Origin of the sequence: Stenotrophomonas sp. CASM106 (assembly GCF_049384825.1) — a bacterium.
In the GTDB taxonomy this organism is placed as follows: domain Bacteria; phylum Pseudomonadota; class Gammaproteobacteria; order Xanthomonadales; family Xanthomonadaceae; genus Stenotrophomonas; species Stenotrophomonas muris.
In genome coordinates this window covers 1-57,671 of record NZ_JBMRFS010000003.1, presented here as the reverse complement: position 1 = coordinate 57,671, position 57,671 = coordinate 1, and the positions used below count along the sequence as shown (strand labels likewise).

General features: G+C 66.4%; 50 protein-coding genes and 1 pseudogene (1 of these 51 running past the window's edge). 36 read left to right on the top strand and 15 right to left on the bottom strand.

The window, feature by feature from the left end:
* Both VG556_RS07605 and VG556_RS07600 read right to left on the bottom strand, forming a co-directional pair.
* Positions 1–730, bottom strand: the 5' portion of a protein-coding gene (locus VG556_RS07605; RefSeq protein ID WP_014646125.1) for a sensor histidine kinase. It extends 158 nt beyond the left edge of the window; only the first 730 of its 888 coding nucleotides appear in the window; its start codon is at positions 728–730; the stop codon falls past the left edge of the window.
* Positions 727–1,416 (bottom strand): response regulator transcription factor, encoded by a 690-nt coding sequence (locus VG556_RS07600; RefSeq protein ID WP_014646126.1) that lies wholly within the window; start codon positions 1,414–1,416, stop codon positions 727–729. Before VG556_RS07600 ends, VG556_RS07605 begins: the two co-directional genes overlap by 4 nt.
* Positions 1,417–1,548: 132 nt before the next feature.
* Here VG556_RS07600 and VG556_RS07595 point away from each other — a divergent pair, with 132 nt between their 5' ends.
* From VG556_RS07595 to VG556_RS07580, 4 genes are all read left to right on the top strand, one after another.
* Positions 1,549–2,121, top strand: a complete 573-nt coding sequence (locus VG556_RS07595) for a PE-PGRS family protein (protein WP_014646127.1) — start codon at positions 1,549–1,551, stop codon at positions 2,119–2,121.
* A 178-nt stretch (positions 2,122–2,299) separates the two neighbouring features.
* On the top strand, positions 2,300–2,695 hold the full coding sequence (locus VG556_RS07590) for a hypothetical protein (RefSeq protein ID WP_258014872.1): 396 nt from the start codon (positions 2,300–2,302) through the stop codon (positions 2,693–2,695).
* A 76-nt stretch (positions 2,696–2,771) separates the two neighbouring features.
* Positions 2,772–4,160: a DUF1800 domain-containing protein gene (locus VG556_RS07585; RefSeq protein ID WP_014646129.1), complete on the top strand. Its 1,389-nt coding sequence runs from the start codon at positions 2,772–2,774 to the stop codon at positions 4,158–4,160.
* Between the two features lie 2 nt (positions 4,161–4,162).
* Positions 4,163–5,299, top strand: a complete 1,137-nt coding sequence (locus VG556_RS07580; protein ID WP_014646130.1) for a DUF1501 domain-containing protein — start codon at positions 4,163–4,165, stop codon at positions 5,297–5,299.
* A gap of 75 nt (positions 5,300–5,374) precedes the next feature.
* Here the strand turns inward: VG556_RS07580 and VG556_RS07575 are convergent, their stop codons facing one another.
* Genes VG556_RS07575 through VG556_RS07560 form a run of 4 tightly spaced genes read right to left on the bottom strand, consistent with a single transcriptional unit; the run spans position 5,375 to position 13,929 of the window.
* Entirely contained in the window at positions 5,375–6,799 is a 1,425-nt protein-coding gene (locus VG556_RS07575) for an efflux transporter outer membrane subunit (protein WP_034010241.1), read from the bottom strand.
* A complete protein-coding gene (locus VG556_RS07570) occupies positions 6,796–9,864 on the bottom strand; it encodes an efflux RND transporter permease subunit (protein WP_019184021.1) in 3,069 nt (1,022 codons plus the stop codon). Before VG556_RS07570 ends, VG556_RS07575 begins: the two co-directional genes overlap by 4 nt.
* Before the next feature lie 3 nt (positions 9,865–9,867).
* On the bottom strand, positions 9,868–12,909 hold the full coding sequence (locus VG556_RS07565; protein ID WP_014646133.1) for an efflux RND transporter permease subunit: 3,042 nt from the start codon (positions 12,907–12,909) through the stop codon (positions 9,868–9,870).
* A 9-nt stretch (positions 12,910–12,918) separates the two neighbouring features.
* Complete coding sequence (locus tag VG556_RS07560) at positions 12,919–13,929, bottom strand: efflux RND transporter periplasmic adaptor subunit (protein ID WP_014646134.1); 1,011 nt, start codon at positions 13,927–13,929, stop codon at positions 12,919–12,921.
* 437 nt (positions 13,930–14,366) lie between these two features.
* On the opposite strand from VG556_RS07560, the gene VG556_RS07555 reads away from it, so the two are divergent.
* The 28 genes from VG556_RS07555 to VG556_RS07420 all read left to right on the top strand — a co-directional run bounded on the left by VG556_RS07555 (position 14,367) and on the right by VG556_RS07420 (position 46,070).
* Positions 14,367–15,086: a response regulator gene (locus tag VG556_RS07555; protein ID WP_014646135.1), complete on the top strand. Its 720-nt coding sequence runs from the start codon at positions 14,367–14,369 to the stop codon at positions 15,084–15,086.
* Positions 15,083–16,390 carry an ATP-binding protein gene (locus VG556_RS07550; protein WP_019184023.1) on the top strand — a complete coding sequence of 436 codons (1,308 nt, stop codon included), beginning with the start codon at positions 15,083–15,085 and terminating at the stop codon, positions 16,388–16,390. Before VG556_RS07555 ends, VG556_RS07550 begins: the two co-directional genes overlap by 4 nt.
* A gap of 149 nt (positions 16,391–16,539) precedes the next feature.
* Positions 16,540–16,827: an EF-hand domain-containing protein gene (locus VG556_RS07545; RefSeq protein ID WP_034010244.1), complete on the top strand. Its 288-nt coding sequence runs from the start codon at positions 16,540–16,542 to the stop codon at positions 16,825–16,827.
* Positions 16,828–16,928: 101 nt separating this feature from the next.
* Complete coding sequence (locus VG556_RS07540) at positions 16,929–17,735, top strand: MipA/OmpV family protein (protein ID WP_019184024.1); 807 nt, start codon at positions 16,929–16,931, stop codon at positions 17,733–17,735.
* A gap of 180 nt (positions 17,736–17,915) precedes the next feature.
* On the top strand, positions 17,916–18,611 hold the full coding sequence (locus VG556_RS07535) for a hypothetical protein (RefSeq protein ID WP_099589019.1): 696 nt from the start codon (positions 17,916–17,918) through the stop codon (positions 18,609–18,611).
* A gap of 165 nt (positions 18,612–18,776) precedes the next feature.
* Entirely contained in the window at positions 18,777–19,280 is a 504-nt protein-coding gene (locus VG556_RS07530; RefSeq protein WP_019184026.1) for a Slp family lipoprotein, read from the top strand.
* Positions 19,281–19,347: 67 nt separating this feature from the next.
* A complete protein-coding gene (locus VG556_RS07525; RefSeq protein ID WP_034010246.1) occupies positions 19,348–19,683 on the top strand; it encodes a putative quinol monooxygenase in 336 nt (111 codons plus the stop codon).
* Positions 19,684–19,692: 9 nt separating this feature from the next.
* Positions 19,693–20,637: a LysR family transcriptional regulator gene (locus VG556_RS07520; RefSeq protein WP_014646139.1), complete on the top strand. Its 945-nt coding sequence runs from the start codon at positions 19,693–19,695 to the stop codon at positions 20,635–20,637.
* Positions 20,634–20,900: an EexN family lipoprotein gene (locus VG556_RS07515; protein ID WP_014646140.1), complete on the top strand. Its 267-nt coding sequence runs from the start codon at positions 20,634–20,636 to the stop codon at positions 20,898–20,900. The genes VG556_RS07520 and VG556_RS07515 overlap by 4 nt, the downstream gene beginning before the upstream one ends.
* A gap of 235 nt (positions 20,901–21,135) precedes the next feature.
* Positions 21,136–23,136, top strand: a complete 2,001-nt coding sequence (locus VG556_RS07510; RefSeq protein ID WP_019184027.1) for a conjugal transfer protein TraG — start codon at positions 21,136–21,138, stop codon at positions 23,134–23,136.
* Positions 23,133–23,597: a ribbon-helix-helix protein, CopG family gene (locus VG556_RS07505; RefSeq protein WP_014646142.1), complete on the top strand. Its 465-nt coding sequence runs from the start codon at positions 23,133–23,135 to the stop codon at positions 23,595–23,597. The genes VG556_RS07510 and VG556_RS07505 overlap by 4 nt, the downstream gene beginning before the upstream one ends.
* A complete protein-coding gene (gene trbB / locus VG556_RS07500) occupies positions 23,594–24,646 on the top strand; it encodes a P-type conjugative transfer ATPase TrbB (protein WP_014646143.1) in 1,053 nt (350 codons plus the stop codon). The genes VG556_RS07505 and trbB overlap by 4 nt, the downstream gene beginning before the upstream one ends.
* Positions 24,643–25,026, top strand: coding sequence for a TrbC/VirB2 family protein (locus tag VG556_RS07495; protein ID WP_014646144.1), 384 nt, complete (start codon positions 24,643–24,645; stop codon positions 25,024–25,026). The genes trbB and VG556_RS07495 overlap by 4 nt, the downstream gene beginning before the upstream one ends.
* Positions 25,023–25,307, top strand: coding sequence for a VirB3 family type IV secretion system protein (locus VG556_RS07490; protein ID WP_014646145.1), 285 nt, complete (start codon positions 25,023–25,025; stop codon positions 25,305–25,307). Before VG556_RS07495 ends, VG556_RS07490 begins: the two co-directional genes overlap by 4 nt.
* 12 nt (positions 25,308–25,319) lie before the next feature.
* Positions 25,320–27,782 carry a conjugal transfer protein TrbE gene (gene trbE, locus VG556_RS07485; protein ID WP_014646146.1) on the top strand — a complete coding sequence of 821 codons (2,463 nt, stop codon included), beginning with the start codon at positions 25,320–25,322 and terminating at the stop codon, positions 27,780–27,782.
* Positions 27,779–28,507 carry a P-type conjugative transfer protein TrbJ gene (trbJ, locus tag VG556_RS07480; protein WP_014646147.1) on the top strand — a complete coding sequence of 243 codons (729 nt, stop codon included), beginning with the start codon at positions 27,779–27,781 and terminating at the stop codon, positions 28,505–28,507. The genes trbE and trbJ overlap by 4 nt, the downstream gene beginning before the upstream one ends.
* A 12-nt stretch (positions 28,508–28,519) precedes the next feature.
* Positions 28,520–28,810: a hypothetical protein gene (locus VG556_RS07475; RefSeq protein WP_014646148.1), complete on the top strand. Its 291-nt coding sequence runs from the start codon at positions 28,520–28,522 to the stop codon at positions 28,808–28,810.
* Positions 28,807–30,180, top strand: coding sequence for a P-type conjugative transfer protein TrbL (gene trbL, locus VG556_RS07470; RefSeq protein ID WP_014646149.1), 1,374 nt, complete (start codon positions 28,807–28,809; stop codon positions 30,178–30,180). The genes VG556_RS07475 and trbL overlap by 4 nt, the downstream gene beginning before the upstream one ends.
* 18 nt (positions 30,181–30,198) lie before the next feature.
* On the top strand, positions 30,199–30,900 hold the full coding sequence (trbF, locus tag VG556_RS07465) for a conjugal transfer protein TrbF (RefSeq protein WP_014646150.1): 702 nt from the start codon (positions 30,199–30,201) through the stop codon (positions 30,898–30,900).
* 176 nt (positions 30,901–31,076) lie between these two features.
* Positions 31,077–32,039: a P-type conjugative transfer protein TrbG gene (trbG, locus tag VG556_RS07460; RefSeq protein ID WP_019184028.1), complete on the top strand. Its 963-nt coding sequence runs from the start codon at positions 31,077–31,079 to the stop codon at positions 32,037–32,039.
* Between the two features lie 2 nt (positions 32,040–32,041).
* A complete protein-coding gene (locus tag VG556_RS07455; protein ID WP_026069910.1) occupies positions 32,042–33,331 on the top strand; it encodes a TrbI/VirB10 family protein in 1,290 nt (429 codons plus the stop codon).
* Positions 33,328–33,573 (top strand): DUF2274 domain-containing protein, encoded by a 246-nt coding sequence (locus VG556_RS07450; RefSeq protein ID WP_026069911.1) that lies wholly within the window; start codon positions 33,328–33,330, stop codon positions 33,571–33,573. The genes VG556_RS07455 and VG556_RS07450 overlap by 4 nt, the downstream gene beginning before the upstream one ends.
* 621 nt (positions 33,574–34,194) lie before the next feature.
* Positions 34,195–37,173: a TonB-dependent receptor plug domain-containing protein gene (locus VG556_RS07445; RefSeq protein ID WP_032957471.1), complete on the top strand. Its 2,979-nt coding sequence runs from the start codon at positions 34,195–34,197 to the stop codon at positions 37,171–37,173.
* A 94-nt stretch (positions 37,174–37,267) separates the two neighbouring features.
* Positions 37,268–39,295 (top strand): alpha/beta hydrolase family protein, encoded by a 2,028-nt coding sequence (locus tag VG556_RS07440; protein WP_014647914.1) that lies wholly within the window; start codon positions 37,268–37,270, stop codon positions 39,293–39,295.
* A gap of 172 nt (positions 39,296–39,467) precedes the next feature.
* Positions 39,468–41,570, top strand: a complete 2,103-nt coding sequence (locus VG556_RS07435; RefSeq protein ID WP_100450417.1) for a M13 family metallopeptidase — start codon at positions 39,468–39,470, stop codon at positions 41,568–41,570.
* Positions 41,571–41,785: 215 nt separating this feature from the next.
* Entirely contained in the window at positions 41,786–43,792 is a 2,007-nt protein-coding gene (locus VG556_RS07430; RefSeq protein WP_032957468.1) for a M13 family metallopeptidase, read from the top strand.
* Positions 43,793–43,915: 123 nt separating this feature from the next.
* Entirely contained in the window at positions 43,916–44,410 is a 495-nt protein-coding gene (locus VG556_RS07425; protein WP_100450418.1) for a VOC family protein, read from the top strand.
* A gap of 76 nt (positions 44,411–44,486) precedes the next feature.
* Positions 44,487–46,070 (top strand): phytoene desaturase family protein, encoded by a 1,584-nt coding sequence (locus VG556_RS07420; protein WP_100450419.1) that lies wholly within the window; start codon positions 44,487–44,489, stop codon positions 46,068–46,070.
* A 140-nt stretch (positions 46,071–46,210) separates the two neighbouring features.
* Here the strand turns inward: VG556_RS07420 and VG556_RS07415 are convergent, their stop codons facing one another.
* From VG556_RS07415 to VG556_RS07385, 7 genes and pseudogenes are all read right to left on the bottom strand, one after another.
* Positions 46,211–46,882 (bottom strand): rhomboid family intramembrane serine protease, encoded by a 672-nt coding sequence (locus VG556_RS07415; RefSeq protein WP_014647919.1) that lies wholly within the window; start codon positions 46,880–46,882, stop codon positions 46,211–46,213.
* A 93-nt stretch (positions 46,883–46,975) separates the two neighbouring features.
* Complete coding sequence (locus VG556_RS07410) at positions 46,976–47,404, bottom strand: MGMT family protein (protein ID WP_401730001.1); 429 nt, start codon at positions 47,402–47,404, stop codon at positions 46,976–46,978.
* Entirely contained in the window at positions 47,311–48,231 is a 921-nt protein-coding gene (locus VG556_RS07405; RefSeq protein WP_014647921.1) for a DMT family transporter, read from the bottom strand. The genes VG556_RS07410 and VG556_RS07405 overlap by 94 nt, the downstream gene beginning before the upstream one ends.
* A gap of 160 nt (positions 48,232–48,391) precedes the next feature.
* On the bottom strand, positions 48,392–49,750 hold the full coding sequence (gene gorA, locus VG556_RS07400; protein WP_100450420.1) for a glutathione-disulfide reductase: 1,359 nt from the start codon (positions 49,748–49,750) through the stop codon (positions 48,392–48,394).
* Positions 49,747–49,899 (bottom strand): annotated as a pseudogene (locus VG556_RS07395) (amino acid dehydrogenase); the annotation flags it as partial. The gene gorA and the pseudogene VG556_RS07395, both read right to left, overlap by 4 nt.
* A 35-nt stretch (positions 49,900–49,934) precedes the next feature.
* Entirely contained in the window at positions 49,935–51,179 is a 1,245-nt protein-coding gene (locus VG556_RS07390) for a DUF418 domain-containing protein (protein ID WP_041863671.1), read from the bottom strand.
* 99 nt (positions 51,180–51,278) lie between these two features.
* Positions 51,279–51,761, bottom strand: a complete 483-nt coding sequence (locus VG556_RS07385) for an FKBP-type peptidyl-prolyl cis-trans isomerase (protein WP_014647924.1) — start codon at positions 51,759–51,761, stop codon at positions 51,279–51,281.
* A gap of 111 nt (positions 51,762–51,872) precedes the next feature.
* Between VG556_RS07385 and VG556_RS07380 the strand changes: the two genes are divergently transcribed.
* Positions 51,873–52,412 carry a C40 family peptidase gene (locus VG556_RS07380; protein WP_026347086.1) on the top strand — a complete coding sequence of 180 codons (540 nt, stop codon included), beginning with the start codon at positions 51,873–51,875 and terminating at the stop codon, positions 52,410–52,412.
* A gap of 131 nt (positions 52,413–52,543) precedes the next feature.
* Positions 52,544–53,317 carry a C40 family peptidase gene (locus tag VG556_RS07375; RefSeq protein ID WP_100450421.1) on the top strand — a complete coding sequence of 258 codons (774 nt, stop codon included), beginning with the start codon at positions 52,544–52,546 and terminating at the stop codon, positions 53,315–53,317.
* Positions 53,318–53,327: 10 nt separating this feature from the next.
* Here the strand turns inward: VG556_RS07375 and VG556_RS07370 are convergent, their stop codons facing one another.
* Positions 53,328–53,480, bottom strand: coding sequence for a hypothetical protein (locus VG556_RS07370; RefSeq protein ID WP_157806063.1), 153 nt, complete (start codon positions 53,478–53,480; stop codon positions 53,328–53,330).
* Positions 53,481–53,533: 53 nt separating this feature from the next.
* Complete coding sequence (locus tag VG556_RS07365) at positions 53,534–54,868, bottom strand: dicarboxylate/amino acid:cation symporter (protein ID WP_100450422.1); 1,335 nt, start codon at positions 54,866–54,868, stop codon at positions 53,534–53,536.
* Positions 54,869–55,022: 154 nt separating this feature from the next.
* Between VG556_RS07365 and VG556_RS07360 the strand changes: the two genes are divergently transcribed.
* Entirely contained in the window at positions 55,023–56,729 is a 1,707-nt protein-coding gene (locus VG556_RS07360; RefSeq protein ID WP_100450423.1) for an alkaline phosphatase, read from the top strand.
* Positions 56,726–57,265 carry a WG repeat-containing protein gene (locus VG556_RS07355; protein WP_100450424.1) on the top strand — a complete coding sequence of 180 codons (540 nt, stop codon included), beginning with the start codon at positions 56,726–56,728 and terminating at the stop codon, positions 57,263–57,265. The genes VG556_RS07360 and VG556_RS07355 overlap by 4 nt, the downstream gene beginning before the upstream one ends.
* The last annotated feature ends 406 nt before the right edge of the window (positions 57,266–57,671 follow it).

The window sequence follows — 57,671 nt, the reverse complement described above, 5'->3', positions numbered from 1 at the left end:
GCTCGAAGGCCAGGATGCGGTCTTCCTCGTCCATGCCGGGGCCGTGGTCGCCGACCTGGATCAGGACCATGCCGTTGTCTGCGGTCGCCCGCAGGTCGATGGGCGATCCGGGAGCGTACTTGCGCGCATTGTCCAGCAGGTTGCGGATGATCTCGCGCAGCATGGTCGGGTCCATGCAAACACGAAGTCCGGGAGCCGCCTGTACGGCGATCACGCGATCCGGTTCCAGTTGCCTGACCTCGGCCGCGAGTTCTTCCAGCGTCGGCACGAGCGCGATCCATTCGTTCGATGGGCGACGCATGACATCCAGCCGGGCCAGCAGCAACACGTCGGCGACCAGGGCGCTCATCCTTTTGACCTCCTGCTGCAGGCCATCGAGCTGGGTATAGGCGCTGGTATCGCCAGGGCGGATGGCGTGCCGCAGGTTGTCGAGCGAGGCGGACATCACCGCCAATGGCGTTCGCAACTCGTGCCCGGCCTCGGCCAGATGGCTTCGCAACCTTGACTCCTTTGCCTGGGCGTCGCGTGCGACCGTGGCCTGGGCCAGTTGCGCGATCAGGTATCCGACCAGCGCCGACAGCACCAGGCTGATGGCCGACACTGCCCAATAGCGCTTCAGCACGCCCGGACCCACGCGCGGATAGACCAGCAAGGCCATCAGCAGGATCGCCAACGCCAGCACGCAGCACACCGCGGCCGAAATCCAAGCCGTTCGCGTGGAGCGCTTCATCCGATTTTCTCCTCGATGCGCAGTGTGTAGCCCACGCCGCGCACGGTCTGGACCAGACGCGGGCTTCCATCGGCCTCCAGCTTCGCACGCAGCAAGGACACGAATCGATCCACCGTTTCCGTACCGACTTCGGCGTCCACTCCCCAGACCGACTCCAGCAACTGGCTCTTGCGGAAGACCCGCCCCTGCTCGCGCATCAGGCCGACCAGCAGATCGAACTCACGCGCGGACAGGGCCAATGGCGAATCCGACTTCCATGCGCGGCGCCTGAGTGGATCGACACGCAGATCCGCATACGCCAGCAGGTCGCTCGATCCCGCTCCGCGCCGAAGGTGCGCCACCAGCCGCGCCTTGAGTTCGTCCATGGCAAAGGGCTTGGTGAGGTAATCGTCGGCCCCGCCCTCCAGCGCCACGATCTTGTCCCCCAGTTCGGTGCTTGCCGTGAGCATCAGGACCGGCACCTGTGTGCGTTTGCGGATGAGCGGGAGAAGCGCCAGGCCATCGATGTCGGGCATGGCCAGGTCCAGCACGATGGCGTCCGGGCGGCGCTGTGCGATGCGCGCCAACGCCTCCCGACCGTTGGCGGCCGTGTCGACCTCGAACCCGCGCAAGCGCAGTGCGACTTCCACGGCGCGGCGCAGGTTGGGTTCGTCGTCGACGACCAGGATGCGGGGGCTCTGCTGCATGGGGTGCCTCTGCGGTGCCGGCTAAACCTAAACCAACCAGCCGCAGCGCATCCAGCCGGCTTTCCGGATTCCTTCCGATATCGCTCTCGAGACTGGCGGTGTCCGATCCGGGACAGTCATGGAGATACGACGATGAAGAAGCAGAATACGGTGATCCTGATGCTGGTTTTGGCCGTTCCACCGGCGTGGGCCGCCCAGGATACCGGCGTCAGCGGCAACGGGATGGCGGCAGGCCAAGGCTCGGCGAATGGACAAGGCCTCGCTGTCGGCCAAGGGGAGGCCAGCGGGACCGGCACGGTCTACTACCGCGGCGAAGATGGACTTATCCATCGCAAATCGGGTACCGGAACCGTGGATGGCCGTGGCGTCGCGGTGGGCGCAGGCGAGGTGGACGGAAAGGCACTGGTCGCCGGCCATGGGCGGGTCGAAGGGGATGGCGCCGTCCGGCCCACGCATGGGAACACCCCTGTCAGCGGTGCCATCGGAAGCGGCACGGCCACGGGAACAGGGGCGGCCATCGGCAAAGGTCAGGCCAGCGGAACGGGGACGGTGTATTACCGGGGCGAAGATGGCCGGATCCACCGCAAATCGGGCACCGGTTCGGTGGCCGGACGGGGCGTGGCCATCGGAGATGGTTCCGTCAAGGGCAAGGCCGCCGTACGAGGCAAAGGCCAGGCCCATGGCTATGGCATCAAGCGGCCTTGATAGCCAGACGCGCGGCGCCCCGGTCGTCTGACTGGGGCGATCACGTAGCTGGCTGTTACCCAAATGTGATCACTTGACACGTCAGCGCGGCATCCAGCAAGGCGTTGTCCCTGGCGTGTCTTCCACATCGAGCAAGAAGGAGCATGCAATGCACACTGCCATTCGCTGGATCGCCCCGATGCTGCTCTCCACACTGGCCGTTACCGGCTGTGCTGCCGCCCAGCACCGGGATTGGGACAACAATCCGCCCGGCCCCGCCGGCGGCCCCGGCACCAACTGGGAAAACCCGCCGGGCTGGCGTGGCGGTCCGGGCGCTTCGCCCAACCAGCGTTTCTACCGGCGCGACGGCGTGCGTTACGAGTTCAAGCTCGTCAGCGGCGGTTATTACTACAGCCCGCGCTGGGGCTATTGGCATCCGCGATACGGCTTGTGGAACCAGGGCCGCCGCTGCTGGATGGATATCGACAACAACCCGCCAGGTCCGGCCGGTGGCCGGGGCACCAACTGGGAAAACCCGCCGGGCTGGCGCGGCGGGCCGGGGGCATCGCCGGATCGGTTCGACCGTTGCCGTTGAACGTGCGTCCCGGACCCGCTTGTCGGACGCCACCTCGAACGATGTCTCATCACATGAGCACTGAAGGTCGTCACGCATGAACCGTCAGCACGCTGTCAGCGCGGCCAATCGTTTTGGCCTGGGCGCCCGGCCCGGTGAGATCGATTCGATCACCGACCCGCAGGAATGGCTCCTGGCGCAGTTGCGAATGCCGGCTTCGGAGCCGGCGTTGGCCGAATTGCCCGGCAGCCTGGAATATCTGCGCCAGGACATTGCCCTGCGGCAAACCCGGCGCGAATCCAGGCAACGCGGCCCGGCCGGGGGCGCGATGCCGCTGGCCAGGCGCCAGCGGCAGGCGCAATTGCATGAACTGCTGCTGCGCCACCAGGTTGCCGTGGCCAGCCCGACCAGCTTCAGGGAGCGCATGGTGCGGTTCTGGTCGAACCATTTCGCCGTGTCCGTGGACAAGCGCGTGGCGGCGCCCTATGCCGCGCCGATGGAGCGCGAAGCGATCCGCCCGCACGTGCTGGGGCGATTCGCCGACATGCTGCTGGCGGTGGAAACCCATCCGGCGATGCTGCGATTCCTGGACAACACGCGATCGGCCGGGGCGGACTCGAAACTGGCAGTCCGCGCACATCGGCGGAATCCGGAGCGGGAACTCGGGCTCAACGAGAACCTGGCCCGCGAGATCCTCGAACTGCACACGCTGGGGGTGCAAGGCGGGTATTCGCAGGCGGACGTGACCGAGCTGGCCAAGGCCATCACCGGATGGAGCGTGCCGGCGCCGCAGGACTTCGAGCGCGGCGCGCCGGTGCGTGCCTTCATGTTCCGCGCCAACGCCCATGAAGGCGGATCGCGCGTGGTGATGGGCAAGCGCTACGCCGAGGACGGACTGGCGCAGGGCCAGGCCGTCCTGGCCGATCTTGCGGTCCATCCCGCCACCGCACGGCACGTGTCGTGGAAGATCGCCCGCCACCTGGTCAGCGACGAGCCGCCGCAGGCGCTGGTGGAGGCGATGGCAAGAACCTGGCTCGCTTCCGGCGGCGACCTGGCGCAGGTATATGCCGCGTTGATCCGCCATCCGGCCGCCTGGGGCGAGTCGGCACGCAAGTTCAAGACGCCCGACGACTATCTGCTGTCGGCTGTGCGCGCCGGCGGCGTGCTGGACAGCTCCCGCCCGCAGGCCCTGTACACCTTGCTGGACAGGATGGGACAACCGCCGTTCACCCCGCGCTCGCCCGCCGGCTTCGCCGACGAGGCCGCACAGTGGAGCGGTCCGGATGCGCTCTGGAAGCGGATCCAGAGTGCGCAGGCGCTGGCCGAGGCCGTACCGGAGGATCGGCTCGATCCGGAAGGTACCGCCCGCGCCATCTTCGCCGACACGCTGGACGAAGAAACGCGGTCCGCCCTGCGCCGGGCCGAGTCGCCGCGTGACGGCCTCGCCCTCCTGTTCGCCAGCCCCGCCTTCCAGTGGAGGATCTGACCATGACGCTGACCCGACGCATGTTCCTGGGCGCTGCCGGCGCGGTGACCACGTTGACCCTGTGGCCGTGGCAGGGCCAGGCCCGGACAGCGGGCGATACCCGGCTGCTGGTCGTGCTTTTGCGCGGAGGACTGGATGGACTGCATACGCTGATTCCCCGCGACGATCCCCAATACCGCAGCCTGCGCGGCAGCCTGGTTCCCGACGATGCACCGGCGCTGGATGGCAGCTTCGCGCTGCATCCGTCGCTGTCTTTCGCGCACGATCTTTATCGGCGCAAGCAGCTGCTGCCGGTGGTGGCGGTGGCCCCTCCGTATCAGGAGCGTTCGCATTTCGACGCCCAGAACTGCCTGGAGAATGGCACCGGTCGCCCCAGTGGCGCCGGGACCGGCTGGCTCAACCGCTGTGCCGGCGCAATGGCCGATGGCGAGGCATTGGCCATCGGCAGCGTGATGCCGCTGATCATGCGTGGCCCGGGGGACGCCGCGACCTGGTCGCCGCCCCTGCCGGAGGACGTCAATCCGATCCTGTTGCAGCGGCTCGAGCCCCTCTATTCGCATGACGCGGCGCTATCCGCCAGTTTTTCCCGGGCAATGGCCACCCAGGGAACAGTCGCCGGCGTGGGCGGCCGCGCAGCGCGCATGGTGGCCGCCACCACGGCGGCGGGGCGCTTCATGGCCAAGGCCGACGGACCGCGAATCGGGTTCGTGGAGGATTCCGGCTGGGACACCCACGCCAACGAAGCCGCGATCCTGAAGAACAAGCTGTCCGAGCTCGACGTGGGACTGCGGGCCTTCCACGAGGCCGCGCAGCCGATCTGGGACCGCACGGTGGTGGTCGTGGTGAGCGAGTTTGGCCGGACCGCCAAAGTCAACGGCACCGGGGGGACCGACCATGGAACGGGAGGGCTGGCCTTGCTGGCCGGCGGGGCGGTTCGCGGGGGGCATATTGCCGGGCAGTGGCCTGGACTGGCTCCGGGCGATCTCAACGAAGGTCGGGACGTGCGCGTGACGACGGACATGAGGGCCTTGTTCAAGGGCGTGCTTGCCGGGCACCTGCGGCTGGACATGAGAACACTGGACACGGCGGTGTTCCCGGATAGCGGCAAGGTGCGCCCGATGGATGGGTTGCTGGTTTAGCACTCGAACCGTCGAGTCCAGGTCGCCGAAGATGCCGATCGGCGGGCGTTGCTGGAAAATCCCTCGACTACTTTGCTACTCCTGCCAGCCGCCACCAACCGCCTTGAAAAGCGCCACCGCATCCTGGGCCAATGCGCCTTGCGCGCTCAGCGCGGTCTGTTGCGCATCGAGCATGCTCAACGTCTCCACCAGCACGTCGCGCTCGCTCGCCGTGCCCAGCATCTGCTCGCGTTGCTTGCGCTGCCAGACTTCCTGGCGGTCGAAGGTCGCACGCGCCGCGTATGCGGCCTGGCGTTGCTGATAACCATAGTCCGACAGCGCATCCTCGGTTTCCTGTAGTGCGCCCAGCACGCTCTGACGGTACTGGGCAACGGTAGCCTCGTAGCCGGCGCGCGCCTGCGCCGTTTGCGATCGACGCGCACCACCGTCGAACACCGTGCCCAGCAGTTGCGCGCCGAGCGACCAGGTTCGCAGCGGCGCATCGAGCAGATCGTCGACGCTGCCGCCGACATAGCCACCGTTGGCCGACAACCCCAGGCTCGGGAAATACGCGGCCTGCGCGGCTCCCACCTGCGCATTGGCAGCCTTGACCCGTGCCTCGGCCGCCATCACGTCGGGGCGGCGCCGCAGCAGTTCGGCCGGCATCACCGCCGGGGGCGCCGGTGCCTCGAACCCGTATTCGGGCCTGGGAGCCAGCACGAACGATGACGGTGCCTGCCCGGTGAGCGCGGCCAGCGCATGCAGGCACCGGGCGCGCGTGGCCGAGGCCGCTTCCAGTCCCATGATGCTGCTGTCCAGTGCGTTGCGCGTCTCCACCACGTCGTTGGGCGAGGCGGTGCCAAGCTCATTCGCCCGTTCGGTCATCTCCAGCAGTCGGCCGTTGGCATCGACCTGATTCTCCAGTAGCGCCATCTGCACTTCGGTCTGGCGCAACGACAGATAGGTGCTGGCCACGGTCGCGGCGATGCTCAGCCGTTGCGCATGCAGATCCTGCGCCGAGGCCTCGGCCTGCGCACTTTGGGCTTCGGCGCGCCTGCGCACGGCTCCCCACAGGTCCAGCTCCCAGCTCACGGTACCCTGTGCAGTAGCTTGCTGGCGCACCTGTCCCTCGCCCAGCCCCTGCGCAGCCGCCGTGTTCTCGCTGCGGCTTTGCGAAACGCCCATGCTGACCTGCGGCCTCCCGGCCGCACGGACCTCGCCGATTGCCGCCTGAGCCTGGCGCCACGCGGCGTCCGCTGCCGCAATGGACAGGTTGGCCTGTTGCGCGCGCTCTTGCAGCTCATTGAGGTCGGGATCGTGCCAGGCCTGCCACCAGGCCTCGCCGTACCATTCAGTCGGTTCCGGGTCGGCACGCGTCCACACCATGCCGCCCTCCTCGAACCGTTCGGGGACGGGCAGGTCGGGCCGGACATAGTCGTGGCCCACGGTGCAGGCCGCCAGCGCCAGAGGCAGTAGCGCGCTGGCGAGCAGGCGCCTGCGAGATCGGGAAATGCGTGTCATGGTGGGGTCCTGCGGTGGAGGGTGCCGAATCGATCCATGAGCACATAGATCGCCGGTGTCGAATAGAGCGTCAGCACCTGGCTGAGCATCAGCCCGCCGATGATCGCCACGCCCAGTGGTTGCCGGAACTCGGAGCCGTAGCCGGAACCGATGACCAGGGGGACTGCTCCCAGGATTGCCGCAAGCGTGGTCATCATGATGGGGCGGAGCCGCACCAGACTGGCACGCAGGATCGCCTCCTGCGGAGACAGTCCCTCGGCGCGCTCGACCTGCAATGCGAAATCGATCATCAAGATCGCGTTCTTCTTGACGATGCCGATCAGCAGGATCACGCCGATCAGCGCGATGATGCTGAACTCGAAGCCCCCCGCCGCCAGCGCGATCAGCGCACCGATGCCGGCAGAGGGCAAGGTGGAGAGGATGGTCAGCGGATGACGCAGGCTCTCGTAGAGCATGCCCAGCACGATGTATACGGCCAGCAGCGCGGTGACAATCAGCAACGGCATCGTCTTGACCGTGTCGGCGAAGGCCTTGGCATTGCCTGCAGGCGCCGCGGCGATGCCTGGGTCCAGGTGCAGCGCATCGACCGCCTGCCGTATCGCGCGTTGCGCCGGTCCCAGCGAAGCGCCGGGACTGAGGTTGTAGGACAGCGTGACGGCGGGGAATTGGCCTTGGTGGGACTGTGACAGGCTGGTCTTCTGCACGCTCCAGCGCGCTATTGCCGACAGTGGCACCAGCTCGCTGCCGTGACCAGGCGTGACGTAGATCTGGTCCAGCGTCGCGGGGTTGCCAGCCTGCGACGGGTCCAGCCCCATGACCACGTGGTACTGGTTCATTTCCCGGTAGATCGTGGAAACTAGGCGCTGGCCGAAGCTATCGTAGAGCGCCTGATCGATGGCCTGCGCCGATACGCCGAGCCGCGCGGCAGCGGGCCGGTCGATCTCGATCTGCGCCTCGACGCTGCCGTCCATCAGGTCGGAGCTGACGTCGGTGATCAACGAAACCTTGCGCATGGCCTGTTCGACCCGCGCAGCGGCCACATCCAGGGCCGCGCGGTTGTCGGCCGACAAGGTGAACTGATATTGCCCGGCCGACTGCCGCCCGCCGACGCCGATGTCCTGCACGGCCTGCAGCGTCACTTGCACGCCGGCCTCATTGGCGAAGGTCTTGCGCAACTGGTCGATGACCACATCCGCGCTGTCCTGGCGCGGATCGTGCAGCGGCTTGAGCGTGACGTAGAGCGCGCCGGCGTTGGAGGCGCTGCTGCCGGTAGCCCCGAGGACGCCGATCACCTGGTCGACGGACGGATTGCCGCGCAACATGCGTACCACTTCGCTGAAGCGATCGCGCATCTGCCCGAAGGAGATGTTCTGCGGCCCATAGACCTGGCCCAGCAGCAAGCCCGTGTCCTGCTGCGGGAAGAAGCCCTTGGGCATGACCGCGAACACGACCAGTCCCAGGCCGACGACCGCAGCGGTAGCCCAGGCCATCAGCCGCGGGCGCTGCAGCGTCCAGCGCAGTGTGCGTCCATAGAAGCCATCGGGGGAAGCGCCCTGCCCATCGGGGTGCCGCGCGTCGTCCGCCGGACGCAACAGCATGCGGCTCATCATCGGGGTGACGGTGAGCGAGATGACCATCGATACCAGCACCGCGGCCGCAAGCGTGACCGAGAACTCGCGGAAGAGGCGTCCGACCAGGCCAGACATCAGCAGCAGCGGAATGAACACCGCCACCAGCGAGACGCTGATTGAGAACACGGTGAAACCAACCTCGCGCGCGCCGTCCAGCGCCGCCTGCACGCGGCTCTTGCCCATCTGCTGGTGGCGCATGATGTTCTCCACCACCACGATGGCGTCGTCCACAACGAATCCGGCCGCGACGATCAGCGCCATCAGCGAGAGGATGTTCATGCTGTAGCCCAGCGCCCACATCACTGCGAAGGTACCCAGCAGCGACAGCGGCACCGCGACCGCCGGCACCAGGGTGGCGCGCCAGTCGCGGAAGAAGACCGCTGTCACCGCGATCACCAGCAGGATCGACACCACCAGCGTCAGCTCCACCTCGTGCAGCGAGGCGCGGATGGTCTGGGTCCGGTCCAGCATCACGTCCAGCTTCATGGTGGCGGGCACGGCGGCCTGCAATTCCGGCAGCTGCGCGCGGACCCGGTCCACGGTCTCGACCACGTTGGCGCCGGGGCGCTTGCTGATGATCAGTGCCACGCCCGGCCGCCCGTTCATCAAGCCGAAGCTGCGGACGTTCTGCGTCGAATCGGTGACCGAGCCCAGGTCGGACAGCCGGACCACCGCGCCGGCGTTGTCGCGCACCACCAGGTCCCGGTAGGCGGCCGCCTGCAGCAGATCGTCGTTGGCGGCCAGCGCGTATTCGGCGTCGCCGACCTGCACCGATCCCTTGGCGCGACGCGCATTGGCACCGTTCAGCAACTGCCGGATCTGGTCCAGACCGATCCCGTACTGGCTCAGCCGCTGCCCGTCCAGCTCCACACGCACGGCCGGCAGCGCGCCGCCACCGACCTGCACATCGCCCACGCCTTCGGTCTGAAGCAGCTTCTGCTGCAGCAACGTGGATGCTGCGTCGTACAGCGCGGCACTGTCATCGGTCTGCGAGGTCAGCGCCAGCGCCATGATTGGCGCTTCGGCGGGGTTGACCTTGCGATAGGTCGGCACGCCGTCCATGTCGCTGGGCAGGCGGCTCATCGCGGCGTTGATGGCGGCCTGCACGTCGCGTGCGGCGCCGTCCACGTCGCGGGCCAGGTCGAACTGGATCACGATGCGCACCGAGCCGCTATAGCTGACCGACGTCATGTCGGTGATCCCGGCGATGGCGCTGAACTGGCGCTCCAGTGGCGTGGCCAACGAACTGGCGACGGTATCCGGATCGGCACCGGGAAGGTTGGCGGTAACGGCGATGGTGGGGAATTCCACCTGCGGCAGCGAAGCCACCGGCAGCATGCGAAAGGCCAGCAGGCCCAGCAGCATGATGCCGACGGCGATCAGAGTGGTGGCCACCGGCCGACGCACGAACGGACCGGACAGATCGATCGCCATGGCTTAGATCCGCTTGGCCAGGGCCTGCTCGGCCGGACGCAGCAACAGGTAGATCACCGGCGTGGAGAACAGTGTCAGCAACTGGCTCACGATCAGCCCACCGATGATGGCCAGGCCCAGCGGGTGGCGCAGCTCCGCGCCCATGCCGCTGCCGAACGCCAGCGGAACGGCGCCCAGCAATGCGGCCAGCGTGGTCATCAGGATCGGCCGGAAGCGCTGCTCGCAGGCGCGCTTGATCGCCTCGGTACCGTCCAGGCTGTGGTCACGCTCCAGCTCCAGCGCGAAATCGATCATCATGATCGCGTTCTTCATGACCATGCCGACCAGCAGCACCACGCCGATGGTTCCGATCACGTCGAACTGGCTGCCGCTCAACATCAGCGCCGCCAGCGCACCCAACACTGCCGAGGGCAAGGTGGACAGGATCGTCAACGGGTGGATGAAGCTCTCATAGAGCATGCCCAGCACCAGATACACCACCAGCACCGCCGCCAGCATCAGAATGGCTTGGCCGGACATGGCGCCGCCCAGGCTGCCGGCCGCGCCTTCCAGATGCAGCGTGACCGCAGCCGGCAGGCCGATGTCCTTGGCAATGGAGTCCAGCCGCTTCACCGCGTCGCCGAGGGTGACGCCATCGGCCAGATCGAAACCGATATCGGCGTAAGGGAACTGCCCCTGACGCTCGAATGATACCGGCGCGTCCCCCGCGTCGATCGTGGCCAGCGCGGCCAGCAAGACAGGGGTGCCATTGGTGCCGGGTACGTGGATGCGCTGCAGCACGTCCCGTATGTCCTGCAGGCCGCCCTTGGCGGCCAGTACGACGTGGTACTGGCTCAGGTCGGTATAGATGGTCGAGACCTGATTCTGACCAAACGCTGCGTACAGTGTGTCATCGATACTGCGCATGTTCACGCCCAGGCGCGAAGCCGCGACCCGATCCACGTCCAAACGTGCCTGCAGGCCCCGGCGGGCTGCCTGGCTGTCCACCGCAGAGAACGCTGGATCGGCTCGCATGGCGGCCATCAGCTTCGACGTCCACTCGGCCAGCAGGCCACGATCGGTGGACTCTAGGCCTGCCGCATAGGGCATGGACGAGGACTGGGTATCGAGTGTCAGGTCTTGGACCGGGCGCAGGTGCAGCACCATACCGGCGCGCTGCGCCTTGTCGGCGAGGCGTTTGATGACTGTGGCGCTGGTGTCCTTTCCCGCCTTCAGGCGCACGAGCATTGGCACGGTCCCGAGCGCGGTGTTGGTCTGGCTCACGCCGGCGCTGATGGAGATGTTCTCCACGGCCGAATCGGCAGCCACCAGCCGCGCTGCGGCCTGCTCGCGCTCTTGGATGCGCGAGAACGCACTGTGCGCATCGACTTGCAGCGCGCCCTGCAGCATGCTGGTGTCCTGCACCGGGAACAGGCCCTTCGGCAGCGCCCACAACAGCGCCAGGGTCAGCACCGTCGCGCCGGCCACGGCAAGCATGACCGCCGCACGGCGCTGCATCAGGCGATCCAGCAATCGTGCATAGCCACGCTCCAGGCGCACGAAGAACCCTGCCTCGTCGTGCTCGGCCTCCGGCTTGAGCACGCGCGCGCACAGCATCGGTACCAGCGTCAGGGTCACGCCTGCCGACACCACGATGGCCACCGAGAGGGTCACTGCAAACTCGCGGAACAGGCGGCCAACCACGTCGCCCATGAACAACAGCGGGATCATTACCGCGATCAAGGCTGCCGACAGCGATACGATGGTGAAGCCGACCTGTCCGGCACCTTCCAAAGCGGCCTGCATGCGCGACTTGCCCATCGCCATGTGCCGGCTGATGTTTTCGATCATCACGATGGCATCGTCGACCAGGAAGCCAGTGGCCACGGTCAACGCCATCAGGGTCAGATTGTTGAGGCTGAACCCCAGCCCATAGATGATCGCCACCGTGCCAAGCAGGGACAATGGGACGGTGATGCCCGGGATGATCGTCGCTGGCCAGTTGCGCAGGAATACCCAGATCACCGCTACCACCAGCACGATCGCAATCAGCAGTTCGACCTGCACGTCGTGAACCGATGCGCGGATCGTCTCGGTTCGGTCGCTCAGTATCTGCAGACGGACCGAGCTGGGCAGGGCGGCCGACAGGCTCGGCAGCGCGGCGCGAATGCCGTCGACGGTCCTGATCACGTTGGCACCGGGTTGGCGCTGGATGCTGATCAGGATCGCCGGCGTGTCGTTCGCGTAGGCCGCCTGTCGCGTGTCTTCCGCTCCGGTGGCGATCTGCGCCACTTCGCGCAGATACAGCGGCGCACCATCGTGCCAGGCCAGCACCAACGATGCATATTCTTCCGGTTCGACCAACTGGTCGTTGGCGCCGATCGCGTAGGCGACCGTCGGACCGTCTATGGTGCCCTTGGGAAGGTTGACGTTGGCGGCGGTCAGGGCCGCCTCGACGTCTGCCAGCGTCAGCCCGTGGCTGGCGAGCTGGCGTGTATCGACCGTAACGCGGACTGCGGGACGGTGGCCGCCGCTGACCGTTACCAGCCCGACACCGGACATCTGCGAGATCTTCTGCGAGATGCGCGTCTCGGCCAACGCCTGCACCTGCGTCAGCGGCAGCACGTCGGACGTCATGGCGAGCGTCAGCACCGCCGTGTCGGCTGGGTTGACCTTGCTGTAGACCGGGGGATAAGGCAGGTCGTCGGGCAGGCGTGCCCGCGCCGCGTTGATCGCGGCCTGCACTTCCTGCTCCACTTCCTCCAGCGAGGTGGACAGGCCGAATTGCAACGTAATGACCGAGGCACCATTGGCACTGCTCGACCGCATACGCTCCAGTCCCGCGATCTGTCCCAGCTGGCGCTCGAGCGGTGCGGTAAGGGTGTTCGCGGTTACGTCGGGTCCAGCGCCGGGATACTCGGTGTAGACCTGCAGGGTGGGATAGTCGACTTCTGGCAGTGCCGAGATCGGCAAGCTGCGATAGCCGATAAGACCGGCAAGCAGTACGCCGACCATCAGCAGTGCGGTGGCCACCGGCCGGCGGATGAAGGTGCTGGAGAGATTCATGGCGTAGGTTCAACGCCCGGCTTGCGCCGGCGCGACCACGCGCACCGCAACACCGTCCTCCAGCGCGTCGATGCCGTCGACTGCGATCTGCATGCCGGGCTTGAGCGCGTCGGCGACCACCACGCTTTGGCTGTCCAGGGTCGGCCCCATCGTTACGTTCTGCAGATGCGCCTTGTCGTCTTTGATCATGAAGACATAGGCACCCTGGTTGCCGTACCGGATCGCCGAAAGCGGCACGACCATGGCGTTTTCCAGTGTCTGCAGATGGACCCGCGCGCTGACGAATTGGTTGGGAAACAATCGGTGCGCGGCATCGTTGAACTGGGCGCGCAACATCACCGTTCCTGTTGCGGCGTCCACGCGGTTGTCGATGGCCTCCAGGCTGCCCTCGGCAAGCACGTCGCCGCCGTCCCGGCCCAACGCATCAACCCGTACAGGACCTTGTCGCCGTGCGTTGAGTACACGGGACATCTGGTCGATCGATAGCGCGAACTTCACCGTCGTCGGCGATACGCTCGTCAGCGTGGCAACGCCGTTGGCATCACCGGATTGCACAAGATTGCCAAGATCCACCGCCCGCAGGCCCACCACACCGTCGATGGGCGCGGTGATCCGGGTATAGCTCAGCTGTACGCGCAGGTTGTCCACCGAGCCCGAGTCCGCCTTGACTATGCCCTCGGCCTGCTGGACCGCAGTCTCTTGCGTGTCGAGCTGCTGGCGCGAGGCGGAGCCAATGTCGACCAGCGCCCGCGTGCGATCCAGGTCGCGGCGCGCGTTGGCGAGTTGTGCGCGATCTCGCAGCAGCGCGCCTTCCGCCGTCTGCAACTGCGCCCGCAACGCACGATCATCGATCGTAGCCAGCAGATCGCCGCGGGCGACCACTTGTCCTTCCCTGAAGTTGATCGAGGCCAACGTGCCTTGTACTTGGGCACGCACGATGACCGTGGTCGATGGCGTGACGGTACCGACCGCGTTCAGAAATACAGGCACGTCGCGTACGGCGATCGCTGTGGTCCGCACGACCCGCGATACATTCTCGTCGCCTTGGCCTGCTTGACGATGTCTAACTAGTAAGCTGGCTACGAGAACGATCACAACGAGCAAAAGGGTAAGCAGCGCCACAGGGCGCCAACGTCGGACTTTCACTGGAATAGGCCACACGGAAGCAAGGAAGGGAGAGAAGGAAGGGCCGAGCCCCGATCGGCATGGATCGATGCGGGGCCGTTACGAACCTTCCTCGTCGGGGCGGCATGGTACGAACGCCGCCTGCCCAATCGGCTTCAAACTGCGCACATGTTGTTACATTCGGTTACAGCCTTGGTCGACCGTCATGGACAAGTGGCTGAAACAAAAGGGCTATTTCCGAGATTCATCATGCCCTGACGGTGCGGTTGCGGTTGCAAGGCAACGCCTCTTGCGCGAAGAATTTGTCTAACCCTTCGTGAATGGCAGACTCCGTGGAAGATGCACCGCACCGAATACTGGTCGTCGACGATGACCTGGAATTGCGCGACATGCTGCGCCGCTATCTGGGCGAGCATCGCTTCGACGTACAGATTCTGGCTTCCGCCGACCGACTCGACGAACGACTACGGCGTGAACCCTTCGACGTACTGATCCTGGACCTGATGATGCCTGGCGAGGACGGCTTGTCGATTTGCCGTCGCCTGCGCGCGGAGGGAAGCACCGTTCCCATCCTGATGCTGACCGCACGCGGGGCGGCGGTGGACAGGATCCTGGGCCTTGAAATGGGCGCTGACGACTATCTGGCGAAACCTTTCGACCCGCGCGAGCTGATTGCACGGCTGCATTCGATCCTGCGCCGGCAGTCCATGGTGAACTGCGATGGCCGCTGGGCCGGTGGCAACGTCATCCACTTCGGGCCCTTCATTCTCAATCTGACTCGGATGGAGGTGACACGCCATGGTGAGGTACTGGCGCTCTCCAGTTCGGAATTTCAGCTCTTGCGCATTATGGCGACCAATGCCGGGCGCCCCTTGAGCCGCGAGCATCTGCTGGAGAAGCTGAAGGGGCGCGAGTACGACTCGCTCGATCGCAGCCTGGATGTGCAGGTCCTGCGTCTACGACGCAAGATCGAGGACGACCCGTCATCACCACGCTACATCCGCACGGTATGGGGCGTAGGCTACATGTTCGTTGCCCAGGCCTCCGAATGAAACTGCCCTGGCCCAGGTCGCTACTGGCGCGTAATTTTCTGCTGCTGATGGTTCTGGCGCTGGCGCTGGAGTTCTCGGTGTTCGCGACCTTCTACCAACTCCTGCAGAAGCCCCGCAGCGAAGGGCTGGCGACGCTTGTCGCCTCGCAGATCAACACCCAACGCGTCATCCTCGCGGCACTGCCTCCTGGCGAGCGCGACGACGTGATCCGGCGGATCAACGCCGAAGGCGCCATGAAGATCAGCCCCGCCATTGAGGGGAATGCTTCTCACGGGGAGGAGAGCGGCGGCATTTGGCTGACCGATTTTGCCCGGCGCCTGGAGAGACAACTGCCGCCAGGCAGCCGGCCGGCGATCACGCACCTGGGCGCTGCCCATGTACGGATGCAGGTGGGTGATCAGGCCTACTGGCTATCGTTACCGCTTCATGTGCAGCTGCGCGACCGGGCCATGACCGTCGCCGTGGCCACTTCGGGGCTGATCGTCGGCCTGATGTTGCTGGCTGCCTGGCTCATCCAGCGAAGAATCAATCGCCCGCTACGGCAGCTGCAACGCGCAACCCATGCCCTGGGTAGCGGCCGGGCGCCCGGTAGACTGCCCGAAGACGGACCCAGCGAACTGGCAGCGGTCACGAGGCAGTTCAATCGCATGGCCGAGAACCTGGAACGCAACGAAGGCATGCGTACGCTGATGTTGGCCGGCATCTCGCACGACATCCGAACGCCGTTGACCAAGCTGCGCCTGTTGCTGGCCATGGACCAGCTGGACGAGCACACCGCCAGCGGCTACATCCAGCAGATCGATGCAATCCTCGGCCAGTTCCTGGACTTCGGCCGAACCGAGGGTGACGAGGCACCGTCCATACTCGACGTCAACATCCTCGTACAGCAGCTTGCCGCGGAATTCGGCGAGCGTGGGGACACTTTCGCTCTGAATCTGGACCCTGCCCTTCCTACGATGTGCTTGCGGCCGCTGGCATTGCAACGTGCCATCGCCAACCTGATGGAAAATGCCGTGCGCTACGGCAAGACAGGGCTGGCCGTAGACACGCAGGTCGGCGATGGATGTGTGAGCATCCGTGTTCGTGACGCTGGCCCCGGCATTCCGCCGGACCAGGTGGAGTACCTGACGCGGCCATTCACGCGTGCCGACGATGCACGCTCGAACAACGGAGGCACGGGTCTGGGTCTGGCGATCGTGGACCGCCTGGCAAGGATTCATGGCGGGGATCTGCGCCTGGAAAGTCCGCCTGAAGGCGGCCTGCATGCGACCATCGTGCTGCCCGTTCAGGCATCGCCGAACTGAAGGTCATCTGTACGCGCCAAACCTCTGTAAGGAAATGAAACATCTGCCTTACCGAGCGCAACACCTCTCGCAGCAGCACTTCCTAGCATGGATTCATCAGGCCGGATCTACTCCGCCTGATTCCATCAACCCAATAGGAGTACTGCCAAATGCGATCCCTCATTCTGACTTCCTTGCTGGTGCTGCCTGGATTGGCCCTGGCCGCGCCGCAGTTCGGCGGCGCTGATCGTGCCAAGGCCGCCGAGCAGCTGGAAGCGCGGTTCAAGCAGGCCGACACCGATCAGGACGGCAAGCTGACCCAAGCCGAGGCCGAGAGGGGCATGCCTCGGATCGCCAAGAACTTCTCCAAGATCGACGCCGCCGGAAACGGTTACGTGACCCTGGATCAGCTCCGCGCATTCGCCCAGCAAGCGGCCGCGGCCGGCAGGGGCAACTAAGCCTCGCATAGCCAGTTTCCTCCCCGTTCACCGGCACACCCATCTCCCGGTCTCTCCCGGGCCGGTGAACGGGGCTCTCTTCCTTCGCGAGGAATCGCCCGATGCCAAAGCAGTTCACGGGTGCGGTGCTTGCGCTCGCATCTCTCTTCCTTTCAGCCAAGCCGATCAACGCGCGTGCGCAAGATGCATGGTCGTCGGACGACGATCACAAGATGCATGGTCTGATCGGCCTGGGCGCGGCGTCAATCCCGGATGCGCCGGGAAGCGATGACCAGCGAACCATTCCTCTTCCTGTCCTGAGCCTGCGCTTCTCGGGAAGTGCGTTCTACGTGGGAAACCCGTTTGGCGGATCGCCACTTCAAGCCGGCGCAGCATGGAAAACCGATGGCGGCTGGCGTTTCGGCGCAGGATTTTCCACCCAAGCCAACGAGCCTCGCGAAGCCGACAATCGCCAGCGAGAAGCGGGTGTGGAAGACATCGAGCGAGGCAGCGCCGCATTGGTGTTCGCGCAATGGAACTATGAGCAGGTATCGGCCACGCTGACCGGAGCCAAGGCGCTGGGCGACAGCGAACAAGGAATGATCGCGACGCTCCGTCTGGAGCGCGTTATTACCCTGAATCCCAGGCTGCGTATCACCTTCGGACCGTCGGCGACCTGGGCAGATGACGAAAACATGCGGACCTACTTCGGTGTCCCGCTTGGCAGTACCGAACTCGCGCAATACGAGCCTTCCGGTGGCCTTCAGGAAATCGCGATGCAGGCGGGGATCAGTTACGCGGTATCTCCCAAATGGATCCTCGGCGCGGGCCTGCGGATCGCGAGGCTGCAGTCCGAAGCGCGCGCCAGTCCGCTGGTCGAGGACGAGACCCAGCGCAGCATGTCTGCATTCCTGGCACGTCGATTCTGACGGTAGATCGGAGCAAGACCGGCCACTCCTACTTACGCCGGCGCGTGGGAAGTGTATGCGGATGTTGACGCATGGTCGGTGAGCATCCTTGGCAGAGCGTGCGATTCCCACCGCCGGCACCTTCAAGCGCGGCGTCCCCGCGCCGCCATTTCCCCTATCCCATAGCACAGGAGTCCCACCATGTATTTACTGAAAATCATTTCGAAACTGGCCGTCCTGGCCGCCGTCGCCATCCCCTTCGCGGACATCAGCAGCGCGCACGCTGCGGTTGTCGTAGTCCCGCCGCCCGCGCCGCCGGCAGCGACCGTCGTAGTACGGAAACCGGCGCCAGTCGTAGTCGCGGTGCCAGCACCGCCCGCCACAGCCGTCGTTGTGAGGAAACCCGCGCCGGTCATCGTCTCGACGCCAACACACCCCTCGGCCGTCTATGCTCGTACCCGTAACTTCAGCGCCGACGGAAACGGCAATCGCAGCGCCAGTCGCTCCGGCAGCGCCGGCACCATCTATGGCGGGAGCGCCCATTATCAGGCCAATGCCTATCGCAATGCCGATGGCAGCGCCGGGAGGAGCGCGACCGCCTCCGTCCAAGGGGCGAATGGCGGGCGTGCGAGCCGCACGGCCAACGGTTACCGGGATGGCGCAGGCAATGCCGGCTACAACTACAACGCCTCGGTCGAAGGTGCCAATGGGGGCAGTGCTAGTCGCAGCAGCAACTTCGCCAAGACCGACGATGGAAGCTATTCCGGCAGCCGCAGCACTGAGATGACTGGTCGCAATGGCAACAGCTACTCCGGTTCGACCGAAGTCAGCAACGGCACGCTCACCCACACCGGCAGCTGCACCAACGCCTCGGGTGAGGTGGTGTCCTGCCGCTGATGCTTGTCTGGGTGCCGCTGCGGGGCGGATTCTCCTCCCTCTGGCCGTCTCCGTAGCGGCGCCCACCTTACCGCCCTTGGGAAGAAATTGCGCGAGTTTCGGGTCCTATTGGCCCCATCACGGCCGTCCCTGCAATTCTCGTCCTTTGCTCCATCGGAGAGCTTCATGGAAATTCGTATCCTGCTTTCCCTTGCTGCCTGCATCGCCCTTACCGCCTGTGCCACCGCGCCCAAGCCGCTGCAAGGCACATTCACCCAAGTTAGCCCGCACGATGTGGCGGCCGGCGCGCAGGCCGTTGCGCAAGTGCGCTGGGGTGGCAGCATCGTCGAAACCAAGCCAGGACCGGACTCGACCTGCGTGCAACTGATCTCTCGACCTCTCGACAGCCATGCTCGCCCGAACCGCAGCACACCGGATGCGGCAGGCGGACGCTTCGTCGCCTGTCACGCGGACTTCTACGATCCAGTCGTGTTCGCCCCGGGACGCGAGGTCACCGTCGTGGGCACGATCGAAGGTACTACCACGACCAAGATCGGCGAGTACGACTACACATTGCCCAGAGTCAATGCCAGCGTGATTTATCTGTGGCCCGAAACGAAGGAAGCGCGCGTGGTCTATCCATATCCCTACTACGGTCCTGTCTGGGGTTACCGCGGTTGGTGGTGGTAGACGGTAAGGGAAAGCGCCAAGACATCAAAATGGCCTTTGATTCCATCAACTGTCGAAGGTGGCAAGCATGTATGCCTACGAGACGATGCCGCTGAATTCCAATGAGGATGACATGCCGGTTGTTGAATTGATCATCGCATTGAAGGCATCGAGTGATCGCATAGAGGAAATGCGTGACGTGCTGCAGGCATTACGCGAGGCCGCCATTCAAGATCCAGGATGTCTGGACTATCGCATTGCCCGAGGAAGCCTATCGGAAAACCGATTTTTCCTGCTGGAGCGTTGGGTCGATGCCGAGGCACTGTTCCGACACGAGCATACGCCGTACTTCTTGGATGGAGTGGCGCGCGTGCGAGCATGCTGTGAATCCGTGGATTTTCAGCCAATTACCTGGTTGGAATGAGCGAACGTTATGGAGCTTCGCCATCTTCGTTGCTTCCTGGCTGTCGCCGAAGAATTGCACTTCGCCCGTGCAGCTGAGCGCCTGCACATCGAGCAGTCGCCATTGTCACGCGCCATCAAGGAGCTGGAGGAAGAACTGGGCGTGGCGCTGTTCGCCCGCACCACGCGCAGCACGCGACTGACCCGTGCGGGCAAACTGTTCCTGGATCACGTGCCGCGCGTGTTCACTGCTTTGCAGCAGGCGCGCGACAGTGCGAAGGCCGCGGCCAATGGCTTCCACGGCCAGTTGCGCATCGCCCTGTCCGACGGCATTACGCCGTCGCGTCTGCCGGCCTTGCTGGCGCTGTGCAGGCAGGAAGAACCCGAAGTCGAAATCCGCCTGACCGAGGTGCCGCTGTCGCAGCAGATCAAGGGCCTGCACGACGACCTGTACGACGTGGGGTTCGCTCGCGCCGACGAAGCAGGTGACGGCATCGTAGCGATGCCTGTCTGGAACGATCCGCTGATGGTGGCCGTGCCGGCCCGGCATGACCTGCTCAGGTACAAGCGGATTCCGTTGGAAGAAGTGCTGCGCTTCCCACTGGTGCTCTGCGACCCGGTGGCGTGCGAAGGCCACGCGCGACAAGTGGATCGCCTGCTGCGCCGCGTGGACATGGAACCGCTGGTGGCCGAGCGGGTGGCGTCCTGCGACCTGATGATGGCCTTGGTATCGGCCGGGTTCGCCCTAGGGCTGACGGGCGCAGCGCACATCACGGCCAGCCGCGAACAAGGCGTGGTCGCACGGGCGCTGGCGGGATGTTCGCCCGTGCTCACCACCTATCTGCTGCGCCTGGATGCCGAACCATCGGAGACGCTGGCTCGCTTCATCGAGCGCGTGCAGGCCATCGACTCGCCCGAGGCCGCCAGGCCGACGCCAGGCGATGAACCCGATGTCCCGGAGGAATCCGAACCATGAAGAAGACCATTCCGTTCCTGCTGGCTGCTGCGGTGCTGACGGCCTGCGGCCCCACTGACACGCCAGAGAAGACGGACGCGCCCAGCGTTGAAGAACTGGCATCCGATCCCGTGCGGCTGAAAGAACTGCGCCAGCAATGCAAGACGGATCGCCCCAAGCTGGGCGACGTGCTTTGCAATCGAGTCGCCGAAGCCACGCGCAAGCGGTTCTATGGCGACGGCAATACGCCCTACACGCCGCCGGAGAGTCCGCCGAAGTTCTGACCGTGGGTGCTCCACCACGAAACCTCTGCTTTTCTGCTCGACACGCCGCAGCGCGCCTTCGCTTGCGGCGTTTTTCTTTGGCGCGATGCAGCCCCAATTCTTTCCGATTACTCGACCTTTCTCCCGATAACGGTCTTTGACCGGCACCGACCCGGCACTGATCCTCACTTCATGCGGCACGTCCTTGTGCTGCGCGTGAACGAGGAATCAGCGCAGAGGAAATCGGAGGCCAGTCATGCAAGGTCAGGGCGTGTTGTTCGGGCAGATCGCCGCCGTCTTCGGCATCGTGATCGCCGGTGTGTGGGGTGCCACACAATGGACAGCCGCCGCCCTGGGCTATCAACTACGCCTTGGCTCGCCCTGGTTCGATTTCTTCGGAACGCCGGTCTATCACCCCTGGCGGCTGTTCGAGTGGTGGTTCTTCTTCGATGCCTACGCGCCGCAGGTCTTCGACATCGGCGGGGCCTTCGCGGGCGGCAGCGGCCTGCTGGCCGTGGTGGTGGCCATCGCCATGTCGGTGTGGCGCTCGCGGCAGGCCAAGCTGGTCACGACCTATGGTTCGGCGCGCTGGGCCGAAGCCGACGACATTCGCAAAGCCGGGCTGACGCAGCCGGCCGGCGTCTTCCTCGGCAAGTATCGCAACGAGTATCTGCGACATGAAGGCCCGGAACACGTCCTGACCTTCGCGCCCACGCGCTCGGGCAAAGGCGTGGGCTTGGTCGTCCCGACATTGTTGTCCTGGCCGGCTTCGGCCGTCATCCATGACATCAAGGGCGAGAACTGGCAGATCACCGCAGGCTGGCGCTCGCGCTTCTCGCACTGCCTGCTGTTCAACCCCACGGATGCGAAGTCGGCGGCCTACAACCCGCTGCTGGAAGTCCGGCGCGGCGCGCATGAGGTGCGCGACGTGCAGAACATTGCCGACATCCTGGTCGATCCCGAAGGCGCGCTGGAGAAGCGCAACCACTGGGAGAAGACTTCGCACGCGCTGCTGGTCGGGGCCATCCTGCATGTGTTGTACGCGGGCGAGGACAAGACGCTGCGAGGCGTCGCCAACTTCCTGTCCGACCCGGCCAGCCCGTTCGAGCTGACCTTGCACCGGATGATGACGACGAAGCACCTGGGCGATGCACCGCACCCGGTTGTCGCGTCCGCTGCGCGCGAAGTGCTCAACAAGTCGGATAACGAGCGTTCGGGCGTGTTGAGCACCGCCATGTCGTTTCTTGGCCTCTACCGCGACCCCACGGTGGCCGAAGTCACCTCGCGCTGCGATTGGCGCATCGCCGACCTGATCGCATCCGAGCATCCCGTCTCGCTGTATCTGGTGGTCCCGCCTTCGGACATTTCGCGGACGAAACCGCTCATTCGCCTGATCCTCAACCAGATCGGCCGGCGCCTAACGGAATCGCTCGACGGCAGCGACGGCATCGCGCGCCGCCACAAGCTGCTGCTGATGCTCGACGAGTTCCCGGCGCTTGGCAGGCTCGATTTCTTCGAGACGGCGCTGGCCTTCATGGCGGGCTACGGCATCCGCAGCTTCCTCATCGCGCAGTCGCTCAACCAGATCGACAAAGCCTACGGCCAGAACCATTCCATCCTCGACAACTGCCATGTGCGCGTGACGTTTGCGACCAACGACGAGCGCACCGCCAAGCGGATCTCCGAGACGCTGGGCACCGCCACCGAACTGCGTGCGCAGCGCAACTACGCCGGCCACCGGCTCGCGCCGTGGCTGGGCCACCTGATGGTGTCGCGCCAGGAGACGGCTCGCCCGCTGCTGACGCCGGGCGAAGTGATGCAGCTTCCGCCCGACGAGGCCGTGGTGATGGTGTCCAGCGTGGCGCCCATCAAGGCGAACAAGCTGCGCTACTACGCCGACGCCAATTTCAAGCGGCGCGTGCTGCCGCCGCCGGCGCTCGCAGCCGGGCAGTACGCCGATGCGCCGCCCTCGCGGCCGGATGACTGGAGCGGCCTGGCGATTCCTGCCGTGCCCGACGCCCCTGCAACGACATCCGCCGATGGCCTGGGCACCGCCGACGACGGCGGCCCACGTCGCCAGCCCGAGCTATCCGAAGTCGCCGAATACAGCCCCGAGCCGCAGCACGCAGGCAACGACCTGGCGCTGCTCGATGACGACGACGACCTGCCGCTGCCGCTTCCCGGCCAGCTCGACCCGGCCATGCAGCGCACGGCCCGGCTGGCATCGCTGAATCCCAACGACGGAATCGAACTATGAGCCAGTACCGCCTCAACCTGTTCATCCAGCCCGAACATGCCAAGCGCCTCGAAGAACTGGCCGCCAAGAAAGGCGTCTCGAAATCCAGCATCGTTGCCGCCGCCCTGGCGTCCTGGCTATCGCCGGATGCCGGCGACCAGCGCGAGGCGGCCATCGCCAGGCGGCTGGATCGCCTGTCGCGCCAGGCCGAACGCCTGGAGCGCGACCAGAACATCGAAATCGAAACGCTGGCGCTGTTCATCCGCTACTTCCTGACCGTCAGCACGCCGATTCCCGAAGCCCATCAGGACGCGGCCCGCGCGCAGGGCAAGGCGCGCTTCGAGCAGTTCGTGGAACAGCTTGGCCGCCACCTGCTGCGCGGCCGCAGCTTGGTGCGCGACGTGGTGGAAGAACTGCACCCTGACCCGGTGCGGATGGAGGATGCGGCGGCGCTGGCCGAGGCGCGGGAGCGTGCGTCATGAGCGCCGCACCGAAGTCATCCACCGCCGCTGCTCTGGATCGCCGCATCCAGATGCTGCGCACGGCAATGGGGCCGCTGATCGCCACCGCGCTGGAAGACCCCGACGTGGTGGAAATCATGCTCAACCCCGACCGCACCCTATGGGTGGATCGGCTGTCGTCGGGCCGCGCCCCGCTGGGCGTCGAACTGTCCGAGGCCGATGGCGAACGCATCATCCGCCTGGTGGCCGCGCATGTCGGTGCGGAAGTGCATCGCGGCCAGCCGCTGCTGACCGCCGAGTTGCCGGAAACCGGCGAACGCTTCGAGGGCATTCTGCCGCCGGCCGCGCCCGGCCCGGCCTTCGCGCTGCGCAAGCGGGCCGTGAGCATCATCGGCCTGGATCGCTACGTGGTCGACGGCATCCTGTCCGCGCCACAGGCCGAGTTCCTACGGCGGGCGGTACGCGAACGGCAGAACGTGCTGATCGCGGGCGGCACCAGTACGGGCAAGACCACGCTCGCCAATGCCTTGTTGGCCGAGATCGCCGCCACCGGCGACCGCGTGCTGGTGCTCGAAGACACCATCGAACTGCAATGCGCGGCCCGCGACCACGTGCCGCTGCGCACCCGCGCCGGCGTCGTGTCGATGCAGGAATTGGTGCGCGCCACGATGCGCCTGCGCCCCGACCGCGTAATCGTCGGCGAGGTGCGCGGCGGCGAAGCCCTGGACTTGGTGAAGGTGTGGGGCACCGGCCACCCCGGCGGTATCGCCACCATCCACGCCGGTTCCGCGCTGGGCGCGCTGCTGCGCCTGGAACAACTGATTCTCGAAGTGGCGGTGAACCCGCCGCGTGCGCTGATCGCCGAGGCGGTCAACGTCGTGATCCACATCGCCGGGCGTGGCCGCAAGCGCCACGTCGAAAGCATCGCCCGCGTCGTCGGCTTCGACGCCGCCGGCTACCAACTGGCGGACGCGCTGGAAACGCCGTTTCCCGAGCTGCCGCCGGTTTCCCTCGCAGCCGCCGCCGCTGCGCCTTCCCCGTCCCTCGACCCACTTGGAGAACTGCCATGACGCAGATGCACGTTCCTGCTTTCCGCCTTTCCGTAAATCCGGTTCCCATCCTTGCACGCCTCCGGCGCCTGGCCCGGCCGGCCCATCGCGGCCTGCTGCTGGCCGCCATCATGCTGATGACGGCCGGCACCGCGCAGGCTGCCGGTTCCTCGATGCCCTGGGAAGGGCCGCTGCAATCCATCCTGGAGTCGATCCAGGGGCCGGTCGCGCGCATCGTGGCCGTCATCATCATCATCGCGACCGGCCTCGCGCTGGCCTTCGGCGACACGTCGGGCGGCTTCCGCAAGCTGATCCAGATCGTGTTCGGCCTGTCCATCGCGTTCGCCGCATCCTCGTTCTTCCTGTCCTTCTTTTCGTTCTCCGGCGGGGCCGTCGTATGAGTGCCGCCGATGAAGGCACGCCGGGCTTCGCGCTCGGCTTCGAGGTGCCGCTGCATCGCTCGCTGACCGAGCCGATCCTGCTGGGCGGCGCACCGCGCACCGTGGCGATCGCCAACGGCACGCTGGCCGCTGCCGTCGGGCTGGGCCTGCAACTGTGGATTCCCGGCGTCGTGCTCTGGATCGTCGGCCACTCGCTGGCCGTGTGGGGCGCGCGCGTCGATCCGCAGTTCATGCAGGTCTTCGCCCGGCACATCAAGCACCGCCCGCTGCTGGACGTGTGAGGGGATGCCGCCATGCTGAACCTTGCCGAATACCGCCAGCGACCCGCGCTGCTGGCCGACTGGCTGCCCTGGGCCGGGCTGGTCGCGCCGGGTGTCGTCTTGAACAAGGACGGCAGCTTTCAGCGCACGGCCCGTTTCCGCGGCCCCGACCTCGATAGCGCCACGCAGGGCGAGCTGATCGCCACCACCGCACGGCTGAACAACGCGCTGCGCCGGCTGGGTTCGGGCTGGGCGCTGTTCGTGGAGGCAGAACGCCAGCCGGCGGCGGACTACCCGCATTCCGACTTCCCCGAACCGCTGTCGTGGCTGGTCGATGAGGAACGCCGCGCGGCGTTCGAGGAATCGACCCACCATTTCGAGAGCGCCTATCACCTGACGCTCGCGTTCCTGCCACCGGAGGAATCGCGCGCCCGTGCCGCCAGGCTGCTCTATGAGAACACGCCCGGCGATGGCGTGGACTGGCGCGGCCGGCTCGACGCCTTCGTAGCGGAAACCGATCGCGTGTTCGATCTGCTCGATGGCGTGATGCCGGAAGTCGCCTGGCTCGATGACAGTCAGACGCTGACCTACCTGCATGGCACGGTATCCACCCGGCGCTATCGGGTCGCGGTGCCCGAGGTGCCGTTCTATCTCGACGCGCTGCTGGCCGACTCCATGCTGGCCGGCGGCCTGGCGCCCACGCTGGGCGACCAGCACCTGCGCGTGGTGACGGTGCGGGGCTTTCCGACCTCGACCTGGCCGGGACTGCTGGACGACCTCAATCACCTGGGGTTCGCCTACCGCTGGAGCACGCGCTTCCTGTGCATGGACAAGGCCGAAGCGGAAAAGGAACTCGGCCGGCTGCGCCGCCAGTGGTTCGCCAAGCGCAAGAACGTCATCGCGCTGCTGCGCGAAACCATCTTCCAGCAGGAATCGCCGCTGGTGGATACCGACGCCAGCAACAAGGCGGCCGATGCCGATGCCGCCTTGCAGGAACTGGGCAGCGATCAGGTCGCCTTCGGCTATCTCACCGCCACGGTGACGGTGCTCGACGCCGATCCGGCCGTGGCCGACGAGAAGCAGCGGATGGTGGAGCGCGCCATCCAGGGCCGAGGCTTCGTCACCATCCCCGAAACCCTCAATGCCGTGGACGCCTGGCTGTCGTCCATCCCCGGCCACGCCTACGCCAACGTGCGCCAGCCCATCGTCTCGACGCTGAATCTTGCACACATGATGCCGCTGTCGGCGGTATGGGCCGGGCCGGAGAAGAACGACCATCTCGACGGCCCGCCGCTGATCGTGACGCGCACCGATGGCGCGACGCCGTTCCGGCTGGTGACGCACATCGGCGACGTGGGGCATACGCTGGTCGCTGGCCCGACCGGCATGGGCAAGTCGGTCCTGCTTGCCGTCCTGGCGATGCAGTTCCGGCGCTACTTCAGCTCGCGCATCTTTGCCTTCGACATGGGGCGGTCCATGCGGGCGACGGTGTTGGGCCTGGGCGGCGAGCACTACGACCTCGGTGCCGATGGCGGCATCGCGTTCCAGCCCTTGGCCCGTATCGACAGCGAGGGCTATCGCACCTGGGCGGCCGAGTGGGTGGAAGGCCGCCTGCTGCACGAAGGCGTCACCGTCGGCCCGGACGAGAAGGCCGCCATCTGGTCGGCGCTGGGGAGCCTCGCCGGTGCGCCGCCGGAGCAGCGCACGATGACGGGGCTCTCCGTGCTGCTGCAATCCAACGCGCTGCGTCAGGCACTCTCGCCCTACGTGCTCGGCGGCGCCCACGGCAAGCTGCTGGACGCCGACCTCGACCGGCTGGGCAGCGCCGACGTGCAGGGCTTCGAGATGGAGGAGCTGATGCACAGCCCGGCCGCCGTGCAAGCGGTGCTGCGCTATCTGTTCGCCCGCTTCGATGAACGGTTCGACGGCGCGCCCACGCTGCTGATCCTCGATGAAGCCTGGCTGTTCCTCGATGAACCGGCCTTCGCGGCGCGCATCCGCCAGTGGCTCAAGACGCTGCGCAAGAAGAACGTCAGCGTCATCTTCGCCACCCAGTCGCTGGCCGACATCAAGGACTCGACCATCGCGCCGGCGATCATCGAAAGCTGCGCCAGCCGAATCTTCCTGCCGAACCCGCAGGCCACCGAGCCGCAGATACGGACGATCTACGAGGGCTTTGGCCTCAACAGCCGGCAGATCGAGATCGTTGCCACCGCCGAGCCCAAGCGCGACTACTACTACCAGTCGCGCCTGGGCAATCGCCTGTTCGACCTCGACCTGGGGCCGGCCGCGCTCGCGTTCGCGGGCGCTTCGACCCCGCAGGACCAGCGCGACATCGACCGCGTGCTGGCGCAAGCCGGCGTGCCCGGTTTTGCCGGCGCGTGGCTGCGCCATCGCGGCCTCGATTGGGCCGCCGACCTGCTGGCCGAGTTCCCCGGCGCCGCGCCATTGGCCCCTTCCGTCCTTTCCCCACCACCACAGGAGAACCTGCCATGAAGAAGCGTCTTATCGCCACCGCCATCGCGGCCATGCTTTGCACCGTGTCCACCGCGCAGGCGCAATGGGTCGTGGTTGATCCCACGAACTTGGTGCAGAACACGCTGACCGCGATCCGCACGCTGGAGCAGATCAACAACCAGATCCAGCAGCTCCAGAACGAAGCACAGATGCTCATCAACCAGGCACGCAACCTGGCGAGCCTGGACTTCAACATCGTCAACCGGCTGCGCTCGACGCTGGCGACGACCGAGCGGCTGATCGCCGAGGCGCAGGGACTGGCCTTTGATGTGCAGAACCTCGACCGCGAGTTCGCACGTCTGTACCCGGAGCAATACGCCGCCACCGTCAGCGGCGACCAGATGTACCGGGATGCGCAGGAGCGTTGGAAGCACACGCTCGACGGTCTGCATACTGCGATGCGCATGCAGGCGCAGGTATCGCAGAACCTGCGCGAGGACGAATCCGCGCTGGCCGACCTCGTGAGCCAGAGCCAGTCCGCCACCGGCGCCTTGCAGGCCGCGCAGGCGACCAATCAGCTCCTGGCCTTGCAGGCCAAGCAGTCGATCCAGGCGCAACAGCTCCAGATCACCCAGGACCGCGCGACCTCGCTCGAACTGGCGCGGCAGGCGGCGGCCACCGAGCGCGCCCGCGAAGTGCGCCGGCGCTTCCTCGGCACCGGCACGCCGTACACGCCGCAGCGCGTGGATTTCTACCGCAACTGACGGGAGACGGCCATGCGATGCGCTTGCCTCCTGCTGGCCGTGCTGCTGACAGCCTGCGGCCAGCACTCGGCCGACAACCGCGCCGATGCCCTGGCCGCCGATCCCGTGCGGCTCAAGGCACTGCGCGCGCAATGCGCGGCCGACCGGCAGGCCGTCGGCGAGGACGCTTGCCTGGCCGCCGCAGAAGCCTTCCGCCGGCGCTTCTTCGCCGGCCAAACCGGGCCGGACGAGTACCGAACGCTGGAGGAGCTGCCGCCCATTCCCCCAACCTTCGATGAGCCGATTGGAGATGAAACGCCATGAACGACGTGACGATCATCGACCGCTTTCTGGATACGTTCTCGCGCTACATCGACTCCGGGTTCGGGCTGTTGCAGGGCGAGGTGGCGTTCCTGACGGCCACGCTGATCGTCATCGACATGACCATCGCCGGCCTCTACTGGGCCATGAGCCACGCCACCGGCCAAGGCGAGGACGTGATCGCCAAGCTGCTGCGCAAGGTGCTCTACGTCGGTGCCTTCGCCTACATCATCGGCAACTTCAACTGGCTGGCAGGCATCGTCTTCCGGTCCTTCGCCGGCCTGGGCCTGACGGCCACCGGCTCGACCTTGAGCATGGAGAACTTCCTGCAACCGGGCCGGCTGGCGAAGACCGGCATCGACGCAGGCACGCCGATCCTGGAGCAGGTCGGCGAGATGGCTGGTTTCCCCGAGGTGTTCGTGAACCTTGACGCCATCACGGTGATGTTCCTGGCCTGGCTGGTGGTGGTCCTGTGCTTCTTCGTGCTGGCGATCCAGCTTTTCATCACGCTGATCGAGTTCAAGCTGACCACGCTCGCCGGCTTCGTGCTGGTGCCGTTCGCCTTGTGGAACAAGACCAGCTTTCTCGCCGAGAAGGTGCTGGGCAACGTGGTGTCGGCCGGCATCAAGGTGCTGGTGCTAGCCGTGATCGTCGGCATCGGCTCGGGCCTGTTCGCCGAGTTCCAGGTGCATCCCGACGAGCCATCCATCGACCACGCGCTGGTCATCATGCTGGCCTCGCTGACGCTGCTGGCGCTGGGCATCTTCGGCCCCGGCATCGCCACCGGCCTGGTGTCCGGTGCACCGCAGCTCGGTGCGGGGGCGATGGCCGGTGCCGCTGTCGGCGCTGCCGGCACGGCCGTCGCCATCGGTGCTGCCGCAACCGGCGTGGGCGGGGCGGTGGCCGCCGGGGCGCGCATGGCGCCTGCTGCCGCCAAGCTGGCCGGCAGCGGTGCGCGCGCCGCGACATCAACGGCCGGTGGTGCCCGGTCAGCGTTCCGGGCCGGGTCCGCCGCTGCCGGCGGCGGGGCCAAGGGCGCTGCGGCCGGCCTGGGCAACGTCGCCAAGACGGGCGCGCAGGCGGCCGGGCGCGGTGCCGCATCCCGCGCTTCCGCCATCGGGCAACGCATGGCTGCGCCTTTCCGCGCCGGCTGGAACGGGCCGCCGGCCGATGAAGGCGCAGGCGCCGCGTCCGGCGGCGGCCAGTCCGGCGGCGAAGCCACGTCCAACACCGGGCAGCAACCGGCCTGGGCCAAGCGGCTGCACCGCCGCCAGCAGCTCACCCACGCCGCGACCACCGCCGCCCATGCGCTGCGCGGCGGCGACGGCGGCGGCTCCGGGCAAGGCCCGAGCCTGCGCGATTCCGATTCCTGACCTTCAAGGAGAACACCCATGCGATTCAAACGACCGCAGGTGCGCTATGCCGACACGCCGCAGCCTGCCACGCCGTATCAATCTGCCGCGCAGGTGTGGGACGAGCGTATCGGCGCGCCCCGCGTGCAGGCCAAGAACTGGCGCCTCATGGCCTTCGGCCTGCTGGTGCTGACGCTGCTGATGGCCGGCGGCCTGGTCTGGCGCTCGGCGCAGTCCATCGTCACGCCCTACGTGGTGGAGGTGGACAAGGAGCACGTGCGCGCCGTAGGCGAGGCGGCCACGCCGTACAAGCCCACGGATGCGCAGATCGCGCATCACCTGGCGCGCTTCGTGACGTTGGTGCGCTCGCTGTCCATCGACCCGATCGTGGTCCGGCAGAACTGGCTGGACGCCTACGACTACGCGACCGACCGAGGCGCCGCCATGCTCAACGACTACGCCAGCAAGAACGATCCCTTCGCGCGCGTCGGCAAGGAGTCGGTCACGGTGCAGATCACCAGCGTCGTGCGCGCCAGCGACACGTCGTTCAACGTGCGCTGGACCGAGCAACGCTTCTCCAACGGCGCGCCGGCCGGCACCGAGCGCTGGAACGCCGTCATCTCCATCGTCCTGCAAACCCCACGCACCGAGGAGCGCCTGCGCAAGAACCCGCTGGGCATCTACGTCAACGGCCTGTCGTGGAGCCGCGAACTTGATCCCTCGGAAGGAACGAAACCATGAACACTCTCCAATCGCATGATCCCGTTTCGCGTCAGGATGATCTTCCCCTCGATGAGCGGTGGCGGATGTCTCAGGAGGCGTATCAGCAGCGTCTGCGGGATGGCGTCGTATCGGTATGGCCCTTGTTCGCCCCGAATCTGCGGATAGACGATCGAACACTTCGCCACGTTTGCCTGTTGACGCTGGTGGCGGCCTTGGCGGGCTGCGCCACACAGGGCAAGCCGCCGCCCGTGATCCCACTCGATGAGCCAGTGCAGGCGCAGCTCGTGCCCGATCCACCCTCGCCGGTGGAGGTGGTCGCCGTCCCCGAACCGCTGGCGCTGCCGGAGCAGTTGAAGCCGCTGCCGGAAGGTGACGAAGCCCAGCCCGGGCCGGAGCCGGCCGACGAAACCGTGCGCGTGTCCAAGGCCAATACCGAGGCGCGGGTCGCGCCCACGCGCGAGGGCTACGTCAATGCCATCCAGGTCTGGCCCTTCACCGATGGCGCGCTGTATCAGGTCTATGCCGCGCCGGGGCGCGTGACCGTGGTTTCGCTCCAGCCCGGCGAAGAACTGGTGACGGTCGCCGCCGGCGATACCGTGCGCTGGATCGTCGGCGACACGTCCAGCGGTGCCGGCGACGAGCTGCGCGTCAACGTGCTGGTCAAGCCTGTCCGCTCGGGCCTCAAGACCAATCTGGTCATCACCACCAATCGGCGCACCTACCTGCTGGAGCTGACCTCGACAGAGCGCGCTTGGATGGCGTCGGTGTCGTGGGACTACCCGAAGGACCGGATGCTGGCTTTGCAGCGCCAGGCGCAGGCCGCGCAGGTGGCGGCGCCGGTTGATACGGGCCTATCGCTGGAGCGCATCCGCTTCCGCTACGCGATCAGCGGCAGCAATCCGTCATGGAAGCCGCTGCGTGCCTTCGATGACGGCGAGAAGGTCTACATCCAGTTCCCTGCCGGCATCGCCCAGGGTGAACTGCCGCCGCTGTTCGTCATCGGCGTGCAGGGCGATGGGCAGTTGGTGAACTACCGCTTCCGCTCGCCGTACTACATCGTGGACCGGCTGTTCGGCGCGGCCGAACTGCGTCTGGGCGGCGACAAGGGCGACGTGGTGCGCATCGAGCGCACCGACGGCGTGGCGCGGAGGAACTGATGATGCGCCAGGACGACACCCCCGAGCCGGTCGCACCGCAGGCGGCCAAGGCAGCGCCCGAGGCGGTAGCGCTGCGCGCCCAGCCGCGTCCGGTCACGCGCTTGAATCGTCGCATGCTGGCGATCCTGGCCGGCGGGCTGTCGGTCGCCGTGCTGGGCGCGCTGATGTGGTCGCTGCAACCGCAGCGACACGGCGCCAGCGAACAGACCGAGCTTTACAACGTCGATCGCGTTTCGCGCTCCGAAGGGCTGGAGCGGCTTCCGACCGACTACTCCAAGCTGCCGCCGGCCGCGCCGTCCCCGGTGCCGGAGCTGGGGCCGCCGCTGCCGGGCGACCTCGGGCCGGCCATCGTCAATGCGCAGCAACCGACACCAGGTTACGCGCCGCCCGGCCACGATCCGGCCGAGGCCGAGCGCCTGGCCCGGTTGAAGGAAGCCGAGGAAGCGGCGGCGTCATCGGTGTTCTTCCGCTCGGGTACGCAGCGCGCCGCGCCGGTGGCGCAGTCACAGGCCACCGTGGCGCCGGGCTTCGCCGCCAATGCGGCGTTCGATCCGATGGCCGCCGGGCCGGCCTCGACGGCAGCCCAGCCTGCCGACCCGACCGCAGTACAGAACCGGCAGGAACAGAAGGAGGCGTTCCTGCAAGGCGGTTCCACGCAAACCCGTAATTCCGGCAACCTGCAATTGCCAGCCTCCCCGTATCAGGTCATGGCCGGGACGGTCATCGCCGGCGCGCTGGTGACGGGCATCAAGTCGGACTTGCCGGGCGATGTCATCGCCACGGTGACGGAGCCGGTCTATGACACGGCCACCGGCAAGTTCCTGCTGATCCCGCAGGGCTCGCGCATCCTCGGTCGCTACAACAGCCAGGTGAGCTACGGACAGAGCCGGGTTCAAGTCGTCTGGAACCGGATCATTCTGCCCGATACGTCGTCGGTGACGCTCGACAACCTGGTCGGCACCGATCCGGCCGGCTATGCCGGGCTGGAGGATGAAGTCGATTGGCATTGGGATCGGATCTTCGCCGGGGCGGCGCTGACGACGCTGCTGGGCGTCGGCGCCGAGCTGGCCGCGCCGGAGAACCGCCAGGACGGCAACCGCATCGTCATCGCCGGCCGCGACAGCGCGCAGGACAGCATCAACCAGGTCGGCCAGGAGATGACCCGGCGCAACATGAACATCCAACCGACGTTGAGCGCGCGCCCCGGTCTGCCGGTGCGTCTGGTCGTGAGTCGGGACTTGGCGCTGCGCCCCTACCAGCCCCTGTTCTTCAACCGAGGGACTTCACGATGAGCACGACCAGGAAGCTGCGGTTGGGACCGCTGCCGAAGACCGAGAACATCAAGCTGACCTTTCCTTGCCCGGCCAGCCTGAAAGCCGACCTCGACCGCTACGCCGCGCTGCATGCGCAGACCTATGGCGAAGCAGTCGATGCCGTGACGCTGATCCCGCACATGCTCGAAGCCTTCATCGCGGGGGACCGGGGATTCAGGAAGGGAAGCGTGAGCAGGACGGTGCCAGCGAAGCCGGGCTGACGATGCACGGTCTCGCCGGCGGCCATCCCTCGAATGCGCAGCCCAACGCTGCGCGTTCTTCGTTCTGGAGGATGGCGACAGAGTGGGCTATGATCGTGCGGCAAGCCCGCCGTCTGCCGGTGATCGTCCCCGATGCAGCACGACTTGGCCCTCTACCGCGACGCTCCCATGTGGCTCCTAGTCCATATGGCCGCCGCCCCGCAAAGCGGCCCGAAGTAGAGCTAACTCCCTGTCTTGTTTAAGCTTTCGGACTCTTGGCGATTTTCGCCGAGGGCTTGACACAGGCCCTTTTTTGTCCGTCGCACAGCACGGCCACATCCCGTTCACGGTTCAGACACGTTTGACATGAACCGAAACAAATCAATACATATCAATGAGATGAAGGAGAAATGGGCGCTCCTGTCACTGCAAGGCGCGCCCATCACCCACAGCTTCATGACTCCCTCGTGAACGTTTGACAGGCTCGGTTAATGTCGTGTTAATCTCGGGTCATCGGCACGTGAAGCCGGTACCAGCGCCGGGTGGCAGCACGCTGCCGACCCCGGGCAAGGGGCACACGGAGACGCCGACAAGGACCTGTCCCGGTGTACGACGCAATCATTCGATTCAAGGGGATTTCAGATGATCAATCGCAAGTCGCTCAGCAAGCATCCGCTGAGCTTCGCCCTCGCCTCCGCCGTGCTGCTCGCTGCGGCTGCCCCGGCGATCGCACAGGACGCCTCGGGCTCGACGCAGACCACCGAAGAAGCATCCAAGTCCAAGGCCACCAATCTGGATACGGTGACCGTCACCGGCTCGCGCATCAGCCGCGACGTGTTCAACTCGGTCTCGCCGGTGCAGGTCGTCACCCGTGAAGAAACCACCCTGGCCGGCTTCAACTCGACCACGGCGGCCCTGCAGAGCACCGCGGTCACCGCCGGTGCGGCGCAGATCAACAACGCCTATGGCGGCTACGTCACCGACGGTGGCCCGGGCGCCAACACCCTGGGCCTGCGCGGCCTCGGCCCGACCCGCACCCTGATCCTGCTCAATGGCCGCCGCGTGTCGCCGGCCGGTACCCGCGGCTCGGTGGGCTCGACCGACCTGAACGTGCTGCCGAACTCGATCGTCGACCGCGTCGAAATCCTGAAGGACGGTGCGTCCTCGATCTACGGCTCCGACGCCGTTGCCGGCGTAATCAACATCATCACCAAGAAGAAGGTCGATGGCGTCAGCTTCGAAGCACAGCACAACGCCACCGATGGCGGCGGCGGTGAAGAGCGCCGTTACTCCATCATGTTCGGTGCCACCGGCGAGCGCTCGCACTTCTCCGGCTCCTATGAGTACTACACCCGCAACGAGCTGACCCTGGCCGACCGCAGCTGGGCCGGTGGCTGCCCGACCGACATGTACCGCGACATCGACGCGGGCGACTATTGGGGCAGCGGCGACTTCATCGACCCGCTGACCGGCAAGCCGAAGTGCTGGTCGCTCGATGCCGGCGGCACCACGCTGAACACCATCGGCACCAACACCCGTACCGGTGTTGCGGCCCCGGGCGGCGCCGGCACCCGCTTCAACCGCTGGCGCCCGAATGCGGCCATCACCACCGGCCTGGTGGGCTACGAAGGCGTGGACCTGAACACCCGCGACACCTTCGATCCGGCCATGCGCAACCAGTCGCTGATCTCGCCGACCAAGACCCACACCCTGTACCTGCAGGGTGGCTTCGACCTCAACGCACTGGGCGATGCCGAGCTGTACTACGAGTTCCTGGGCAACAAGCGCAAGTCGACCCAGACCGGCTATCGCCAGCTGACCCTGGACTATGCCGTGGGCAGCCCGCTGATCCCGGCCAACCTGCGTGACAGCGTTGCCGGTGCTCCGACCGACCAGACCAGCGGCAAGAACCTGGGCGTGCGTGCGTTCATCGGTTTCGGCAACGACACCAACAAGCAGAACGTCGACTTCCTGCGCTTCAATGCCGGCCTGCGTGGCCACCTGAGCTCGGAGTGGAACTATGACTTCAACGTCATGCACTCGCGCAGCGACGCCGACTACACCTTCGAGAGCTTCCTGACCAGCCGCCTGCGCCAGAGCCTGGACGTGGTCTCCAACGGTGCCGGTGGCTATGTCTGCCGGGACGGTTCCAACGGCTGCATCGCCGCGCCGGCGCTGAACACCAACACCATCGGTGGCAAGCTGCCGCAGGACTGGAAGGACTGGGTGTTCGTGCCGGTCACCGGCAACACGCTGTACAAGGAAACGACGGTCAACTTCAACGTCAACGGCCCGCTGTTCGACATGCCGTACGGTTCGGCCGGTGGTGCATTCGGCGTCGAGTACCGCAAGGCACGCATCGACGACACCCCGTCGCCGTACTCGATCAATGCCGACCTGTACAACCTGACCAACGCCACTCCGACCCGCGGTTCGGACTCGGTGTTCGAAGCCTACGGCGAACTGGAACTGCCGCTGCTGTCCGGCGTCACCGCTGCCGAGGAACTGACGGTCAACCTGTCCGGCCGCTACACCGACTACAAGTCCTACGGCTCGGACGAGACCTACAAGATCGGCGCGCTGTGGACCCCGGTGAAGTGGCTGTCGTTCCGTGCGTCGTACGGTACCTCCTACCGCGCACCGGCGCTGTTCGAACAGTTCCTGGGCGGCACCACCGGCTTCCTGAGCAGCAGTGCCGACCCCTGCAACGAGTATGGTGATCGCAACCCGAGCTCGCCGCGTTACCAGAACTGCGCATCGCTGGGCCTGGCACCGGACTACCTGGCCACCCAGGGCGTGACCGTGGTCACCCAGGGTGGTGCCGAGGCCGGCCTGGAAGCCGAAACCTCCAAGGCCAAGACCCTGGGCGTGGTGATCCAGCCGGAATTCGGCAGCGGCTTCGGTGACCTGTCCTTCGCCGCCGACTACTTCGACATCGAAGTGAAGAACGGCGTCGACAGCGCGGGCGGCGCGAACATCCTGTCGCGCTGCTACGACAGCGGCAGTGCCGACTTCTCCTCCGGTTCGGGTCTGTGCCGCCTGGTGGCCCGCAACCCGGTCAACAACCAACTGGTGGTGACCAACGGCTTCATCAACCTGTCCACCGACAAGGTCCGTGGCCTGGACTTCACCACCCGCTATGTCCGCGAAATCGGCCCGGGCACCCTGCGCACCACGCTGCAGTTCACCCACTACCTGGAACAGGCCAGCAAGGTCTTCTCCGACGATCCGCTGGTGGACTACAACGGCATGCTGTCGCGTCCGGAAAACACCGCCTCGCTGGACCTGAGCTACAAGTGGAAGAACTGGCAGGTGCGTTACGGCCTGGACTGGATCGACAAGATGGACAGCTACGCGTACTACGAGGAGCGCAACCCGGGTGACTTCGATCCGGCCACCTCGGCGTACAAGCTGTACACCCCGAACTACTTCCTGCAGGCCATCTCGGTGAAGTATGAAGCGGACAAGTGGTCGGTCACCGGTGGCGTGCGCAACTTCGCCGACCGCAAGCCGCCGACCATCTCCCAGGGTATCTACAACACCGTCGGCAACGCGCTGCTGTACAGCGGCTTCGACTACTTCGGTCGCAGCTACTTCCTGAACATCACGCGTTCGTTCTGATCCTGCTCCCTGCAACCGCCGCCCTTCGGGGCGGCGGTTCCATTTCAGGCACCGGATTCTCCGCAGGCCGGTGCCAACGCATTCCGAGGTTGCAATGAAGCGAGCCCTGCTGCTGGCGGCCCTGGCCAGCCTTTCACCGTTGCTGCACGCCAAGCCTGTGGCGCCCACCATCGAACAGATGGCCGCCTTCCCGGCCATCTCCAGCCTGTCGTTGTCACCAGACGGAAAACACATCGCCGGCCTTCGCGCCGATGGCGAGGAGCGCGTGATCGTGGTTTGGCGGACCGATGCACTGGACAAGCCACCCACGGTGATCGGCGCCAACCGCATGAAGTTCCAGAGCGTGTCGTTCATCAAGAACGGACAGCTGGCCGTCGTGCTGTGGCAACCCTACGACCTGCGCGCCGACCGGGTGACCAAGACCTTCGTCAGCAAGTTCTTCATAACCGACATCGAAGGCAAGCAGTGGAAGGAGCCGATCACGCCGCCGCGCGCCTCCAGTCGCAATGAAGAGCTCGAGCAGGCACTGGCCAACGCCACGGTGCTCGACACCCTGCCCAACGATCCCGACCACATCCTGGTGGTCAACGGTTCGGGCAGCAGTTCCGGTGACGTCTACAAGGTCGACCTGCGCAACTTCACCTCCCAGCGCATCCAGAAGACCGAAGAGCGCGTGGCGGGCTATATCACCGACCTGGACAGTGAACTGCGGGCACGCCTGCGGCAGGACGTCGACGGTACCGGCGCCTACGTCGCCACCGAGTTCCGCTCGCCTGCCAACGGTGCCTGGGAGGAGCATTTCCGCTCCTACGTGAAGAACCGCGACGTCAACCAGGTGATCGGCTTTGCCGATGATCCGAACATCGCGTTCGTACTCAGCAATGTCGGCCGCGACAAATCAATCGTCTACGAGTACGACATCACGGCCCGCAAGCAGAAGGAAGTGCTGTTCGAGCACAAACTGTTCAACGCCGGCTCGATGCTGATCAACCGCCACCGGAGCGGTGCGGTACCCTTCGGCGAGATCATGGGAATCGGCTACGCCGGTCCGCGCGGCGACGACATCCAGTGGACCTCTCCGCGCATGAAGGCCCTGGACCAGGGGCTGCGCCAGGCGCTTGGCATCCGCCAGGAGCCGCTGGCGATGGTCGATACCGCGAACGGCCAGCGCTACACCGCCAACTACGATACAGGCCTGAGCTACCGCATCGTCGACTACACCGCCGATCTTTCCAATGTGCTGGTGGCTACCTCCGGCCCTTCCAACCCGCCCGAGTATCACCTGCTGCACGACGGCAAGCTGACCCTGCTGGCCAAGACCTATCCGCAGATCCAGCCAGCCGCGCTGGGCACCACCCGGCTGGTCTACTACAAGGCACGCGACGGGCTGGACATTCCGGCATTCCTGACCACGCCCAGCACCGAGCTGTGCGGTGCCGGCCCGTGGAAAGCCGTGGTGCATCCGCACGGCGGCCCGTGGGCACGCGATGGCATGGACTTCGACGGCTCGATGTGGGTACCGCTGATGGCATCACGCTGCATGGCGGTCCTGCGCCCCCAGTTCCGCGGCTCGGCCGACTGGGGCCGCAAGCTGTGGATGGCCGGTGATGCCGAATGGGGCCAGAAGATGCAGGACGACAAGGACGATGGCGCGCAGTGGATGATCGACCAGAAGATCGCCCAGCCCGGCCACATCGCCATGTTCGGCTTCTCCTATGGCGGCTACTCGGCGTTCGCGGCTTCGGTGCGTCCCAATGGCCTGTACAAGTGCGCCATCGCCGGTGCCGGCGTTTCGGACATCAAGAAGATCTGGTCGCGCTTCTATACCAACCCGTTCTTCCGCCAGGCCCAGGCGCCGACCGTGGCCGGCCTCAACCCGGTCGACAAGGCCGGTGAAATGAAGATTCCATTGATGGTCTACCACGGTGACCGCGACCGCACGGTGCCGATCGAGCAGTCGGAGTGGTTCGTGAACAAGGCCAGGGGTTCGGGGCAGCCGGTCGAGTTCCACGCCATCGCCGACTACGCGCATGGTCCCGCCTGGACCCGCGCGATCATGGGTGACCAGCTCAGGCTGATCGACGACTACCTGGGCAAGGGCTGCGGCGGCGGCGGCCTGTAAGCCGCACCGCTTCCTGCAAGGGCGCCCACGGGGCGCCCTTGCACGTTCTGGCCCTTGCGCCCGGACATGACCTTCGACACCCTTGCAGGCCAGGCCGGCGGCGTATCGTTCGGCCCACGGCCGTACCTGCGGCTTCTCCCTGACTCACTCGGCCTGGAGGCCAAGAATAGTGATGACGCGCACTCCCAAGATCGTCCTGCTCAGCCTGGCCGTGTCGGCCGTGCTGGCCGGCTGCGGCAAGAACGAAACCCCGGCCAAGGATGCCGCGACCCCCGCCCCGGCCACCGCCGAAGCCACCACCTACAAGCTGGACGACAGCAAGCTGCCGGCCTACAACGCCTTCCAGCCGAGCGACCTGGACACCACCAAGGACGCGTGCACCGCCTTCGGCGACTACGTCAACAGCAAGTGGCTGGCCGCCAATGAAATCCCGGGCGACCGCACCAGCTGGGGCGCGTTCACCATCCTCGACGAGCGTTCGGTGGCCGTGCAGCACCAGCTGGCCGAACAGGTTGCGCAGGTCAAGAACCCGAACCACATCGAGAAGATCGTCGGCGACCTGTGGGCCACCGGCATGGACGAAGCCAAGATCAACGCCCAGGGCATCGAGCCGCTGAAGGCCGACCTGGCTGCGATCGACGGCCTGCAGGACAAGGCGGCCATCGCCAACTACCTGCGCACCAGCGCCGCCAAGGGTGACAACCTCCTGTTCGGCTTCGGCGCTGAAGCCGACTTCAAGAACTCCGGGGTGAACATGGCCTATGCCAGCCAGGGCGGCCTGGGCCTGCCGGATACCACCTACTACACCGATGCCAAGAACGCCGACAAGCTGAAGGCCTATCAGGCGCATGTCGCCAAGGTGCTGGAGCTGTCCGGCGTGGCCGCGGCCGATGCAGCCAAGCAGGCCGAGGACGTGGTCAAGTTCGAAACCCGCCTGGCCAAGGCCTCCAAGTCGCGCGTGGAGCTGTCGCGCAACGTCGAGCTGTACTACAACCCGGTCACCCTGGCCGACGCCGACAAGCTGACCCCGAACTTCAGCTGGACCGAGTTCTTCAAGTCGCAGGGCGTGGCCGCGCCGGAGAAGTTCTCGCTGGCCATGCCGGCCTTCCATGAGGAAGTGAGCAAGTCGCTGGCCGACACCGATCCGTCGGTGTGGCGCGCCTACCTGCGCTTCCACACCGTGGACAGCGCCTCGCCGTACCTGGCCGATGCCTTCGTGCAGGAGAACTACGAGTTCTACGGCAAGACCCTCAACGGCCAGAAGCAGCAGAAGCCGCGCTGGAAGCGTGTGCTGGGCACCATCGAAAACGATGCCGGTGAAGCCTTCGGCCAGCTGTACGTGAAGGTGGCCTTCTCGCCGGAAGCCAAGGCGAAGATGGAAGAACTGGTGAAGAACCTGGCCGCCTCGCTGAAGGACCGCATCCAGGGCCTGAGCTGGATGAGCGAGGAAACCAAGGCCAAGGCCATCGCCAAGTGGGAAACCTTCACCCCGAAGATCGGTTACCCGGACAAGTGGCGCGACTGGTCGGGCCTGCAGACCCAGCGCGACAGCTACCTGGGCAACGTGCGCGCGGCCAACGAGTTCAACTACAAGTTCAACCTGTCCAAGATCGGCAAGCCGGTGGACAAGACCGAGTGGGGCATGACCCCGCAGACCGTCAACGCCTACTACAACCCGCTGCAGAACGAGATCGTGTTCCCGGCCGCCATCCTGCAGCCGCCGTTCTTCGATCCGAAGGCCGACGACGCGCTGAACTACGGCGGCATCGGTGCGGTGATCGGCCATGAGATGACCCACGGTTACGACGACCAGGGCGCACGCTTCGGGCCGACCGGCAACATGGAAGACTGGTGGACCCCGGCCGACAAGAAGAACTTCGAAGGCCTCACCGGCAAGCTGGTCAAGCAGTTCGACCAGTACAAGGTCGACGGCCAGGCAGTGAACGGCCACCTGACCCTGGGCGAGAACATCGCCGACCTGGGCGGCCTGGCCACCGCCTACGACGCCCTGCAGAAGGCGACCGCCGGCAAGGAAGATGCGAAGGTCGACGGCTTCACCCGCGACCAGCGCTTCTTCTTCAACTGGGCCACCGTGTGGCGCACCAAGTACACCCCGGAAAACGCCAAGGTCCGCCTGGCCACCGACCCGCACGCCCCGGCGCAGTTCCGCGCCATGGGTGCGCCGTCGAACCTGCCGACCTTCGCTGCCGCGTTCCAGTGCAAGGCCGGTTCGCCGATGGCCCGCACCGGCGAGCAGCAGGTGGTGATCTGGTAAGCCACGGCTGACGCTGCGGCAGACCTGCAAAGGCCCGGGAATCCCGGGCCTTTGTTTTTCACAGCGCCCGTCATCCACGCATGGCCCAGGCCGTTGGTAGATGCCGACCCTGGTCGGCGCACGGCCCGGCGGCGCCACCGTGACGCGTGCATGCCGCGCCCATGCACGGCTTGCTATAGTGCGCGCGCCCTCAATCCATCACGGATTCGTTCCACATGCCCAATTTCCGTCCGCTTGCCATCGCCCTGGGCATCAGCCTGGCGACGCTGGTCCCGACCCACGATGCGTTCGCCGCCAAGAAGAAGGCCGCGCGCGCCCCGGCCGTCAGCGCCCAGTGCAGCGACTTCTACGACGCCACCAACGCAGGCTGGCTGAAGGCCAACCCGGTGCCGCAGACCGGTGCCACCACCGCGCTCGGCCAGCTGGTCGAGCGCAGCCGCCAGCAGCAGCGTGAACTGCTCGACGCCGCGATGAAGTCGCCGCAGGGCAACGTGCAGAAGCTGCTGGGCGACTTCTGGGCCAGCGGCCTGGACGAAGCCGCCGTGGAAGCGGACGGCTCCAACCCGATCGCGCCGCTGCTGACCCGCATCAACGCCATCAAGAAGGCCAAGGATGTGCCGGCCTCGATCGCCGCGCTGCACCAGGTGGGCATCCCGGTGGCCTTCAACTTCGGCCCGGACGTCGACCTGAAGGCACTGGACCGCCACATCGGTTACTTCATGCAGGGCGGCATGGGCCTGCCGGACCCGGCGTTCTATACCCGCACCGACGCCGATACCGTGGCGCTGATGGGGCGCTACCGCAACTACGTCAAGCAGATCCTGGCGCTGACCGGCACCCCGGCGGCCAGGCTCGATGCCGAATCGCAGGCGGTGATCGCGCTGGAGACCGAGCTGGCGCGCAATGCGCAGTCGCTGGCCGGCATCAACAACCCGTTCAACAACTACGCGCCGATCTCCACCAAGGAGCTCAACAGCCGTTACCGCAACCTGCAGCTGGACGCGTTCCTGAAGGCACAGGGCGTGGACGACGACCTGGTCTCGCTGGCCGACCCGGGCCTGTTCAAGCAGCTCGATGGCATGGTCACCAAGCTCAAGCCGGACCAGTGGAAGGCCTACCTGCGCTGGCGCGTGGGCGACTCGATGGCACCGTACCTGTCCAAGGCCTACCGCGACGCGGAGTTTGAATTCCGTGGCCGCGTGCTGCGTGGCGAAACGCTGCCGCCGCAGCGCTGGGAAGACGTGCTGGAGGCGATCAACGTGGCCGCCGGCCCGATGGTCGGCCGCGAATATGCGGCCCGTTACCTGTCGGCCGAAGACCGTCGCCAGGCGGCGTGGATCGTCGACAAGCTGCGCGAAGTGCAGATCGAGGCGGTCAAGAACAACAGCTGGATGAGCGCCGAAGCCAAGACCGAAGCGCAGGCCAAGCTGGCTGCGCTGAAGATCGAGATCGGCACCCCGTTGCGCGACCTCGACTACAGCGTGCAGCCGATGGGCCGCGGTTCGTTCGGCGGCAACATGCTGATCGCGTCGACCTGGCGCCACCGCGAGGAAATGAAGCGCATCGGCAAGGGCAACGCCGACCGCCGCTGGGACGTGCTGCCGCAGCAGCCGTCGCTGGCCTACGACCTGGCACAGAACCGCCTGATCGTTACCGCGGCGATTCTGCAGGGCCCGGTGTTCAATGCCAAGGCCGACGCCGCCGACAAGTTCGGCAGCTTCGGTGGCCTGGTCGGCCATGAGCTGACCCGTGCGATCGACGCCAAGGGTGCACTGGTCGACGCCAAGGGCGAACTGCGCAGCTGGTGGACCCCGGCCGACAAGACCGCCTGGACCCTGCTTGGCAACCGCGTGGCCGCGCAGTACAGCGCCTACGATTTCCCGGGCGTGAAGGGTGCCAAGGTCAACGGCACGCTCACCCAGGAAGAGAACCTGGCCGACATCGCCGGTCTGGAACTGGCCTGGGCGGCCTATACCGCGCAGGAGCCGAAGGCCAAGCCGGCACAGCAGCAGGGCTTCTTCCGCGCCTGGTCGGCGTTGTGGGCACAGCAGCTGTCGCCGAACGAGGCCGTGCGCCGCCTGACCGCCGACATCCGCGCGCCGGGCCTGTGGCGCAGCAACGGCACGCTGGCCAACCTGCCGGCATTCGGTGCCACCTTCAGCTGCAAGGCCGGCCAGCCGATGCAGCGCAGCGAAGCCGACCAGATCAAGGTCTGGCGCTGAGCCACGCGCACTACCCGTAGTACAGGGGGCGCCTTCGGGCGCCCTTTTTTGCGGGTGCAGCACGATCCCGGGTTAACACCGCGCGTGCTATCGCTGCGGCTTCGTCCATCGCGGAGCCCCGACATGGCACACAAGAACACGATCTGCCTCTGGTACGACAACGGCGCGCTCGAGGCCGCCACCTTCTACGCCAGCATCCTGCCCGACAGCGCGGTGATCGCCGTGCATCACGCCCCCGGCGACTTTCCGGATGGCAAGGAAGGCAACGTGCTGACGGTCGAGTTCACGGTCTGCGGCATTCCCTGCGTCGGCCTCAACGGCGGCACCGCGTTCAAGCACAGCGAAGCGTTTTCCTTCCAGATCCAGACCGAGGACCAGGCCGAGACCGACCGCCTGTGGGATGCGATCGTCGGCAACGGTGGACAGGAGAGCCAATGCGGCTGGTGCAAGGATCGCTGGGGCATCTCCTGGCAGATCAGCCCGCGCATGTTGATCGAAGCCGTGACCAGCAAGGACAAGACATTGGCCAAGCGCGCCTTCAACGCGATGATGCCGATGAAGAAGATCGACATCGCCACCATCGAAGCGGCAATCAAAAAAGGGGACGGAGGGGATTAAGTCGTTTCTCCCCATGCCCCGTGTGCAGATGCAGATTGCGACTTAATCCCCTCCGTCCCCTTTTTGCGAGGTGTTGATGTCCTGCGATGCGATCGTCGTTGGTGGCGGCCACAACGGCCTGGTCTGCGCGGCCTATCTGGCGCGCGCTGGAAAGAAGGTGCTGGTGCTGGAACGTCGTGGCGTTCTCGGCGGTGCCGCAGTCACCGAGGAATTCCATCCCGGCTTCCGCAACTCGGTGGCGTCGTACACGGTGTCCCTGCTGCAGCCGAAGGTGATCGACGACCTGCAACTGCATGCGCATGGGCTGCGCATCATCAATCGCCCGGTCAACAACTTCCTGCCGATGGAGGATGGTCGTTACCTGCTGTCGGCACCGGGCCGCACCCAGGCAGAGGTCGCGAAGTTCTCCGAGCGGGATGCGCAGCGGCTTCCCGAATACGAAGCGCGCCTGGAGATCTTCGCCGATGTGCTGCGCGCGTGGGCCCTGCGCGCGCCACCGGATGCCGGCGTTGCGGGTGGTTGGCGCGCGTTGCCTGCGCTGTGGCAGATGGGTCGTCTTGGTCGTGAACTGGCCACGCTGGATGCCTCGCTGCGGCAGGAGCTGCTGGACCTGTTCACGCTGTCGGCAGCCGAGTATCTGGATCGCTGGTTCGAAAGCGAACCGATCAAGGCGCTGTTCGGCTTCGATGGCATCGTCGGCAACTACGCAAGCCCCTATACACCGGGCAGTGCCTACGTACTGCTGCACCACGTATTCGGCCAGTGCAATGGCGTGAAGGGTGCGTGGGGCCATGCGATCGGCGGCATGGGCGCGATCAGCCAGGCGATTGCAGCCTCGGCACGCGAGGCCGGGGCGGAACTGCGCGTGGAGGCCGGCGTGCAGCGCGTGCGAATCGAACAGGGCCGCGCGGTGGGCGTCGAACTGGCCAACGGCGAGATCCTGCGCGCACGCACGGTGGTCGCCAACGTCAATCCGAAACTGCTGTACGAACAATTGCTGGAACCGGCACAGGTACCCAACGCGACACGCGAACGCATGGCGAACTGGCGCTGCGGTTCCGGCACGTTCCGGATGAACGTGGCGCTGTCGCGGCTGCCGGAGTTCCGCGCCCTGCCCGGGCCCGGCGATCACCTCAGCGCCGGCATCATCATGGCACCCAGCCTGGATTACATGGACCGCGCCTGGCTGGATGCGCGCCGCGACGGTTGGGCGCGCGAACCGATCGTGGAAATGCTGATTCCGAGCACGCTGGACGATTCGCTGGCGCCGCCCGGGCAGCACGTGGCCAGCCTGTTCTGCCAGCATGTGGCGCCGGTGTTGCCTGAAGGCCGCCATTGGGACGATCACCGGGAGACCGTGGCCGACCTGATGATCGCCACCGTCGAACGGCATGCGCCCGGCTTCACCGCCAGCGTGCTCGGTCGGCAGGTGCTGTCGCCGCTGGATCTGGAACGCACCTTCGGCCTGGTCGGCGGCGACATCTTCCACGGCGCACTGAGCGCCAACCAGCTGTTCTCGGCACGGCCGATGGTCGGCCAGGCCGGCTATCGTGGCGCCCTGCCCGGGCTGTACCTGTGCGGTTCGGGCACACACCCCGGCGGTGGCGTCACCGGTGCACCGGGGCACAACGCGGCGCAGGTGGTGTTGCAGGATCTGTAGAGGCGTGCCCACCAACGGTCGGCACCTGCAGCGTCAAATGATCCCATTCAAAGCGTGCCAACCAGGGTTGGCACCTGCCCGCGTGGGAGAAGGCGTGCCGACCAACGGTCGGCACCTGCAGCGTCAAATGATCCTTCGGATCATTTGACGCTGCGCAGATGGTTCGGGCGCTTCGGTGGGCCGGGCGGGCGGCGCTTGAACGGCGGCTGCCCGCGCCAGTAGCGGATCAGCAACCAGCCGAACAGCATGCCGCCGAGGTGCGCGAAGTGGGCCACGCCCGGCTGCCAGCCGGTCATGCCCAGCACCAGCTCGCCCACACCGAACAGGATCACGAAAGTGCGCGCCTTCATCGGGATCGGCGGGAACAGCAGCATCACCCGCTGGTTCGGGAACAGCATGCCGTAGGCCAGCAGCAGGCCGAACACGCCGCCGGAGGCGCCCAGCACCGTGGCAGGGTTTTCCAGCAGCGTACCCACCAGCAGCTGGCAGACACCGGCACCGGCCACGCACACCAGGTAGTACAGCAGGAAGCGCTTCTCGCCCCAGGTCTGCTCCAGCGGCGCGCCGAACATGAAGACCGCCAGCATGTTGAAGAACAGATGGCCGAAGCTGCCATGCAGGAAACCGTAGGTCAGCAGCTGCCAAGGCTGGAAGTTGCCACCCGGCGAGAAAGCGTCGAAGCCCTGCTGCAACGGTTGCAGCATGAACGGCTCGAAGGTCTGCATGCCGAGCAGGAACGGCTGCTGCAGCAGGAACAGGATCGCGTTGGCGATCAGCAGGGCCTTGGTGACGGTTGGCAGTCGCGGGAACATGGGAGCACCGGCATGGAACGGCCTCCATCATAGCCGCAGCATCGTGTCTTGTTGGCGACCCGCAGGTCCGGCCTGTTCAGTCGCCAGCGGTGCTCAGCCCGGGCCCCACACCGCTGCGTCCAGCGCCGCCGCCGGATCGGTCGCCGGCATCCGCACCCGGCCGTTCTCCACCCGCACACCCTCGGCGCGCAACCGTTGTGACTGCTCGCGCCAGCCGGCCGACCCTTCTTCCATGGCAATGCGCCCGTCCGAGCGCAGCACGCGGTGCCAGGGCAGGTCCGGGTCGTCGTTCTGGCCCAGGATGCGTGCGGTCAGGCGTGCACGCCCGGGCAGGCCCGCGCGCATCGCCACCTGGCCGTAGCCCATCACCTGCCCCGCCGGGATTGCGCGGATCACCGCCAGGATGCGCGCACGCGCCTGCTCCGGCGTCAGCGCCGCAGGCGGGTCACCAGCAGAACGCCGATCAGCACCAGCACGGTGCCGGCGATCTGCGCCGGCCCCATCGGTTCGTCGAGCAGCCATAGGCTCATCACGATGGTGGAAACAGGGCCCAGCATACCGACCTGCGCGGCCAGCGACGAACCCACGCGCTGCACCGCCAGCATGATCGCCAGCACCGGCAGCACCGTGCACACGGTGGCATTGACCAACGACAGCCACTGCACCGGCGCCGGTGCCTGCCACAGCAGCGGCAGCGGATGGGTCACCGCGAAATGCAGCAGCACCAGCACGCTGGCCACGCAGCTGGCATAGGCGGTCAGCCGCACCGCACCGATGCGCGCGACCACCTGCCCACTGCCGAACAGGTACAGCGCATAGCTGAGGGCACTGCCCAGCACCAGCAGGCTGCCGACGATGATCTGCCCACCCTCGCGCTGCAGATCGTGGCCGAAGGCCAGCAGCACGCCGAGGTAGCTCAGCACCAGCGCACCGATCTGCCAGCGGCCCGGCCGCTGGCGCGCCAGCAGCACGTTGATCAGCAGTACCAGGGTCGGGTTCAAGTACAGGATCAGCCGCTCCAGGGTCACGCTGATGTACTGCAGTCCCTGGAAGTCGAGCAGGCTGGACAGGTAGTAGCCGGTGAAGCCCAGCCACAGCACGCGGGCACGGTCGGCCCAGGACAACGGCTCGGCCCGGCGCGCGGCCCACGCTGCCATCAACGCGAACAGGGGCAGCGCCATCAGCATGCGCAGGGCGAGCAGCGTGGTGGCATCGACGCCGTGGCGCAGGCCGAGCTTGACGATGATCGCCTTGCCCGACGCGGCGATGGCGCCGATCGCGGCCAGGCCGATGCCGCCCAGCGCAATGCGTGGGGAAGCAGTGGCGATGCGGGAAGCGGGAGTGGACATCAGGACGACGGCGGGCCGCGCAGAGCGGCCCGGTAAGGCGTGGGGGACGCTCATTGTCGCATGGGGGCGCCCGCTGCCCTGTAGAGCCGAGCCTGCGCTCGGCGTCGCCAGGCCGGGGCGAAAGGCTGCCGAGCAGGGCTCGGCCCCACAACATCCCGGCTCAGCGCATCAGCACCACTTCTTCGGCCGAGGTCGGGTGGATCGCCACGGTGTCGTCGAACTGGGCCTTGGTCGCGCCCATCTTCACCGCCACCGCAAAGCCCTGCAGGATCTCGTCGGCCGCTTCGCCCAGCAGGTGGATGCCTACCACGCGTTCTTCCGGGCCGGCACAGACCATCTTGAACAGGCTGCGCTGGGTACCATTGGCCAGCGCCTGCAGCATCGGGCGGAAGCGGCTGTGGTAGACGCTCACCTGGGCGAAACGCCGGCGCGCTTCTTCCTCGCTCATGCCCACCGCGCCCAGCGGCGGATGCGAGAAAACCACGCTGGCCACGTTCTCGTAATCCATTTTGGACTGCGGGCGGCCCCCGAACAGGCGGTCCATCAGCCGCCGCGAAGCGGCCACCGCCACCGGGGTCAGGCCGACCTTGCCGGCGATGTCACCGACCGCGTGCACGCTCGGCACGCGGGTGGTCTGCCACTCGTCCACCTGCACCTGCTCGTGCTCGCCGATGTCGATGCCGAGCGCTTCCAGACCCAGGCCACGGCTGTTGCCGCGGCGGCCGGCAGCGAAGAACACCGCATCGAACACACTGTCGATCGGGCCGTCATGGCCGAACGCCCGCACGCGCTCGCCATCGCGCTGCAGTTCGCGCAGGCGATAGTCGAAATGGATCCGCACGCCCTGCTGTTTCAGGTTCTCGGCCAGCTGATCGGTCAGCTCGTAATCGAAGCGCTCCAGCAGGCGCTTGCCGCGCACCAGCAGGCTCACGCGGCTGCCGAGCGCCTGCAGCAGGCCAGCCAGCTCCACCGCGATGTAACCACCACCGATGATCGCCACCTCGGCCGGCGCCGCACGCAGGTCGAAGAAATCGTCGGAGACCAGGCCCAGCTCCGCGCCGGGAATATCCGGACGCAGTGGATGCGCGCCAGTGGCGATCAGGATGTGTTCGGCGCTGTAACGCACGCCATCACTGCAGGCCACGGTGTGCGCATCAAGCAGATGGCCACGTGCCGGAATGCGCACCACGCCGGTTTCGTCCAGGCGCTTGTGGTAGCTGGTGTGGATGTTGCTGATGTAGGCCTGGCGATGGATCACCAGTTCCTTCCACGACAGCGCCGGGCGTGCCTCGACATCGAAGCCCATCGCATTGGCCAGGCCGATGCGCTCGTGCAGGTCGGCCGCCAGCCACATCGCCTTCTTCGGCACGCAGCCGACATTGACACAGGTTCCGCCCAGTTCGCCGGGTTCCAGCATTGCCACCCGCTTGCCGTGCTGCGCGGCGCGGATCGCGCCGGCCAGGCCGGCGGAGCCGCCGCCAAGGACGATCAGATCGTAATCATAGGATGCAGTGCTCATCGGAATCGCTCGGGTCGGTAAGGGGCAGGATCGATCGCTGGCGTGTGGCCGCAGACGAGATCGGCGATCCGCTGGCCGATGCCGGCGCTCATGCTGACGCCGAGCATGCCATGCCCCGCTGCAGGCCAGACGTGAGGATGCGCGGGCGCGCGGCCGATCAGCACAGCGCGTGCGCGCTCATCGCTCACCCCTGCTTCGTCCTGCGCCGCATCGGTGGCCACTGCCGGTAGGTCATTGCACGCCACAGCCATTCCATCGGACCAAAGCGGAAGCGCGCCAGCCACGCGTGCGAAACAGCCACCTGCACGGCAAACAACAGCAGCGCGAACAGCAGCTGCACGCTGCGCGGCATCATCTCGAACCTGCCCAGGCCGTAGTGGTAGAAGGTCCAGGTACACAGCAGCGACTGGCCAAGATAGTGGGTCAACGCCATGCGCCCCACCGGCGCCAGCCACGCCAGCCGCGTGCGCCAGTGCACGATCCACGCCAGGTAGCCCAGGCACATCGGCAGCCCGCCAACCGTGACCAGGGCCATCGCCGCGGTCACCGGCAGGTTGTAGGCGCCGGGTGCAAGGTAGGGTTTCCAGGCAACCCCCAGCAGCGTGACCAGCAGCCCCAGCGGCAGTGCGATCCAGCGCAGCGACGCGTACAGCCGCGGGAAGCGCTCCGGCGTCGCCAGCGCGCCACTGCCGGCGAACCAGCTGCCGAGCAGGAACATGCCCAGCACTTCCGGGCCGCTGATCAGCAACGCGCCCATCGAGGTGCCGAACTCGCTCAGGCGCTGCACAGTGGCCTGCGCCCAGCTGCCCTGCCCGTACACCTGCCGCTGCAGGTCGATGCTCTGCTGCGCCTCGGCAAGCATGCCCTGCACCTCTTCGGCCGACGCCATCGACACCATCGCACCCACCAGCAGCATCATCGCTACACCGCCGAGGTAGACGATCACGCCCATCCACGGCAGCCAGCTGCGCGGCGCCTCGCGGCAGGCCAGCAAGGGCAACGAGACCAGCGCATACATCACCAGGATGTCGCCGGACCAGACCAGCAGTGCATGGCACAGGCCGATCAGCAGCAGGCCGGCGCTGCGGCGCAGGTAGAACGGGGTGAAGTCGCGCCCGGCCACCTCGGCGCGTTGTGCCATCACCGCAAAGCCGGCACCGAACAGCAGCGAGAACAGGGTGAAGAACTTGCCCTGCACGAACACATAGACGAAGGCGTCGGCCCAGTAATCGATGCCCCGCCAGTGCACGTCAATGCCGGTGAAGGCCAGGTCCAGCGGGCCGCTGAAAGCCTCGATGTTCATCAGCAGGATGCCCAGCAGCGCAGCACCGCGCAGCACGTCCAGCACGGCGATGCGTTCGCCGGAAGCCACCGGCTGCAGGGAAGGAGAAGCGGCGTTCACGGGGCGTCCGTCAGGCAGGTCCGCCATTATGCCGCCGGCCCATGCACCATGGATGGCCGCGGCGTGTTCCAGAAACGCAACGGCCCGCCGAAGCGGGCCATTGCTGCCATCACGATCGCGCTGCGATCAGTGCTGGTGACCGCCGTCGCCGTGGACGTGGCCGTGGTCCAGCTCTTCCTTGCCGGCTTCGCGCACGTCGACGATTTCGACGTCGAAGTGCAGGTCCTTGCCAGCCATCGGATGGTTCAGGTCAACGTCGACGACGCTCATGCCGACCTTCTGCACGGTCACCGCACGCGGGCCGAAGTTGGTCTGCAGCACGACCTGCTGGCCCGGCGCCAGCTTGGTATTGCCGAAGTGCTTCTTCGGCACGCGCTGGGACAGGCCCTCACGACGCTCGCCGTAGGCATCGGCCGCCTTGACGTCGACGTTGAAGGTCGCGCCGGCTTCCTTGTCCATCATGGCGTTTTCCAGGCCCGGGATGATGTTGCCGTGACCGATCAGGATCGCCAGCGGCTCGCCGCGGTCCTTGGACGATTCGATCGGCTCCTGGCCGACTTCGGAAACGGTGTAGTGGAAGCGGACAACGCGGTCTTTTTCGATCTTCATGCGCAACTCTGTCTGGATCTGCCGGAGGCAGGCGGGTTGGGGCGGGTTGTCGCCCGGCGGGGACGCCGCCATCATGACGGCCAATCCAAGGTGGCGCATTATCCGGAGATCATGCACATCACGCCAGTTTCGTCCGGCCAGCGCCGGTTTCTCGCCCCGGCCCTGCTGCTGGCCCTGCCCCTGTTGATGACCGCCTGTGGCGGTGGCAAGGCCACCCGCCCGGCCCCGCCCCCGCCCACGGCGAACTGGCCAAAGACCGTGCCGGACAACCCCGAGGCTGCCAACTCGGTGCTGATGCGCGCCATCAGCCTGGTCGGCACGCCCTACCGCTATGGCGGCAACACTCCGGATTCGGGCTTCGACTGCAGCGGCCTGGTCGCTTATGTCTATCGCGAGATGCTGGACCTGCGGCTGCCGCGCACCTCCCGCGACCTGGCGGCGGTGCAGGGCCCGAAGATCGACCCGCAGCGCCTGGCCACCGGCGACCTGGTGTTCTTCGGCAGCCGCGGCAGCGTCACCCACGTCGGTATTTATGTAGGTGAAGGGCGCTTCGTGCATGCGCCGAGCACCGGCGGCACCGTGCGCCTGGACTCGCTCAGCGGTCCCTACTGGAAGGACCACTACACAGGGGCGAAACGCGTCCTTCGCTAAAATGAACAGGCGATATATTCAAAACTGTGACGAACATCACTGTGTAACTAACGAATTACTAACGGAATTTTTAACTTATCCGCGCTTTTACAGGGCATGATGCCCCATCGTTTTTTTCCTGTGACCGACGCGTGACGACTGACGACCTGAAAAGCGAAGGCCAGACTTCCGTATCTTCACGTAGTGCCCGCCCGCTGTTGCTTGGCCTGGCACTGTGTCTGACCAGCCTTCCGGCCTGGTCGCAGACTGCTCCGAACCGTTCCGATGTGACCCCGGCCCCGGTGGCCGAGAGCACCGCCCGACCGGCCGCCAAGGCCGAGGCTGCCGCTCCGCAGCGCAGCCGCGTCGATGCCGCCGCCAGTGCCACGCTGGCCGCCCTGCTGCCGCACCTGGCCGCCAACGACACCATTCCGCTGATGGACCGCTCGGCCGTGGTGGCCGGCGACCTCAGCCGCCTGCTCGCCAACTACGACACCAGCAGCGCCGCCAATGGCAGCGTCGTCGGCACCGCCGCCGGCAACGGCAAGGTGCAGTCGCTGCTGCGCCGCGCGATGACCCTGCTGGGCACCCCGTACCGTTGGGGTGGCAGCAACCCGGACAGCGGTTTCGACTGCAGCGGCCTGGTCGGTTATGTGTTCCGTTCGGCCCTGGGCATCGAACTTCCGCGCGTCTCGCGCGAGATGGCCCACGATGACAATGCCGAACTGATCAACGACCGCACCGCGCTGGCCGCGGGTGATCTGGTGTTCTTCGGCCGCAAGGGCCGCGTCGACCACGTCGGCATCTACGTCGGCGATGGCCGTTTCCTGCATGCGCCGAGCTCGGGCAAGGACGTCCGCGTGGACACCCTGCTCAGTGGCTACTGGGGCAACAAGTTCATGCAGGCCCGCCGGGTCGACCTCTGACCGGCTGGCGTCACAGCGCCGCCTGATACGCAAAGCAAAGCCGCTGCCCTGCAGCGGCTTTTTTGTTGGGCCCGCGTAATGGTGGGTAGCTGCCGACCTTGGTCGGCACCGCCTCCATCCACGCATGGCGTGGATCTACCACGGCCGGCAGCGCGTCAGCCATCTCCCAAACGAAAGGCCCGCCGGTCAGGGCGGGCCTTTCATCTCCACGCAACCTCAGCTGCGTGGCGGTGTCGGGTCAGGATCGTCCACGCCCACATTGCTGGACGGATTGTCATACACCGCCTGGTCCAGCAGCCCGGTTTCCTTGGCCACGATCACCGGCACCAGCATCTGGCCGGTCACATTCGTCATCGTGCGCATCATGTCCAGGATGCGGTCGATGGCATACAGATAGCCGATGGTCTCCAGCGGCAGGTTGGCTGCGCTCAGCACCACCGTGGCCATGATCACCGCGGTACCCGGCACGCCGGCCGTACCGAAGCTGCCCAGCACCGAGGCGATCAGCACCACCACGTACTGCTCCGGGGTCAGCGGCACACCGCTGTACTGCGCGATGAACACCGCGCACAGCGCCGGATAGATCGCGCCGCAGCCATCCATCTTGATGCTGGCGCCCAGCGGCACCGCGAATGAACCGTAGTCCTTGTTCACGCCCAGGTTGTGGGTGATCGAACGCAGCGCCACCGGCATCGCGGCGAAGCTGGACGAGCTGACGAAGGCCACCTGCATGCCCGGCGCCGCGCCGCGGAAGAACTTCAGCGGGTTCAGGCCGTGCGCCAGCAGCAGCGCGCTGTAGACCACCACGATGTGCAGGGCGCAGGCCACGTACAGGGCCAGCACGAAATGGCCCAGCGGCAGCAGCTTTTCGAAGCCATAACTGCCGACCAGGCCGGCGATCAGGCCGAAGGTACCGATCGGGGTGACTTCCAGCACGAAGCGGGTCACCTGGATCATGATGTCGCTCATCTGGCCGACCAGCTTGCGCGCCTCGGTCACCTTCTCGCCCTGCTTGACGATGGCAAAGCCCACCAGGCCTGCGAAGAAGATCACCGGCAGGATCGAGCCGCGACCGGCCGCCAGCACGGTCTCACCGGCCGCATTGACCTTGGTACCGATGCCGGACAGCGCGTAGAAGACATTGGCCGGCACCACGTCCAGCAGCACCTGCACCACACTGGGCACTTCGCGCGGCACGTAGTTGCTGGCCATTGTCAGCTGCAGCCCGCCGGCACCGGGCTGCAGCACGGTCCCCACGCCCAGCCCAACGCATACCGCCAGCGCCGCGGTGATCACGAACCACAGGAAGGTGCGGCCACTGAGCGCGGCGACCGACTTCTGCCCGTGCAGCGACGAGATCGCGTTGATGACCGCGAAGAACACCAGCGGCACGGCGATCATCTTGATCAGGGTGACGTACAGCTCACCGAGCGGGCCGAACCACGTTTCCGCGGCCGGGCCAAGCGCCCAGCCGGCCAGCGCGCCGAGCACGAAGCCACCGACCACGCGCTGCCAGAATGGAATCCGCAGCCAGGCAGAGACCAGCTTCATAGGCAATCCAGAGGGGAAGGAAGGGATGCTGGCACGATAGCCCAAGGCGGCCCGCAGAACGACCGCCCGGCCGGCAAATCAGTGTGTCATCGGCGTGCCTTGCAGGGGCGGGCATAATGAACGTCCCGTTACAGTTTGTGAGATCCCAGCGTCCATGCGCCGTTCCGTCTCAATGTTGGCCGCCTGCGCCACCACCCTGCTGCTGGGCGCCTGCGCCAGCACCACCCCCGCCTCTGTTCCGGCCGGCCTGAAGGTCACCGTCGACCCGGTCGCCCATCCGGCCGGCGAGACCCCGCAATGGTGGTACCGCAGTGGCGCCGCCCAGGCCGCCGCCAACGGCGCGATGTCCGGCAAGGCGAAGAACGTCATCCTGTTCCTCGGCGACGGCATGAGCCTGACCACCGTGGCCGCCTCGCGCATCTACGAAGGCCAGCAGAAGGGTGGCTCGGGCGAGGAGAACCTGCTGTCCTGGGAGCGCTTCCCGGCCACGGCGTTCAGCAAGACCTACAACACCGATTCGCAGACGCCGGATTCGGCCGGCACCATGACCGCCATCACCACCGGCGTGAAGACCCACATGGGCGCGATCGGTGTCAGCGCCGGCAGCCGCACCGACTGCGCCGACAGCCTGTCCAAGGGCCTGCTGACCTGGCTGCAGCTGGCCGACAGCGCCGGCCTGGCCACCGGTGTGGTGTCCACTGCGCGCCTGACCCATGCCACCCCCGCCGCCACCTATGCGCACTCGCCCGAGCGCAACTGGGAAAACGACACCGACCTGACTGAAGCGGCCAAGGCTGCAGGCTGCAAGGACATCGCACAGCAGCTGCTGTCGACCTCGCGTTATGGGCGCGGCCCGCTGGTCGCTCTCGGCGGCGGTCGCGGTGAATTCACCACCGTGGAAGAGCGCGATCCGGAATACGACGACAAGGTCGGCCAGCGCCTGGATGGCCGCAGCCTGGTGCAGGAATGGCAGCAGGCGCACCCGCAGGGTGCCTACGTGTGGAACAGCAAGCAGCTGGCGGCGGCCGCCAATGCGCCGGCCATCCTCGGCCTGTTCGAACCGGACCACATGCGCTACGAATACGAGCGCCCGCAGGATCCGGGCGGTGAGCCGAGCCTGGCCGAACTGACGGCTGCAGCGATCAGGAATCTGGCCAGGCACCAGGAAGGCTACGTGCTGATGATCGAAGGCGCGCGCATCGACCACGCCAACCACAGCGGCAACGCCTACCGTGCACTGACCGAGACCGTGGCGCTGTCCGACGCGGTGCGCGTGGCCAACGAACTGACCTCGGCCGACGACACCCTGATCATCGTCACCGCCGACCACTCGCATACGCTGAACTTCGTCGGCTACCCGGCACGTGGCAATCCGATCCTGGGCAAGGTGAAGGACAAGGGCGGCGAAGATGGTGCCGGCAAGCTGGACTACGCGCTGGACGGCACCGGCCAGCCGTACACCACGCTGAGCTATGCCAACGGCCCGGGCCATACCGGCAGCAGCAACCAGCAGCCGGCCGGCCCGAAGCGTTACCCGCACAACCCGAGCAGCTTCGAACCGGCCAACGGCCGCCCGAACCTGCGCGAGGTCGACACCGAGCATCCGGACTACATGCAGGAAGCACTGGTGCCGATGAAGTCCGAATCGCACGGTGGTGAGGATGTCGGCATCTGGGCGCGTGGCCCGGGCAGCAAGGCGATCCGCGGCACGCTGGAACAGAACGCGATCTATCACATGATCGTGCAGGCCACCCCGGCCCTGCGCGAGCGCCTGTGCCAGGCCGGCACCTGCGATGACAAGGGCGTGCCGGTGCAGCTGCCGGCACCGACGGCCTTCGAGCGCAAGGCCGAGGCCAAGTGATCGTGCGGCAGGCCCGCCTCGACCGCGGCCGCTTCGCGCGGTCGCTGGTCCTGCTCGGCGTACTGGCCGGTTCCAGCGCGCTGGCGCAGGCGCCGGCCTGCAAGCTGCTGACCGACGAACACGGGTTGTGGCCGCTGCCCAACTGTGAGGTGGTCGATCACCGGCCGAAGATCAGCGCCGATGCGCTGAAGGACCTGAGCTACGACGACCACGGCCTGGCCGTGCTGTATGCCGACCAGGGCTTCCACTACGTCGACCGCAAGGGCCGCAGCCTGCCTGTGCTGACCTGGGACAACGGCCCGGAAACACCGCAGGAAGGCCTGCTGCGCGGCCGCGTCGGCAACCGCGTCGGCTACTTCGACCTGACGTTCCGCCAGGTGGTGCCCGGCACCTACGATTTCGGGTGGCCGTTCCAGGATGGCGTGGCCGAGGTCTGCAACGGCTGTCGGCGCGGCACGCCGGATGCCGATGGCCACACGCCGATGGAAGGCGGGGAGTGGTTCCGCATCGACCGCGCGGGCCGTCGGGTGAAGTAGGTTTTTCGGCAGGGCTGCGCCCTGCACCTGCCGATGCAACGGCAACGGCCGAAGCAACAGCAACAGCAACAGCGTGCATTCCGTGGGATGGCGGGGCGGCCGGCAACCACGGCGGTTGCTGTTGCTCCTGGTAGGTGTCGAGCTTGGTCGACACGATTTTTCTCTCAGATATCGAATTGAATACGGGGTCAGATCCGTTTTCCGCAGGAAAACGGATCTGACCCCAAGAGCCATTCCGACAGTTCGCAGGACACTGTCAAAGGCGGGATGGGTCCGGTTGCGGGAGTGTCCGCGGCATGGATGCCGCGGCCAAGCCCCCATGGGTGAGGGCGCTTTGCTTGCGAAGCACTGCTTCGCAAGCGCCCGAACGCACAGCCGCCAGCGGCTGGGCCGGCCTGGGGGTTTA

What these genes read in the sequence shown, in the direction of transcription:
- VG556_RS07380 (WP_026347086.1), top strand. Translation starts at nt 51,873, where the DNA reads ATGCACATCACGCCAGTTTCGTCCGGCCAGCGCCGGTTTCTCGCCCCG.
- trbB (WP_014646143.1), top strand. Translation starts at nt 23,594, where the DNA reads ATGAGCGCCGCACCGAAGTCATCCACCGCCGCTGCTCTGGATCGCCGC.
- VG556_RS07495 (WP_014646144.1), top strand. Translation starts at nt 24,643, where the DNA reads ATGACGCAGATGCACGTTCCTGCTTTCCGCCTTTCCGTAAATCCGGTT.
- VG556_RS07370 (WP_157806063.1), bottom strand. Translation starts at nt 53,480, where the DNA reads ATGGCTGACGCGCTGCCGGCCGTGGTAGATCCACGCCATGCGTGGATG.
- VG556_RS07455 (WP_026069910.1), top strand. Translation starts at nt 32,042, where the DNA reads ATGCGCCAGGACGACACCCCCGAGCCGGTCGCACCGCAGGCGGCCAAG.
- trbE (WP_014646146.1), top strand. Translation starts at nt 25,320, where the DNA reads ATGCTGAACCTTGCCGAATACCGCCAGCGACCCGCGCTGCTGGCCGAC.
- VG556_RS07525 (WP_034010246.1), top strand. Translation starts at nt 19,348, where the DNA reads ATGTATGCCTACGAGACGATGCCGCTGAATTCCAATGAGGATGACATG.
- trbF (WP_014646150.1), top strand. Translation starts at nt 30,199, where the DNA reads ATGCGATTCAAACGACCGCAGGTGCGCTATGCCGACACGCCGCAGCCT.
- VG556_RS07410 (WP_401730001.1), bottom strand. Translation starts at nt 47,404, where the DNA reads ATGGCTGCTCGACGAACCGATGGGGCCGGCGCAGATCGCCGGCACCGT.
- VG556_RS07530 (WP_019184026.1), top strand. Translation starts at nt 18,777, where the DNA reads ATGGAAATTCGTATCCTGCTTTCCCTTGCTGCCTGCATCGCCCTTACC.
- VG556_RS07565 (WP_014646133.1), bottom strand. Translation starts at nt 12,909, where the DNA reads ATGAATCTCTCCAGCACCTTCATCCGCCGGCCGGTGGCCACCGCACTG.
- VG556_RS07505 (WP_014646142.1), top strand. Translation starts at nt 23,133, where the DNA reads ATGAGCCAGTACCGCCTCAACCTGTTCATCCAGCCCGAACATGCCAAG.
- VG556_RS07590 (WP_258014872.1), top strand. Translation starts at nt 2,300, where the DNA reads ATGCTGCTCTCCACACTGGCCGTTACCGGCTGTGCTGCCGCCCAGCAC.
- VG556_RS07490 (WP_014646145.1), top strand. Translation starts at nt 25,023, where the DNA reads ATGAGTGCCGCCGATGAAGGCACGCCGGGCTTCGCGCTCGGCTTCGAG.
- VG556_RS07540 (WP_019184024.1), top strand. Translation starts at nt 16,929, where the DNA reads ATGCCAAAGCAGTTCACGGGTGCGGTGCTTGCGCTCGCATCTCTCTTC.
- VG556_RS07545 (WP_034010244.1), top strand. Translation starts at nt 16,540, where the DNA reads ATGCGATCCCTCATTCTGACTTCCTTGCTGGTGCTGCCTGGATTGGCC.
- VG556_RS07595 (WP_014646127.1), top strand. Translation starts at nt 1,549, where the DNA reads ATGAAGAAGCAGAATACGGTGATCCTGATGCTGGTTTTGGCCGTTCCA.
- trbL (WP_014646149.1), top strand. Translation starts at nt 28,807, where the DNA reads ATGAACGACGTGACGATCATCGACCGCTTTCTGGATACGTTCTCGCGC.
- VG556_RS07475 (WP_014646148.1), top strand. Translation starts at nt 28,520, where the DNA reads ATGCGATGCGCTTGCCTCCTGCTGGCCGTGCTGCTGACAGCCTGCGGC.
- VG556_RS07390 (WP_041863671.1), bottom strand. Translation starts at nt 51,179, where the DNA reads ATGGCGGACCTGCCTGACGGACGCCCCGTGAACGCCGCTTCTCCTTCC.
- VG556_RS07385 (WP_014647924.1), bottom strand. Translation starts at nt 51,761, where the DNA reads ATGAAGATCGAAAAAGACCGCGTTGTCCGCTTCCACTACACCGTTTCC.
- VG556_RS07600 (WP_014646126.1), bottom strand. Translation starts at nt 1,416, where the DNA reads ATGCAGCAGAGCCCCCGCATCCTGGTCGTCGACGACGAACCCAACCTG.
- VG556_RS07570 (WP_019184021.1), bottom strand. Translation starts at nt 9,864, where the DNA reads ATGGCGATCGATCTGTCCGGTCCGTTCGTGCGTCGGCCGGTGGCCACC.
- VG556_RS07510 (WP_019184027.1), top strand. Translation starts at nt 21,136, where the DNA reads ATGCAAGGTCAGGGCGTGTTGTTCGGGCAGATCGCCGCCGTCTTCGGC.
- VG556_RS07445 (WP_032957471.1), top strand. Translation starts at nt 34,195, where the DNA reads ATGATCAATCGCAAGTCGCTCAGCAAGCATCCGCTGAGCTTCGCCCTC.
- gorA (WP_100450420.1), bottom strand. Translation starts at nt 49,750, where the DNA reads ATGAGCACTGCATCCTATGATTACGATCTGATCGTCCTTGGCGGCGGC.
- VG556_RS07430 (WP_032957468.1), top strand. Translation starts at nt 41,786, where the DNA reads ATGCCCAATTTCCGTCCGCTTGCCATCGCCCTGGGCATCAGCCTGGCG.
- VG556_RS07360 (WP_100450423.1), top strand. Translation starts at nt 55,023, where the DNA reads ATGCGCCGTTCCGTCTCAATGTTGGCCGCCTGCGCCACCACCCTGCTG.
- VG556_RS07440 (WP_014647914.1), top strand. Translation starts at nt 37,268, where the DNA reads ATGAAGCGAGCCCTGCTGCTGGCGGCCCTGGCCAGCCTTTCACCGTTG.
- VG556_RS07550 (WP_019184023.1), top strand. Translation starts at nt 15,083, where the DNA reads ATGAAACTGCCCTGGCCCAGGTCGCTACTGGCGCGTAATTTTCTGCTG.
- VG556_RS07585 (WP_014646129.1), top strand. Translation starts at nt 2,772, where the DNA reads ATGAACCGTCAGCACGCTGTCAGCGCGGCCAATCGTTTTGGCCTGGGC.
- VG556_RS07435 (WP_100450417.1), top strand. Translation starts at nt 39,468, where the DNA reads ATGACGCGCACTCCCAAGATCGTCCTGCTCAGCCTGGCCGTGTCGGCC.
- VG556_RS07580 (WP_014646130.1), top strand. Translation starts at nt 4,163, where the DNA reads ATGACGCTGACCCGACGCATGTTCCTGGGCGCTGCCGGCGCGGTGACC.
- VG556_RS07575 (WP_034010241.1), bottom strand. Translation starts at nt 6,799, where the DNA reads ATGACACGCATTTCCCGATCTCGCAGGCGCCTGCTCGCCAGCGCGCTA.
- VG556_RS07520 (WP_014646139.1), top strand. Translation starts at nt 19,693, where the DNA reads ATGGAGCTTCGCCATCTTCGTTGCTTCCTGGCTGTCGCCGAAGAATTG.
- VG556_RS07405 (WP_014647921.1), bottom strand. Translation starts at nt 48,231, where the DNA reads ATGTCCACTCCCGCTTCCCGCATCGCCACTGCTTCCCCACGCATTGCG.
- VG556_RS07425 (WP_100450418.1), top strand. Translation starts at nt 43,916, where the DNA reads ATGGCACACAAGAACACGATCTGCCTCTGGTACGACAACGGCGCGCTC.
- VG556_RS07450 (WP_026069911.1), top strand. Translation starts at nt 33,328, where the DNA reads ATGAGCACGACCAGGAAGCTGCGGTTGGGACCGCTGCCGAAGACCGAG.
- VG556_RS07365 (WP_100450422.1), bottom strand. Translation starts at nt 54,868, where the DNA reads ATGAAGCTGGTCTCTGCCTGGCTGCGGATTCCATTCTGGCAGCGCGTG.
- VG556_RS07515 (WP_014646140.1), top strand. Translation starts at nt 20,634, where the DNA reads ATGAAGAAGACCATTCCGTTCCTGCTGGCTGCTGCGGTGCTGACGGCC.
- trbJ (WP_014646147.1), top strand. Translation starts at nt 27,779, where the DNA reads ATGAAGAAGCGTCTTATCGCCACCGCCATCGCGGCCATGCTTTGCACC.
- VG556_RS07535 (WP_099589019.1), top strand. Translation starts at nt 17,916, where the DNA reads ATGTATTTACTGAAAATCATTTCGAAACTGGCCGTCCTGGCCGCCGTC.
- VG556_RS07420 (WP_100450419.1), top strand. Translation starts at nt 44,487, where the DNA reads ATGTCCTGCGATGCGATCGTCGTTGGTGGCGGCCACAACGGCCTGGTC.
- VG556_RS07415 (WP_014647919.1), bottom strand. Translation starts at nt 46,882, where the DNA reads ATGTTCCCGCGACTGCCAACCGTCACCAAGGCCCTGCTGATCGCCAAC.